Raw genomic sequence first — 56304 nt, 5'->3', positions numbered from 1 at the left:
CTCGATCGGGTTGCGCCCCCTTGACAGATCACGGCACGCCTCCAAGCAACTACCCTGAGCGACTTCCTGATTCGCTCATCCGTGTGGAATCCCCACAAACGAATACCTGGTTGGCCGGATCGCACGCCACAGTTGCGGTGTCGCCCACCGCACCGCCGCCGGCGAACGGGCTGAAAATCAGGAGGCTTTCGTGGAGACCCCGACGACCGACGCACCCACCGCACCGGCGCCGCGGCAGCCCTCACCCGCCGACCGGGACCCCCGCCTGCTCGACCCCGGGCTCCTCGCCGATCCGGCGGGCGGGTTCGGCCGGATGCGCGAGCAAGGCTCCGTCGTCCGGGGCTGGTTGACCGACCGGCAGCCCGTATGGGTGATCACTCGATACGCTGATGTTTGCGCCGGTCTGCGCGACCCGCGGTTCGTCAGCAACCCGGCCTCGGTGCCCGGCCACACCGGCGAGGATCCGCGCAAGCCGCTGCTCGACATGCTCAACCTGCCCGCAGATGTCCTGAAGTACTTCATGGTCTCCGCGCTGGACATCGATCCGCCGGACCACACCCGCCTGCGCGGCGCGGTCGCCCGGGCGTTCACCGGCCGCCGGATCCAGGCCCTGCGCCCGCGCATCGCCGAGGTCGCCGCCGCCCTCCTGGCCGGCCTCCCCGGCAAGCGGAGCGGGGGGAGCACAGTCGACCTCATCGAGGAGTACGCCTACCCCCTCGCGCTCACCGTCGTCTGCGAGCTGGTCGGCGTCCCCGAAGCACACCGCGCCTCGTTCCGCCGCTGGGGCGACGACATCCTCACCATGGACCCGGCCCGGCTGCGCACGTCCTCGGTCGAGGTGGTGGAGACCGTGCGCCTGCTGCTCGACGAACGCCGCACCGACCCCACCGAGGACCTGCTCGGCACGCTCGCCGCGAACGACGACCCCCGTTTCCCGCTCGACGAGGTCGAGCAGGTCGCGATGGTCCTCAACGTGGTGATGGCCGGGTACGACAACACCGCCCAGCTCATCGCGAACGGCATCGCCGCCCTGCACGCGCACCCCGGCGAGCGGCTGCGGCTGGTCGCGGATCCGGCGCTGCTGCCCGGCGCGGTGGAGGAGTTCGTGCGCTGGTGCGGTCCGGACATCATGGTCCGGATGCGGGTCGCCGCCGAGGATGTGGAGCTGGACGGCACGAAGATCCGGAAGGGCGACGCGGTCCAGCTGGTCCTCGTCTCCGCGAACCGGGACCCGCGGCAGTTCGCCGACCCCGACCGGCTGGACGTGTGCCGCCCCGCGGACGCCGTCGGCGGCCACATCGGTTTCGGCCTCGGCATCCACTACTGCATCGGCGCGTCGCTGGCCCGCGTCCAGTGCGAGATCGCCGTCGGGGCGCTGCTCGACCGCTACCCCGAGCTGCCGCTGGCGGTGCCCGCGGCGGACCTGGAGCGCACGGTCATCCCGGGCACGCCGCCGCGCCTCAAGCAACTTCCGCTGTCCGTCTGACCGCCGCCTCCGAGGCGAGACTGGATCGCCGAACGCGATCCAACCGCCGCGGACGATCTGCTGCACCGGACATGCCACCCGAAGTGCCGCCCGCGGCACAGGTCGACACCCTCCGACCGAGCGCGCAGCATGGAAGGAGACCGGCATTCGGCGTGCGCCAGAGGCGAGTTCGCCGCCGGAGGAAAGCATGCCGGGGCCGGGCCGGAAGAGAACCCCCGCCCGAGAAGAGCACGGCCATGGGCACGCCCATCCCTCCGACCGGTACCCCGGGTACCGGTAGCAACCCCGCCGAACCGGAGATCCGACTGGCGGCCACTTTCACCGGCGGGGTGAGCCTCGCCATCTGGATGGGCGGTGTCGCCCGCGAGATGAACCTGTTGTGTTCGGCGAGCCGGATGCGCCGGGGCAAGCCGGGCGAGGTGGAGGCGCCCGCCGCCGGGGTGCGTGACAAGTACCGCGGCCTGCTCGATCTCCTCGGCGTCGGGTTCGGCATCGACGTCCTGTCGGGGACGAGCGCGGGCGCCATCAACGCGGCCGTGCTCGGCCTCGCCGAGGTGTGGCAGACGGACATCGGCCTGCTGCGCGGCATTTGGCTGACGCAAGGCTCGTTCGGCCAGTTGCTGCGGCGTCCGTCGGACCGCGAGCACCCGTCGTTGCTGTACGGCGACGAGGTGCTGCTCGCCGACCTCAGCGACGGCCTGCACCGGATCATGGGCACCTCCGCGTCCGGCCCCGACCCGGATTCCCCCGTCCGGGTCATGATCACCACGACGCTGCTCGACGGCGAGGACAGCCGGTACACCGACGACTACGGCGTACTGGTGCGCGACACGACGCACCGCGGCCTGTTCACGTTCGCGTCCGCCGACCTGGCGGGGCCGGACACTTTCCGGGCGTTGGCCTTGGCGGCCCGCAGCAGCGCGTCGTTCCCGGGCGCGTTCGAACCCGCGTTCCTGCCGATCGGCGCCCCGGGCAGCGACCCGACCCATCCGGTGATGAGCCCGTACATCGGTCTCACGCGCGCCCAGCACGTCGCCGACGGCGGGCTGCTGGCGAACCGGCCGCTGGGTCCCGCGCTGGAGGCGATCTTCGACCGGGCGGCCGACCGCGAAGTACGGCGCGTACTCGCCTACGTCGTCCCTTCCGCGGGCCTCCCCGAAGCGACCGACCCGGCGGCACGGACAGCCGCCGCGGAAGCCCCGACCACGCAGCCGCCGACCCCGCAGCCCACCACCGCGGCAGCCCCCTCCACCCCACCCCCACCCGACCTGACCGCCCCGGTCCTCGGCCGCGCCGTCATGTGGGACCTCAACGCGGCCCTCTCCCAGACGATTTCCGCCGAGCTGGCGGACATCGCGGCGCACAACGCGGCCGCGCGGGCCCGCCGCCGCGCCGACGGACAGCTCGCCCGCCTGGCCGCGGGCGGCGATGCGGTGACGCCTCCGGTGTATGCGCGTTTCCGCGACACGTACGCCCATACCCTCGCCGCCACGGCAGCCGAGGAGGCGCTGCGGCAGCGCACCGCGGCCGGGCAGTTCGCCGCCGACGGCCGCCCGACCGGCTTCGGTTCCGATGCCGATGTCCTGACCGACGCCGCCGAACAAGCCGTCACCGCACGCCTGCCCGGCTCCTTGCCGGAGCCGGGCCGCTTCGACGCTCTCGCGGCCTTCGGCCGCCCCGCGTTGGACGGTGGGAAGGCCATCGTGCTCGGCCTGCTCACCTCCGGTTTCGTGCTGCGTCCCGCCGCGGACGAGCGTGCGCTGCTCGACGGCCTTGTCGCCCGCGTCCACGCGGCAATGCCGGAGCGCGAGTCCGCCGGGCACCTCCCCGCCGAAGTCGCCGCAGCCCTGGCCGCGACCGAAGCGACCGGAGCGACCGACACTGCCGACACCGCAGCTCATCCCGGCCCGCTCGGCGACCTGGCCGCCTCGCCCGCGTGGCGAGACGCGGCATGCAGCCAACTTCCGGCCGGCGCGGATCAGTCCGCGACAGCCCAGGCCTGGGCGGAGTTCGGCGGCATCCTCCTCGCCGCACAGCCGCTCCTGTCCGAGCTGGCCGCCCGAGCCGCCCCGGGCTCCGCAGGTACCCCGGCCCCCTTGCCCGCCCCGGCGTCCCCGCCCGGCGACGAGCCGACCCGGCTCGCCGACCTTCTCCACTACCTGACCGTCGACGGCGCCCTGCCCGCCCCGCGTTGCGTCGCCCGGCTGTTCGAGCTGCACGTGCTCCAGCACGTCCTGTCGCCGGGCCGCGGCCGTGCCCCGCAGGCCGTCGAGCTGGTGCAGATCAGCGCCGACACCCGCTGTGCCCTGGACCTGCGGAGTCTGGCGGCGCAGAAGCTGACCGGTCTGCAGCTCCATCATTTCGGTGCCTTCTACAAGAGTTCGTGGTGTGCGAACGACTGGATGTGGGGCCGGCTGGACGGCGCCGGCTGGCTCGTCCAGCTCCTGCTCGACCCGAGGCATCTCGCGCGCAAAGCCGACGCGTCCGAGGATCCCGCGCGGTTCCGGACGGAGTTGGTAGCCGCGCTGCGGGAGATCGCGGATGCCGATCCGCCGCCGGGTGTGCAGGAGCCGTTCCCGGACGGGCGGGCCCCGGAGCTGGGCTTCCTGACGGATCCGGCGTCCTCCGGGTTGCCGCGGAGTCTGCCGGTGACCTCGATCTGGGTGGCGGGCGGTCTGCAGCGGCTCATCACCGCGCAGGAGCTGGCCACGATCGCCGAGCAGGCCGACCGGGACGTGGCGGCCGGTGCCGCGGGCCATGCCGGGGCGTTCCTGGCCGCGTACCGTCGCGCGGCGCCGGGCAACGGTGCGGCCTATCCCCCGGTGCCGTCGGCGCTGGTCGCGGACGTGCTGCACGCGTGCCGGGTCTCGGACGAGACGCTCCAGGGCGAGCTGGGCACGTCCCTCATGTCGGAGACGCTGGCGCGGACGGCGGCGGTGGCGACCCGGACGCTGGCGTCGGGGTTCGCGCTTCCGTGGGCGATGCGTCCGGCCGCGGGGCTGGCGAAGTCGGCGGCGTCGGCCGCGTACCGCGTGGAGCACTGGGGCAATGTCGTCCTGCATCCCCGCCGCCATCCGCGGCGGCACTGAAGCGCGCGGGCGTCCCGAAAAGGTGCGTCCGCGGGCGCCGTTTGCCAGGCTGGAAACCAGGCCGTTGCCCCGCCGCCGTGTCCGTACCGGCACCGGGCAAGGCCCCGCGAGTCGACCGGAAGGCGGGCAGTCATGACTGCCGACCCGTTCCGCATCCTCCGTATCGAGGACATGCTGGTGCTGCGGGTGGAGGTGGTCAATCTGCGGCGTGAGGGGGCGCGTCTGGTCCGGGAGGATCCGGCGTCCCCGGCCGTGGTGCTGCTGCGTCCGCCGTCCCAGCACATCAGCGAAGGGGTGCCGGCCGACGGCCAGTTCCCGGAGACGGTGCCCGCGTTCGCGGCGGCGCCGAGCACGCTGGCGTTCCTGCTGCCGGAGGGGCAGGACGGCATCGATCTGACGGTGGCGGCGCTGCTGGACTGGAACAGTCTGAATTCCACGGTCGTCCCGTTCGATCTGGGGCGCGACGACCCGGACGTGCCGAATCTGTTCGGCGGGATTCCGCGGACTGCCATCGAGTTTCCGACGCGGCTGCTGCTCGGGCACGACGATCCGGTGATCGCGTGGTCGGCGCCGCTGGCCGAGCCGGTCGCGCTGGACGGACGTACCGAGTTGTGGCATGCCGAACTGCACGGCGAGAACGGCGGTCCCGCGGGGCTGAAGGCGTTCGCGGCGCTGCGGGACCGGCCGGCGCGGACGGGCATGCCGTTGTCCGCCGACACCCTCGACCAGCTCGTGGCCCTGACGAGCGACAGCGACTTCGTCGGCCCGGACGGGTTCCCGCTGCGGCGCTCGCTGCACGCCGAGCAGTTCGTGCTGACCGCGCTGGGTGCGTCGGTGCGGATCAACGGGGCGTGGGACCTCCCGGTCGGCTTTCCGGCGGCGAATCTGACCCAGTACGAGCATGTCGCGTCGCTCGGCCGCGAACAGTTCGTGCAGACCATCGGGCAGGGCTACCTGAGTACGGGCCACCGCGCGTCGCTGGTCTCGGTCACCCGGCGCCTGTACGACGACCCCGGCGACGGTTCGTCGGTCGCGTACCTGCACACGGAATCGCACATCCGTATCGACCAGGCCGAGGTCGTGTACGGCGAGGGCGCCGGTTACGACGAGCATGCGGGACGCCAGCTCCCGTTCCGGTCGATCGAGCTGACCGACCATGTGACGCCGACGATCGACGACGCGGGCGGCAGGGGCGCGTTCTGGGTGAAGGTGGGCGGCGCGCCCTTCCAGTTCCATGCCGTGGCGACCGATGCCGAGGGCCGCCATGTGGGCTTCACGCTGCCGCTGGTCTTCGCATGGACGACCACGCTGGGCGACGTTCCGAGCGCCTACAGTGAGCCGGATGCCGTCGATCTTCCGACGGTCGACCTGTCCGGTCAGACGGTCGCGCTGGCGCAGGCTCCCGCGGACGCGCCGGGGACGACGAGCATGCCGGTCGGCTCGATGCGCCTGGAGCCGGCGGCGGCGTCCGGGCACCCGGCGACCCTGCTGCCCGCGATGACGCAGGCCTCGGCGCGGGTCCCTGCGGTGGAGCGGCTGACCGGGCGGTTCACCGAGAGCGTCGTGCACCTGCACGACGCCTATCTCGCGCAGGGCTTCGAGGGCCAAGCCACCGAGGCGTTCCTGAATCTCGCGGACGCGCTGCCCGTCTCCCTGTCCCCCCAGCAGGCGGGCGGGCTGGCCGCCCCGAGCAGCACGGTGCAGGCGGTGACGACGCGGGCCGGGCTGCTCGCGCCGCAGTTCCTGGACGCGGCCGGTGCCGCGGCGGATGTGGACACGGACACGCTGAAGCAGATCTTCGGCGGGACCAAGCTGCTCGGCCCGATCGACTTGGCCGCGCTGCTCGGCCCCGTCCCGGCGACGTCGGTGGCGGAGTTGAAGAGCCTGGGCGAGGAGGAGATCCGGCGCCGCCTCGACGGGTTGTCCGCGGACTTGCTGCCGGTGCCGCTCATGCGCGTCGCCGACCTCGCCGACGGGTCCGAGCTGCGCTACGTGTGGAAGCCCCAGCTGTCCAACAGCCTGCCGCTGCTCGACCTGAAGAGCGCCTCGCTCGTCCTGGAAGCCACCACGGTGCGCTCCCCCGACGCGCTGGCCAAGTCGACGGTGCGCGGCGAGCTGCGCAGCTTCGCTTTCGATTTCCTGGGGATCGTGCGGGTCGACTTCGACCGCCTGTCATTCAGTGCGCGGCCCGGTGCCAAGCCGGAGGTGACGGCCGCCGGGGTGGGCATCACGTTCATGAACGACCTGGAGTTCGTGAACGAGCTGCGCAACGCCTTGCCCGCGGACGTGTTCGGGACGGGCGCGTGCGTGGACGTGACGACCGCGGGCGTGGTGGCCGGCTATGGGCTGACGCTGCCGTCGCTCGGTCTGGGCATGTTCAACCTCAGCAATGTCGCGTTGTCGGCCAAGCTGACGATCCCGTTCGACGACGCGCCGACGCGGTTCCGGTTCGCGGTGTCGGAGCGGCACAACCCGTTCAACGTGAGCGTGGCGATGTTCGGCGGCGGCGGTTTCTTCGCCTTGGAAGTGAGCACCCGCGGCATCGAACAGGTGGAAGGGTCCTTGGAGTTCGGCGGCAATGCGTCGCTGGACCTGGGGGTGGCCAGCGGCGGCGTGCATGTGATGGCCGGGATCGCGTTCCAGCTGACCGGGACCTCGGTGACGCTGACCGGGTATCTGCGGTGCGGCGGCTACCTGTCGGTGCTGGGCATCGTGACCATTTCCGTCGAGTTCTACCTGGCCCTGACGTACCACAAGGGCGACGGCGTCTGCGAGGTCGTCGGCCAGGGCAGCGTCACGGTGAGCGTGCGCGTGGCGTTCTTCAGCAAGTCCGTCAGTCTGGCGCTGGAACGCCGGTTCGCGGGATCGGCGGGCGACCCCGCGTTCGCGGACTGCGTGGAGCCGGAGGACTGGGACGACTACTGCTTGGCTTTCGCGGCGTAGGCCGCTCGGCCTCCGGAGCGCCAGGAAGGCACCCCCCATGACGATCGAACAGCACATCCAGTGGATCGCCCTGCCGGCCGGTCTGTCGGCCGACGGCGCGACGGCGCACCTGTCGGTTTTCGTGGCGCCGCGGCTGGAGAGCGACGAGTCGGACACGCTGGCCGCGTTCCCGGACTTCCAGGACTGGCCGGCGCGGATCGCCGGGGCGTCGTTCGCGCTCGCGGCGGGCGACGCGGACGGTGCGCAGGACGGCACGCCGCCGATTCCGCTCACCCGGACGAGCGCACCGCCGGACTCCGACCTGTGGCGGTTCTGCTTCCCGGCGACCACCACCCCCGTGGACCGGTTCCGGTTCGACGACCATCGGCAGAGCACGGCGGTCAGCTATCCGGCGCAGCAGATCGCGGACACCACCCGCGAGTCGTATGCCGCGACGGCGGCGGAGTCGCCGGATCGGATGCCGCCCGCGCAGCAGATGACCACCTTGGCGGGTTTCGCGGCCGACACCGACATGCCGTCGATGATGGAGAACATGCGGGCGACCATCGCCGAGCAGTTGACGGCGGCCGACCAGCAGGTCGCCGACCAGCCGGGCGAACTCGTGCGCCCCGATCTGACTCCGCAGCAGGCGTTTCTGGCGTTCCACGAGCCGCAGGTGCAGCAGCAGGTCCAAGGGCTGGTGGCCGGGAACAACGAGCCGCCGCCTCTCGCGCCGCCGCCGGAGGTGCCGCGCGTCGACTTCCATCAGATGCTGTCGTCGCTCGGCGACCATCCGAAGTTGCTGCGGCGTCTGGGCCTGGTGCTGGACTTCGATTTTCCCGCCGCGCAACTCCGCGCCGCCAACGGTGACTTCACCGTGCTGGTGATCCCGATCTGGGAGCCGCAGCTGCCGCCGGGGGCGTCGCACGACCACGCGGCCGCGACGCGGTATGCGTTCACGCCCGGCCACGGTTTCTGCGCGGCGGCGGACGGGAACGACGCGTTCGGGCCGCCCGCGCGCGGGCTCGTCGCCCTGCCGGAGGCCGAATACGCCATCGAGCAGGCGGACATCGACGGCGTCAACCTCAAGCTGCTGGCCGCCGCGGTCGCCACCGGCACCGACGGCGACACGGAAGCGGCACCCCCGACCGTCCGCACCAAAGGCCTGTGTCTCGTGCACGGCGACCAGGTGGGCACCCTGAACGACGACTTCACGCGCGCCGCGGACCGGCAGGACGCCCTGGCCGCCGATGCGGTCGTGGTGCTGGGTGCCGAGGACCTGGTCCGCGGCCACCGCGTCGACATCTTCGACGAGAGCCGGCAGAACTGGTTCTCGCTGCACGCGCGCGAAGTCTCCTACACGCGCGCCGGCAGCCCGGGCGACCATCTCGACACGGCCTCCGACGAGGGCTTCTTCCAGGTCGGTCTGGCCTCGCCGGCGGCGGCTCCGGGTCCGGTGCAGCGCGTGCACGTCCACGAGCACCTGGTCACCTGGGACGGCTGGGCGCTGTCCGCCCCGCACCCGGGCAAGGCCGAGGCCGACGGCTCGGGCCCGCGGCGGATCGCCAACACCGCGGCCACGACGCTGCCTCTGGAGATCGACGTCCGGGCCCGGCCCGGCACGCTGCCCCGGCTGCGCTTCGGCAACGGCTACCGGTTCCGGCTGCGCACCGTGGACCTGGCGGGCAACGGGCCGAGCGTGGACGAGGCGACTGCCCTGCTCGACCAGGACGTGCTGTCGCTGCCGCCCACGGGCGGTCCGACGTTCCGCCGGTTCGAGCCGGTCTCCGCGCCGGTGCTGCTGCCGCGGACCGCGTTCACCGAAGGCACGTCCGCGCTGCGCCTGGTGATCCGCAGCACCGGCGAACTGACGCCCGAGCAGTACGCGCAGACGTTCAACGCGTCCCCCCTGGTGACGACCGGCGGGCACCTCCCCTACGGCGAGACCGACGAACGCCACGTCGTCGCTCCCAAGGCCTCGCTGGAGTGCATCGAACGCCACGGCAAGCTCGACGAGGCGATCGGCTCGGCCGACGCGGGCACCCGGAGCCGCATCTATGCGCTCGCCTCCCGCGAGAGCGGTTCGCTTGACGATCCGTCGCTTCCGGGCGTGCGAACCGTCCCCTACCCGTCGGCCGTACAGGTCCCGCCGGGCCAAGAGGGGCCGCAGGGCCATTACGTGCTGCACACCGGCGACACCATCGATCTCCCCTATCTCCCAGACCCGTTGACCGACGGCGTGGTGTTCCACGAACTCCCCGGCATGCCCGACGGCCAGGCTTTCGAGGTCCCGTGGGCGGGGCCCGACTGGCACACCCCGCGGTCGCTCCGTCTGCGCATCGTCGAGGGCAGCGGCCCGCCCGCGCTCGGCGCGGACCGCGTGCTCACCGTGCAGATGCCGAAGGCGACGATTGCGACGGTGCGGGTCTGTTCGCGGGTGAAGGCCGAGGAGAAGACCTTCGGCATGCTCAAGTGGTGCCGGGATTCGCTCGACGACGACCAGTACGCGGCCGTGATGCAGGCCGCCCGGGCGAACCGGCACTGGATGCTGACGCCGTGGCACGACGTCACGCTCGTGCACGCGGTGCAGCGGCCGTTGAAGCCGCCGGTGGCGAACAGTTTCGATCTGACCGACCGTTTCGTCGGCGCCACGGACCAGCACTTCACCGGCGACATCGACGTGAGCGCCCGCAGCACCGAACGTCTCGACCTGTTCGCGTCGTGGGCGGAGAACGTGGACGACCCGGCGGCCGACGCACCCCGTCGGCTGAGCATCACCACACCGGTGTTCCGACTCCCGCTGGACGAGGCGACGCCGGGGCCGCCGAGCCTCGAGGACAACGCTGCCGCGACCCTCGACGGCGACACCCTGACGTTCAACACCCAGGCCGCCGAGGACTTCGCGGCGCCCCCCGGGCCGGACGCGCCCGCGACGGCGCCGGTGCCGGCCAAGCAGAATTTCGGCGACACCAAGCACCGCGAGGTGACCTACACGCTGGTCGCCACCACGCGGTTCGCCGACTGCTTCCCGCCGGACTTCGCGGCCGACCCGGCCAAGGAACTCCTCACGGCGCACGGCGAACCGACCCCGGTCACCGTCCGCAACACGGCGAAGCCCGCGGCGCCGAAGGTCCTCGGGACCCACCTCACCCTGGGCTTCGACACGAGCGGGAGCCTGCCGGACGGGCTGGTGCGGCGGCGGCGCGGGGGCGGGTTCCGGGTGTACCTGGCCCGGCCGTGGTATTCGTCGGGGGACGGCGAACTCCTCGCCGTGGTGCTGGGCGTCCAAGGCGACGAGCAGCCGCCGCAGGCGCACCCGTTCATCACGCTGCTCGGCCGCGACCCGATCCGGCAGTCGGCATCGGTCACGCTGCCCGACATCTCGCACTTCCCCGGGGCGACGACCAGCCTCGACATCGCGTTCCCGGAGGTCTTCGACGGCTTCACGGTCACCGCGGCCGGGTTCGAGCCGACCTTCGATCCGGCGACCGGACGCTGGTACTGCGACATCGACGTCGACACCGGCGACGCCTACTTCCCGTTCCTCCGTCCGGCGTTGGCCCGCTTCCAGCCGCAGTCGCTGGAAACCTGCCATCTCTCGTCGGTCGTGCTGACCGACACGCTGCGGCTGCTGCCGGAACGGACGCTGACGGTGAGCGGAACCGATCCGCTGACGGTCGAGCTGACCGGTCCGGCGTACCACATGGACACGATGCCGCCGACGGTGTCGGCGGTCTTCCAGCACCGCGACCCGGAGGTCCCCGACCCGGTGCTGGGCTGGGTCGACATGCCGGAGACGGAAGCCGAGCTGCCCGCCGACGACGACTTCTCGCTGCTGCCGACGTACACGGCCCAGATCCCGCTGCCCGCCCCGCACCCGGACCAGCCGCTGCGGCTGCTGGTGACGGAGACGTCGTTCGTGCCGTCGGACACCGCGGAAGACGAGTTCGGGGCGACGGAGGAGCTGCCGGTGTATGCCGATGCGGTGGAGCTGTGAGTTCCGCATCGGCGCGTCGCCACGGATGAGTTCGGGGGCCCGGCTCGGTCTCTCTAAGGTGGTCCCGAGCCGAGGAGGATGCAGATGAGCCGATTCGTCCTGATTCCCGGAGCCGGCGGCGCTGCCTGGTACTGGCATCGCGTCGTGGCCGAACTGGAGTCCCGCGGCCACGAAGCGGTCGCCGTCGAGCTGCCGGCGGCGGACGAGAAGGCGGGCCTGCCCGCGTACACGGACCTCGTCCTCGACGCGATCGGCGACAGCGGCGCGGGCGTTGCCGTGGTGGCGCAGTCGATGGGCGGCTTCACCGCGCCGATGGTCTGCGCGCGGCGCCCGGTGGACGCGCTGATGCTGGTCAACGCGATGGTGCCGCTGCCGGGCGAGACGGCCGGCGCGTGGTGGGACGCGACCGGGTCACAGGAGGCGCGCGCGGCGGCGGCGCGAGCGGGCGGCTATCCGGAGGAGTTCGACCTCGCGACGTACTTCCTCGAGGACGTGCCGCCGGACCTGGCCGCAACCCTCATGCAGCACGAACGCCCCGAAGCCGAGGTCGCGTTCACCCAGCCGTGCGCGATCGAACGGTGGCCGGACGTGCGGACCTGCGTGCTCGCGGGGACCGACGACCGGTTCTTCCCGTACGAGTTCCAGCGGCGGATCGCCAAGGAGCGCCTCGGCGTCGACGCGGAACCCGTCCCGGGCGGCCACCTCAACGCACTGTCGCACCCGCGGGAACTCGCCGAGCGGCTGGCGGCCTGCCTGGACCCGGTCCAGGGCGAGTCCGGTCGATCCGGCACGCCGGGCGGGGGGCCGCGCCGCGCCCACCGGTAGCGTCACCCGCATGGGACGCCGACCTGATCCGCAACGCAAGCCGGAGATCCTCCGCGCCGCCGTCGACGAGCTGGCGCGCACCGGCCTCGGGGACATGTCGCTGCGTCCGCTGGCGGCCGCACTCGGCGTGAGCACGTACTCGCTCACCTACCATTTCGGCTCCAAGGAGAACCTGCTCGCCGACGTGCTCGGCTTCGTCGAGGCCGAACAGGCCGAACTGGCGCGCGGCTGGGCCGAGACCGGCGGCGGCCCGGCCTCCGCCGTGGCGGGCTATTGGGACTGGGTGGCGGAGGACGCCAACCTCGCCCGCGTCCGCCTGGTGTTCGAGGCGCTCACCGTGCCGCGCGTCTCCGGCCTCGTCACCCCGGACTTCCGCGGCAGGCTGATGCGGGCGTGGGTCGACCTGTTCGCCGCCGACCTCCGGACCGCCGGACTCACGCCGGAACAGGCCGAGGACGAAGCGACGTTGGCGGCCTCCGCCCTCGCCGGCATGGTGCTGGACCTGCTGGCCACCGGCGACCGGGACCGGCTGCGGCGTGCGGCCGGGGCGTTGGCCGCACGCCTGGAAGAACTGTCCGCAGCACAGACCTGATCACGCGGGGATCCGCCCCGCACCTTCCCATTGCCGATTTACATGACACTCGTTATGTTTATTTCATGGACCGCGAGAAGAGCGAGACCATCACCCTTCACCCCCGACACGCCACCCGCGCACAGGTGTTGCGCTGGGAAGCCGCCGCCTGGTTCGTGGTCGGAGCCGCCTGGATCGCCTCGGCCTGGCCCGGCCTCCTGGTCGACTGGGACGATCCCGCGGCCGCCCTCGCCGCCGGACTCCTGCTCACCGCCGCCGGGTGCGGGTGGCAGGCCTTGCGGCACGGCGCGACCCACCCCGCCCCCGGCGACCGGGCGCTCCCGCACCGGCCGGGCCGCCGGGCGAAGTCCCGGCGGCACATCGCCGCGACCGTCGTCGCCGACGCCGTCGTCATCGGCGGATCCGGTGCGGCTTGGTGCGCGGCCGCCCGGCACTACGGGTGGCCGGAGTCGGTCACCGGCGGATCGCTCCAAGTCGCCTTCGGAACCGCCTTTGCCTGCTGGGCAGCTCTCCACCTGCCGGCGATCCGGCGGATCCGCGGCGGCGACCTGGACGCTCCGGTGACCAGTCGCCGCGTCCTCGGCACCGGACCGATGACCGTCGCACCCGTCGGCCTCGGGCAGTCCCGGGCACTCGACGCCGCCGACGCCCGAGCCCGCCGCCGGCGGATCCGGCGGACCCAGAGATGGTTCCTGAACCCGCCGATGCGCACGCTGACCTGCGCGGGCGTGATGCGGCACCACGTCGTGCTGGAAACCACCGGACGGGCCACCGGCCGCCGGCGCCGCACCGTGGTCGGCGTGGCGCTGGAGCCGGACGCGGTGTGGATCGTCGCCGAGAACGGCACGCGCGCGGGCTACGTCCGCAACATCGGCGCGAACCCGCACGTCCGCGTCCACCTGCGCGGACGCTGGCTGACCGGCCTGGCCGAGGTCGTCGAGGGCGACGACGTCGCACGCAGGCTCGGCACCTTCCGCCCCGGGCACGCCGCGACGGTCCGGCGGTTCGCGGACCAGCCGGCGACGCTGCGGGTCAGGCTGTCCACGGACGCGGCGGCGGCCTGAGCGTCGGGTCAGGCCGGCCCCTCCCAGGCGAGCGCCGCCATCGGCGGGTCGAGCGGGGCATCGATCAGCCGGTTCGCGAAGGTGGACAGGGTGTAGGCGCCGATGCCCAGCACCACTTCGAGGGCGTTGCGGGCGGTGAAGCCGAAGGCGAGGAACTCGCGTATGCGCTCGTCGGATACGCCGCCCGCCGCGTCCGTCACGTCGTGCACGAATTGACGCAGCGCCTCGAGCCGCGGGTCGGGGAGCACGGTGCCGTCGCGCAGGGCGGCGATCAGGGCCGGGTCGGCTTCGTACTTCATGAGCTTGCCGGTGTGCATGGCGACGCAGAGGTGGCACCGGTTGCGGGTGGCCACGGTCATGACGAGGACTTCGCGGGCGATCGGTTCGAGGGTCGTGCTCTCGAAGGTGGCGCTGATCCTGAGGAACGCGTCGAGAGTTTCCGGGGATTCGGCCATGCGGCCGACGGCGACCGGGAGGTAGCCGAAGCCGTCGGCGACACCGGTCATGGCGCGGCGAGCGGCCGGGGGCGCGGTCTCGACGGTGTGGTCGGGGAAGAGCGGCGTGGTGACTGCGGGCATGGTGCGGTGCCTCCGGAGGGGAGAATTGGACAACCAAGTTGACGATAACCGTAAACCTGGTTGTCTATCTCCACAAGGGGGCGGCGCCCTAGAATCGACAACAGCGTTGTCCACACGCCGCGCCGACGACCCGAGGAATCCGCCGTGTCCCGCCGCCCCGCCTCCCCCGACCGCGACGCAGACGCCGACGCCCCCGGCTTCGAACTGCCGCTGCGGCTCTTCATGGCGTTCCGCGCGATCATCGACGAGACCCACGCCCGCTTGGCCGCGGAGGGCCATCCGGACTTCCGCCCGATGCACGGCTTCGTCTTCCAGGCCATCGGCCCGCACGGCACCACAGCCGCCGACCTCGGCCGCCGTCTCGGCGTGTCCAAGCAGGCCGCGGGCAAGACGGTCGGCGTCCTGGAACGGCTCGGCTATGTCGAGGTCGGCGCCGACCCCGCCGACGCCCGACGCAAGGTGGTGCGGCTCACCTCCCGCGGCATCGACGCCCTGGCCCGCTCGGCGCGCATCTTCGAGGAGATCCGCACCGAGTGGGCCGACACGCTGGGGACCGACCGGCTGCGCGCGTTCGAAGCCGACTTGCGGACGATGACGCCGGGCGAGCTGTGGCGCCTCGATGTGCCAGGGTGGTTCGCATGACCTCGCCGACCCGCCGCAGCCGCCTGTGGTGGCTCGTCGTCCCCTTGGCCGCGCTGGCCCTGTGGGCGGTGGCGAAGAACGGCGACTCGACCGCGGACAAGTCCGACGCCGCCCCGTCGGCGAGCGCCGCGGCGAACCCGTCCGCGCGAGCGACCACGGGCGCACCCGGCAAGAGCGCGGATCCGACCGGCCCGTACGACCCCGCCGACTACGCCGCGCAAGTCCGCGCCCACGCCCGGGAAGCGGGCGTCAACCCGGTCCTGCTGATGGCGATCCTCTACAACGAGTCCTACAAGCCGCACGACCCGTCGTTGGAACGCGCCTGGCAGAACCTCAAGCCCGACGCCGCCTTCGGCATCGCCAACATGCACAAGGCCGCCTTCGAGGACACCAAGCGCAACCGCGACTTCGCCGACCGCGACTGGTCGGAGCTGCCGGACGACCGCGACCTCGCCGTCCAGGCCGCGGCCTGGTACCTGCACGACCTGGAAGCGCAACTGCCGTCGAAGGTGTCGGGCCCGTACACCCGCGACGAACTGGCCGCCCTCGGCTACAACGCCGGCTCCGGCAACATGCTCGCCTTCGCCCGCGGCGTGAAACCGGGCAGCCAGGCCCAGTCCTACCTGGACAAGCTCCGCGCGACGTGGGACAAGGCGGAGAAGGCGGTCGGCTAGACCGGCAGCGCAAGCCCCGAGGCAGCGGCGAGTATCGCGGCGGAGACGATCGCGACAGCGATCTCGGCCGTCAGCCGGTCCCGCTCGGCTCCGCTGCGCGTCGCCATGCGGTCCCCTCACGCGGTTTTCCCAGTCTGGCGCGAGCCTCACTCCGAGACTTCGGTGTACCGGCCGTCGCCCGTGTCGTCCTGCTCCCACCGTTGGCGCGCATCCGAGAGATCGACACGGACGCCGTGCGGCTCCAGAGCTTCGCGGATGCGGGTGCGCATGCCGGCGCCGAGGAAGTGGTGGCGCAAGGACAGCTCGTCGAGGTGGGTGAGTGGCCGGCCGACGAGCAGGGCTTCCGCGCCGCGGTCGCTCAGGGTGCCCATCGAGAGGTCGAGGGAGCGGAGGCGGGCGACCGTGGACGCCTTGGCGACGGCGGCGGCGATGTCGTCCTGGATCTCGCTGTTGCGCAGGCCGAGGTGCCGGAGGGCGGGGAAGGTGTCGCGGGCGAGGATGCCGTCGAGGTCGCGGACGGTGGCGTCGCCGCCGTAGAACGACACGCCGAGCCACAGGTCGAGGTGTTCCAACGCCGGGAAGTCGCAGGCGGCGATGGCGGCGGGGACGGCCGCGGGCATGCCGCCGGTCTGCAGGGTGAGGCGGCGCAGCGCGGTGTGCCGGGTCGGGCGCAGGACGACGGGCGGCCTGCCCGCGCGGGGTGCCCCGAAGCGGTAGCCGAGTTCGACGAGGTCCGGGTACGCGTCGAGCAGCGGGGTGATGTCGGTGGGCGGGATCCAGGAGATCTCGTGCTGCTCGGCGACGATGTCGTTGACGAACAGGTGCCGCAGACCGGGCAGTCGGTCGGCGTGAGCGGCGAGCACCTCGACGATTCGGTCGGCGGTCGTGTGCTCCAGGCCGCCTTCCGCCCAGTAGCCGATGACCAGCGCGCGCACGTTCGCGGTGTCGACGGCTTCGAGCAGGCCCGCGAGGCGGTCGGGGACGGCGGGGCCCGGTTCGTACGGCGCGGCGGACAGCACCCAGGCCGCGTCCTGCGCCCGCGGCCCGGCGGCGCCGACTTCGCGCCAGGTCGCGGGCGGCATGGTGATGCCGTTGGCCGCGACCAGTTCCGCGGTCTTCGGGTCCAGCGGCGGATAGGGCCGCGGTGGCACGAGCCGGTGGACCGGAAGACCGCCGAACGAGGTCAGCGGGCTGTCTATCGCCATGCGTCTCCGAAATCAGCGCCCCGAGTGGTCGATGACGTTGCCGTTGCTGCAATTGTTCGCGTGGTCGCCGACCCAGTCCCCCAGCACCGGCGCCACCGCGACTTCCTGGAGGCAGACCGCCGCCGCGGTGAAGTTCCAGTTGTTCGCGGCGTTGACGCCGCCGCCGAAGTTGCTGTCGTTGTCGGCGTGCGCGGGGACGGTCGCGAGGCCGGAGGCGAGGAGGGTGAGCGCGCCGAGCGCGGTGATCTTCTTCATGCCGTGGGGAACGACAGCCGGCCCGGCAGGTCACCGGGAGCAGGCGGCTTCCGCCGGTCGGCGGCACCCGCCCAGGTCAGCGTGCTTCTTCCGCCCGCCGTTTGGTGCTCTCCGCTTCGATCCCGACGTAGCGCCGGGTCTGGCGGCCCATCAGCAGGCCGGCGAGCGGGGCGCCGAACCCGGTCTGGTGAATGCCCAGCGTCAGAGTGCTGCCGGCGGCATCTCGGGCTTCGACGGCGTGGCTGGCGGTCGTCGTCACGCCGGGAGAGGCTGCCTGCCAGGCGAAGAAGCTGCCCGGCGTCCAGTCGGTGACCCGCCAGGTCAGCACCGGCATGCGGGGCTGGGCGATGCGCACCAAAGCACCGGGCCCGAGTTCGGCGCCGCCGACGCGCTCCACTCGGCGCATCGTGGCCATGAACTCGGGCCAGTGGTCCACGTCCGCGACGACCTGCCACAGGTCGTCGGGAGTTGCTTCGACATCGACCCGGATCACCCAGTGCATCGGAGAACACCTCCACGCCGCGCGGGACTTGGTGTTCGCACCGTACCGCGCCGCCGGGCGGCGGCGCGGTTCCGGGTCGCGGGTCAGGCGTCGATTTCGGCGAGGAACCGCTCGACGGTGTCGCCCTCGGCGACGAAGTCGGAGACCGACTCGCCGAGGATCTTGCCGGCCAGCTCGGTGGCGATCAGGCCCAGCTCGGAGTGCAGCGCGGCCTCGGCGAGGGCGCGTTCGGCGGCGATGTTGCGGTGGCCGGCGTCGACGAGTTCGTCGCGGATCATCTGGCCTTCGGCGCGGGCGTCGGCGATCGCGTCGGAGCCCTCGTCTATGCAGTCCTGGCGGACGCGCGCGGCTTCGCGGCGGCCCTCGGCGGTGACGGACTGGATCTCGCGGTAGACGGCTTCGCTCTCGGCCTTGGTGTCGTCGGCGCGGTCGAGGCCGCCCTCGAGCTTGTCCTCACGCTCGGCCAGCGTGCGCGCGATCCGCGGCGCGAGCACCCTGCCCACGACGAAGAGGACGATGAAGAAGGAGATGGTGGCGACGATGAGGTCGCCCCATTTCGGCGTGAGAGGTCCCATGGGCGAAGCCTATCCGGCCGGTTTTTGCCGACAACAGGCAGGCCACGCAAACCCGTTGACCGGCCGATGACCAGCCTTTGACCGAGGCACCGGACGAGCGGGTCGGCAGGCGGGCAGTTGGGCAAGCCCGACGGGTCTGCGGAGGCACGTGGGGGCAGGTCGGGCTGCCGGTCGGCCGGCGGCGGATCGGCGGACGGGGCATGTCCCGCGAGGCAGGCAGGCGAACAGGCCGGGGCGGCGACCCCGCAGGTCAGCCGGTCGACGGGCCGGCCGGCCGAGACGGGTCGGCAGCGCAGGCGGGGCGGCAGGTCGAGCGGCCCGGGTCGGAGCAGGCAGGCACACGGGGGCGGCATGGCAAACCGCGCAGGCCGGCAGGCCGGGCGGGTTCACGGGACCGAGGGGACGAGACGGCCCGGCAGGTCAGGGCGCAGCCCGGCCCGGCCCGCCCAACCGGCCGGGCGCGTCAGCCCACGGCGCCCGGAGCCGCCCGATTCCGCGGCCCCGAGACCGGCCGGGAGCGTCAGGCCCCGTTCTCCCCCTCGCCCAGCAAACCGCCGCCCGCCACCTCGGCCAGCGCTTGGGCCACTGCCTCCTCCGCCGAGCCGGGGCCGTCGCCCGCGGCCCAGCGTTCCATGGCGATCCGCACGGCCGTGTTGGCCGTTCCGGCGGCGAGGCGGACGGCGAGGTCGTCGGGGTCGCGGCCGACGCGGGCGGCGATCGCGGGGCGGAGCTGGTCCTCGGAGTCGCGGTAGACGTTGAGCCACACCGCGCGCAGGGCCGGGTGCCCGTCGACGATGCGCATCAGGGCGCGGAGCTGGGCGTCGTCGACCTCGCCGGCCCGGGAGTGGCGGACGGCTTCGGCGTACGACGTGCGCAGCGCGTCCAGCAGTCCGAGGCCGGGGTCCGCGTCGGCGAGCCGGTGCACCCAGTCGCCGATGCCGGTGCCGAAGAGCCGGGTGATGGTGTCTTCCTTGGCCCGGAAGTAGCGGTAGAAGGTGCGCAGCGCCATGCCGGACGCGGCGGCGATGTCCTCGACGGTGGTGGCGTCGTAGCCGCGTTCGGTGAACAGCCGGGCGGCGGTCCGGGAGACCTCGCCGCGGGTGTCCTCGCGGCGACGCTCGGTGAGCGTGGGTCTGCCGGGGCTCCGGCGGGTGGCGGCGGTCATCGGTCCTCCTGGTCGGCGGCGGTGCTCGCGACCTGCGCTTTCCGTTCGGCGTGCGGTGCGGGACCGCGGCCGGCGCCGGGTGCTGCGTCCCCCGGCGCGGCTCCGCACGGGCCCAGCCTAGGGCAAAGCGACGGCCCTCTCGGGAATTTTTGGCATCGCATGCATATTTGTCATAACGTGCCAAAAACACGGAACACCCGCCGCCGGCCCCCATCCCCCGGCCGCCGGCACGAGAGCGAAAGAAGGCTCGCCATGAACCGCTTCGACAACCGCCGCGTCCTGGTCACCGGAGCCGGGTCGGGTATCGGGCAGGCCACCGCGCTGCGCCTGCTGGCCGAGGGCGGCAGCGTCGTCGCCGCCGACGTCCTGGCCGACGGCCTCGCCGCCACCGTCGCGCAGGCCGAGGAGCGCGGCCTGGACACCGCCCGGCTGCACACGCTGGTGCTGGACATCGCCGACGAGGCGAACGTCGTCGCGGGCGTGGCCGACACCGTGCGGCGCCTGGGCGGCCTGGACGTGCTGGTCAACGCGGCCGGCATCCTGCGCGCCGCGCACACCCACGAGACGTCGCTCGACCTGTGGAACCGCATCGTCACGGTCAACCTGACCGGTACGTTCCTGGTCACCCGCGAGGCGCTCCCGGCGCTGCTCGCGACCAAGCGCGGCGTGGTGGTCAACTTCAGCTCGACGTCGGCGCAGTTCGCGCACCCCTACATGGCGGCGTACGCGGCGAGCAAGGGCGGCGTCCAGTCGTTCACCCACGCGCTCGCGCTGGAGTACGGCAAGCAGGGCCTGCGCGCGGTGAACGTCGCCCCGGGCAGCATCAAGTCCGGCATCACCGACGCCACCGGCGGCTACCTGCCGGAGGACACCGACTGGTCGCTGTTCGCCAAGCTGTCGCCGATCCTGGACGCCGGTGTCGAGTCGGCGAGCGGCGCGCCGATGGCCGGTCCGGAGACCGTCGCGGGCGTCATCGCCATGCTGGCCTCGGACGACGGCGCGTTCGTCACCGGCACGGAGGTCCGCATCGACGGGGGCACGCACGCCTGATCCCGACGGAATCGCCGCCCCGGCCTGCGGACTCAGGCCGGGGCGGCGACGTCACAAGCGCTGTCACAAGCGCTGTCACAAGCCCCGCCACAAGCGGCGTCACACGCTCCGCGACGCGTGCACGCGCGGCACGAACTCGCGCCACGGCCGCGCCTCTTCGAGCTGCGCGGCGACCCGGAACAGCAGGTCCTCGCGCCCGACCGCGGCGGCGACCTGGACGCCTACCGGCAGGCCGTCGGCCGTGCGGTGCAGCGGCAGCGAGATCGCGGGCGCGCCGGAGATGTCGAACAGGGTGGCGATTTCGGCCATCGCCGACCAGCCCGGCAGGGTCTCCTGGATCGGGCGGTCGCCGGACAACGTGCCGAGCGGCGGCGGCAGGATCGCCATCGTCGGCGCGAGCACGAGATCGTAGGGCGCGCACACCGCGGCGATCCGGCGGCTCCACGCGGCCAGCGCCTCGATCGCCGCGACGTACGCGGGCCCCGAGGTCGCCCGGCCGCGTTCGACGGCCATCGCCGGGAACGGCTCCAGCCCGTCCACCGGCTTGCCGATGCGGCGCTCCCACACGTCCGCGTCGTGCGCGAGGCCGACCGAGGTCACCGTGCCCATGGCCAGGGCACCCGCCTCGTCGGCCAGCGGCGCCGCGGCGATCTCCTCGACGTGGTGGCCGAGTTCGGCGAGCAGTTCGCCGGTCGCGCGGGCCGCGGCGGCGCATTCCGGGTCGACCGGGCGACCGCTGGGGCGCTCGGTGAGCACCGCGATGCGGAGGCGGCCGGGAGCGGCGGTCAGTTCGTCGGTCCACGGCCGGGCCGGGGCCGGGGCACCGTACAGGTCGCCGGGCGCGGCGCCCGCGGTGGCGTCGAGGACGGCCGCGCTGTCGCGCACCGTGCGGGTGACGACGTGCTCGTGGGTGAGCGGCCCCCAGTAGAGGCCGTGCGGCGCCGGGCTCGTGCGGCCGCGGGTCGGCTTGAGGCCGACGAGCCCGCAGCACGACGCGGGGATCCGGATCGATCCGCCCATGTCGTTGGCGTGCGCGACGGGCACCATACCGGACGCGACCGCGACCGCCGATCCCCCGCTCGACCCGCCCGGCGACCGCTCCGGGTCCCACGGGTTGCGGGCCGGGCCGTGCGCGAGCGGCTCGGTGGTCGGCGAGATGGTGAACTCGGGGACCTTGGTCCGGCCGAGCAGCACCAGCCCGGCGGCCCGGTAGCGCCGGGTCAGCTCGGAGTCCTCCGGCGACACCCACGGGTTGTCCCGCAGGAACGTCATGCCGTGCTGGTAGCGGTCGCCCGCGGAATGCTGCACGGCGTCCTTGAGCAGGAACGGGACGCCGCGGAACAGCCCGTCCGGCAGCTCTCCCCCGGCCTCCGCGCGGGCTTCGTCGAAGCGTTCCGCGACCAGCGCGCCCAGCGCCGGGTCGAGCCGCTCGATGCGGGCGACGGCGGCGTCCACGAGTTCCGCCGGGGACGCCTCCCCCGAGGCCACCAGCGCCGCCTGCTCGGTCGCGTCCGCGAACGCCAGCCGGTCCGAAAGATCTCCCATGCCGCGCCCCATTCCCACCGGTCCCCGCGGCCGGGTCCGGCCGCCTCCGCCGCCCGGCGCGGGCGGGCCGTCCGGGCACCGCCGCAATACTTGACCAGGGCAAGCATGCGCGACGGTAGCCACGGACACCGCAAGGTTCAAGGACACCCGGCCTCCCGGACCGCGCCGCCGCGGCGGGCACGCTGCGGCCGGGCACCGATTACGCGGACGTCGTGGAGTGGGTCAACCGGCTCGGCGTCTCCCTGCTCAGCCTCCCGCCGCCGCGCCCCCGCAGCCCGGACGAAGAGGACGCCGCACTGCGGTGGTTCCTCCTCCCCGCGGTCTTCACCGACTGAGCCCCGAACCACCCGCCGGGCCTCCTCACACACCCCGCGACTTGGCGATCCTTTTACCTTCAATTTTATCTTCCATGACCTTTTCCCGTATCGTTCTTTACCTAGACCTGATCCGACCCGATCCCCAGGAGAGGTGAAGCGTGTGCGGCTAGCGCGGCCGGAATCGCCCCGTCGACCATCCGACCGACCGACCGAGCAGACACCGATCGGGAAGCCGCCGATCGCGCAGACCGAGCAGAACCGGCCGTCCGGCTCCGACCACGGCGGCACCCGACGCAGCAAGCCCCGGCTACCCGCACTCGCCGCCCGCTGGACGACCGTCCTGCCGATCGCCGCCGTGATCCTGCTGGTCTTCGTCTGGGGCCGCTCGCTCCCCGGCGTGCTCGTCGGCGTGGCCGCGGTGTTCCTCGCGGGCGCCGTGCTGGCCGCCGTGCACCACGCCGAGGTGGTCGCCCACCGGGTCGGCGAGCCCTACGGCTCACTCGTCCTCGCCGTCGCCGTCACGATCATCGAAGTCGCGCTGATCGTCACGCTGATGCTGGACGGCGGCGACAAGAGCGCCACGCTCGCCCGCGACACGGTCTTCGCGGCCGTCATGATCACCTGCAACGGCATCGTCGGCCTCAGCCTGCTCGCCGCCGCACTGCGGCACCGCGTTGCGGTGTTCCAGCCGGAAGGCACCGGCGGCATGCTCGCGAGCGTGGCCACGCTGGCGACGCTGTGCCTGGTCCTGCCGACCTTCACCACGAGCAAGCCGGGACCCCAATTCTCCACGTCCCAAATGGTGTTCGCGGCGGTCGCGGCGCTCGTGCTGTACGGGCTGTTCGTGGCCACGCAGACCGTCCGGCACCGCGACTACTTCCTGCCGGTCACCAAACAGGGCGAGGTCATCGACGCGGACGACCACGCCGACGCCCCGTCCACACGCACCGCACTGGTCAGCCTGGGACTGCTCGGCCTCGCCCTGGTCGCCGTCGTCGGACTCGCCAAGAGCGTGTCCCCGACGATCGAATCGGGCGTCGAAGCGGCCGGCATGCCGCATGCCGTCGTCGGCGTGGTCATCGCGCTGCTCGTGCTGCTCCCCGAGACCATCGCCGCGGTGCGGGCGGCGCGCCGGGACCGGGTGCAGACCAGCCTCAATCTTGCGCTCGGTTCGGCGATGGCCAGCATCGGCCTCACCGTGCCGGCCGTGGTGATCGCGTCGTTCTTCCTGTCCGGCCCGCTCGTCCTCGGACTCGGCGCCACGCACATGGTGCTGCTCGGACTGACGCTGGTGGTCGGCACGCTGACCGTGGTGCCCGGCCGGGCGACGCTGCTCCAGGCGGGCGTGCACTTGGCAGTACTCGCCGCATACCTCGAACTCGCCGTCACGCCATAGCGGCAGGCCGACGGCCCCCGGGGCGCTTCGGGGGCTGTCGGCCGCGCTCGGCAGACTGGCCGGCATGGAACGCACGATCTGGGACGCCCTGTTGCGTCCGGGCTACTCCGGAGTCCCGTACGTCGCCGACTTCCTCGGCGACGAAGACGAAGCCGACAACGCGCGTCTGCGCGTCGGACTCCCGGAGTCCGGGCCGTCGGTCACGCTGACCCGGCAGGACCGCTTCGTCGTCGCCGAACTGCGGCTGGGCGAAGGCACCGCACCGCTGACCGACGCACAGAAGCAGCGGATGGCCGACGACTGGCGGTACGAGCGCAGCGCCATCGTGCCCATCACGCAACCCGTCTGGTCCCTGTCCTGGCGCTGGTTCGACGACGTCCCCGTACGCGCCGCACGCGGCCGCGCGGTCGTCGAACTCCTCCGCGACATCCTCGCGTTGCCCGCCGAACAGGTGGTGGTCCGCAGCGCCGACGACAACGGCCCCACCGACCTCTACGGCCTCCGCGACTTCGACGACCGCCCCACCGCCTCTGGCGCCGCTCCCGAATGCGCCGACTGGGACGACCTGCGCCGCCGCCTCGACTGGCTCGTCAGCACCCTGGCCAACGACTCCGCGGTCATCCTGAGCGGCCCGGGCAACGCCGTCGTGCAGTTCATGACCGCGCGGCACGGCAGTTCGATCGCCACCAGCGTCATCGACCCCGCGCTCGATCCCGACCGGCTGCCGCACGAGGCGGCCCCGGGCAGCGAGCGGGCGCGCCGCATGTTCGCGGACGGCTGGCGCCCAGGACCGGTTGCGCCCGGCGTCGCGGAATGGACCCTCGGCGACCCCGAAGTCCACTGGGGCGCCGACGCGTTCCCCCGGCAGGCCGTCGACGCGCTGCAAGCCCTCGGAGCCGGCGGTCCGGCGGAGCTGACGGTGCACGCGTTCCGCAACGGCCGGCATCCGGATCCCGCCTATGTGGCGGCCGAACTGGGGCTCCGACCGGACGGTCCGTAGTGGCCGAACCCTGCCTCAGGTTCTCTTAAGTTTCCGCACAACCACTATTAACCAAGCGCCCGGAAATCCATGATCCGGCTGCCCGAAGCGCTGCTAACGTTCCGTCTCGTGGGCATCAAAGGAAGAACCATTACCGGAACAAGCACCGCGATCGCGATGGCCGCCACGCTCGGCCTGTGCGGTGCCGGAAACACTTTCGCAGCGACCGCGAACGGCCGTTCGGCGGCCTGTCCGACGGCCGGATCGATACCCGGCATCGGGCATTCCCCGCTTTTCACCGACAACAATGTCGCGCTTTTCGCGGGCGGCGATTACACGGTCGACGGCGGGGCGGCGGAGGCCGAAGGCCTGCTGGTCGTGAAGGGGCAGGCGACGTTCGCCAAGAATCCCGGCGGCATCTACAACGTGGGCCGGGTCGGCGCCGGGTCGGGCATCCTGCCGACCGCGGGCGACGTGATGCTGGCGGTCGGCGGCGACGTCGCGATCGCCAAGGGCACCACGGTGGACGTCGGCTCCGGCCTCACCGCGGGGCCCCGCTACGGCGGGTCGGTGCAGGTCGGCGGCAACCTCGACGTCAAGGGGGAGCTGCGCACCAACGGCGGCGCGAGCCCGGCGCGGATGGGCGCGGCCGGGGCGCTGGGGGCGTACAACGGCTTCGACGCGACGATGGCGCGGGAGTCCGCCTCGCTCGGCGCGCTGCGGCCGACCGGGACGAGCGTGCGCGCCGGGGGGACGGTGACGTTCACCAGCACCGCGCCGAGCGTCGGGAGCATCCAGGTCTTCGAAATCACGGCGGCGGATCTGGACAAGGCATCCACGTTCCTTTTCCAGAAGATCCCGGCAGGTGCCTCGGTCCTGGTGAACGTGACCGGAAACCGTGCGGTCTCGATTTCCCCGATGTCCGTCGGATTCAACGACGACCGGGTCGACGTGTACACCTCGAAAAACTTCGGGGAAGCCGCGTCGCGGATTCTCTACAATTTCCGGGAAACCCCGGCACTGACGCTCGGCGGGGGCGGGAACTTCATGGGCTCGATCCTCGCCCCGAAGGCGAACGCGGACCTCACCGCGAGCACCAACGGCCGCCTGTATGCGGGCGGGAACGTGAAGACCCACGGCTCGGGCAACGAAAGCCACAACTACCCGTGGTCCGGGTCGCCCGCGTTCGCGTGCAAGCCGGAGGGCCCCGGGCAGCCGGTGCCGCCGCCGACCGAGCCCGCCAAGCCCGGTCAGCCGACCCAGCCGGGTCAGCCGACACCGCCGCGGCCGTCGGCGCCCGCCGGGTCGGTGCCGCCCGGGCAGCCGAGCGCCCCGGCCGGCTCCCCGGGCGCCACCCCGTCGGAGTCCGCGCCCCCCGCCCCGGACAACGGCGGATCGCTGGCCCAGACCGGTGGCTCGGGCAATGCCACGACGATCGTCGCCGGTGCCGCGGCGGTCGCCCTTGCGGGCGGCGCGGCCTTGTTCGTGATCGCCCGGCGGCGGCGCCGCGTGTGATCCCGCGGGAGGCCTGACCCGCACACGCGGCACCACCGCACGGCGAGCCCGGGCGGCGGGCGGCTTCGGCCGCCCCGTCCGGGCTCGCCCCGCACCCGCCCCGCACCAGCACGAGCACCAGCACGAGCACGAGCACCGCCCCACTTCGCCCGGCCCCGCACCAGCACCGTCGCACTTCGCCCGGATCCGTCCGTTCCCGCCCGGGTGACACGTGTGCGGCGGCGGCCTCGCCTACCCGCTCCGAGATTGGCGGCAGAGTGAACTACGCAGGCATTGCTCCGGTGGAATCGCCCGCGCCCACCGGAACGCACCCGTCCGACCTGGTGCCGTACCCCGCGAGCGCCGCGCCCGACCGGCGGACCGGGGCGCGGCTCCCGGGCATCCTCGACGCGTTCCCGCAGGCGATCCTGCTGGTGAACGGCAACGCCACCATCGTCGGCGCCAACACCGCCGCCGTGGACAGCTTGCAGGCGCCCGGAACCCACCTTGTCGGCCTCGGTGTTCTGGACGTCCTCCCGCAGTTCGACCTGAGCCGGACACCGGGCGGCCCGGACCACGACGACCAGGCGGACGCGGTCGCGCGCATGACCGTGCGCTGCACCGACAGCTTCGAGTTCACCGCCGAGGTCGCGGTCCGGCCGGTGCGGCACGCCGACGTCGGCCACGAAGCGGCCTTCCCCGTCTCGGGCTTCGACCTGCACGGAGTCGTGCACGACGACCGCGGCCTGCTGCTGGTCACGATCAGCGACCTCACCGCGCGGCTGTGCCTGGAAGCGGAACTGCGCCGCCTGCACAGCCAGACCACGACGATCCTGCGCGCCACCGCCGAAGGCGTCGTCGGTGTCGACGCCCGGGGCCGCATCGTGCTGGCCAACCCGGCCGCCACCCGGTTCCTCGGCTACGGCGCCGCCGACCTCGGCGGGCGCGAGTTTCTGCCGCTCGCCATGCCCGCGCACGCCGACGGCGCCCCGCTCGACCCGGACATGGCGCTGCTGACCTCGACCCTCCGCACCGGCCGCGGGCACCGCAGCGCCGACGCGGTCCTGTGGCACCGGGACGGCACCGCCCGCCCGGTCGAACTGAGCACCGCCGCGGTCACCGACGGGGACCGCATCGTCGGCGCCATCGTGGCGTTCGCCGACCGCTCCGCCGTCCACGCGATGACCGAGCAGCGCAACAAGACCGCGGCGCTGCTGGAACGCGAACTCCGCACGCCGCTCGGCCGCGTCGCCCACACCCTGATCCGCCTCGCGGACGACCCGGCGGGCGCCCTGTGGCCGGAAGCCACCCAGACCCTGCGCCGCCTGGCCGAAGACTGCCTGCACGCGGTCCGGCTGACCGACACCCTGCTGACCGACGCCCTGCCGACCGATCCCGACGCCGTCTCCCCCACGGCGGCCCACGCGCCGGTCACCCGTCTGCGCTCCGACCCGCCCGCCGTCCCCACGTCCCGCCGGGCCGGCCGCCACGCGGGCAGCCACGACGAGAACCTGCAAGGCGGCATCACGCCCCTGCGCCGCCGCCCGGCGCCGCCGACCCGGCTCACCGTGCCCGGCGCGGTCGTCGACACCGGCCCGCCACGCCGGCTGCCGTCTCCGATCCGCATCCCGGTGCCCGCGCTGGAATCCGGCCCGGACACCGGGATGCGGATCGGGGACGGCACCCGGGCGGCGGGCTGACCAGGGCCGGAGCCCGTCACGCTTCCCGGGCGATGGCGACCATCGCCGCGTCGTCGTCCAGCCGGTGCCCCGCGTAGGCGAGCAAGTCCGCACGCAGATGGTCCAGCAGGTCCTCCGGACTGTCCCCGGACCACTGCGGGAGTCGCTCGGCCAGCGGGTAGAACGCCCCGCCGGCGTCGCGGGCCTCGACCACCCCGTCGGTGTAGAGCAGCAGCACGTCGCCCGCGCCGAACGCGTACGTGTCCGTCCCGCGTTCCACCGGCCCCAGGTCGAGGCCCAGCGGCGGCGATGTGTGCGCGGCCTCCAGGACGCGGACCCGGTGCCCGCTGAGCACCAGCGGCGGCGGATGCCCGCACTGCACGAGCCGCAGGACCGCGGTCTCGTCCGGGATGTCGACCAGCGCGGCGGTGATGAAGCTCTCCTGCGGCAGGTTCTCCTCGCCGTCCTCGACATGGTGGCCGGTGACCCCGGCGTCCAGGATGTCGGCGAGTGCGACGAGGTCGGGCTGCTGGTGCGCGGTCCCGCGGAACGCGCCGAGGAGCTGGGCGGCGTCGCCGACCGCGGGCAGGCCCTTGCCGCGGACGTCGCCGATCAGCACGCGGGTGCCGGAGCGGGTCCGTACCGCGGCGTACAGGTCGCCGCCGAGCTGGATCTCCCGCTCCGCGGCCAAGTACAGCTGGGCGACGCGCAGCGGTCCGAGGCGCGGCGGGAGCGGGCGCAGCACGAGCTGCTGGGCGATCTCGGCGATACGCCGGGTGCGGACGAGCTGGTCGAGCTGCGATTCGCGCAGTTGGGCGAGGTAGACGCCGACGATGCTGACGAGCACGACGGCCGCGGCCTGGACGAGCCAGTTGAAGGCGTCGAGGTCGTAGTGGCCGATGCCGATGACGACCTCGCCCAACAGGGAGGCGGCGCCGACGTAGCCGGTGTCCCGAGGGCTCAGGCGGGCCGCGGCCAGCGCGGGCGGTACGGCGAGGAGCGGGCCGGCGAGGCGCACGTAGCTCGGCGTGAAGATGCCGATGACCGTGATGAGCGCGACGAGGGCCAGCAGCGGTCCGAGACCTGCGGGCCGCTCCCGGGACGGAGTGTGCCTGGGCATCAGCTCATTGTGGCAATATCCACCCGATTGAGGGCTTTGACACTCCTGGTCACCACCGGGTTACCGCGATTGGCCACGCGCCGTGCGCGCGGCGGATTTCCGGTGCGGTCGCGCTGCCGAGCGGGCCGTGCGGCGGGACACTGGAAAAAGACACGGGATCGGCGGGGTCCCGCTCCCGGTGTGCCACCGGTATGCGCAAGGCGCGCCGAGCGGCGAGGCTGGGAGGACGGCGGGATCGCGGATCCGGCGGCGGGTCCGTACGCCGCCGACGGCGTGGCTCGATCGGAGGGCACCGACATGAGCACCACGGGAGATCTCCATCCGCCGAGCCCGGCGAGCCGTCCGCACCGGATCCGCTGGCATCTGCACCGCAGCGTGCTGCGTACCCGCGGCCAGGCCTGTCACGAAGTGTTCGCCGCGCTGGCGCTGCTGCTCGCGCTGGCGCTGCCCGCGCTGGGTTTCCTGGCCGCGCGCGTGCAGCTCGACAATGCGGAGGCCCACCAGCGTACGGTCGCGGCTGCGATCCACCCGGTCCCGGCGGTGCTCCAGCAGAACGTGTACTCGGTCGGCGGCCCGTGGTCGGGCAGCGACAGCGTGAAGGCGACCGTGACGTGGACGGCCGCGGACGGCACCCCGCACACCGGTTTGGCGGATGTCCGTTCGGTCGGCCACACGGGCGAGCCCACGACGATCTGGCTGGACCGCGCCGGGCAGCCGGCCGCGCCCCCGTCGCCGCACGAGCGGCTCGTGGTGGACGCCGTGGGCTTCGGCCTGGCGACCACGTTCATCGGCGCGGGCCTGCTCGTCGCGCTGGCCGCGGCGGAGTCCAAGCTGTTCATGCGGCTGCGCAAGGCGGCGTGGGCGCGTGACTGGGCGCGCACCGCACCGACTTGGACGCGGGCCGCGTAACCCCGCCGAGCCCCTCCGGGCCCCGCCCCGCCGAGCCCTTCGCGACCCCAGCATTCCCCTCGTATCCACGGCGCCCGCCGGGCAGTCGGCCGTTCGGTTTCGGCCCCTTTCCGGCGTGGCGCCGTTCCCTGTGCACGGCAAAAGGGGTAAACGTTACCTCGCGCACCCACTCAGACTTGAGTCATTCATTGCCTTGAATCGTTCGCCTCTGCGAAGTTAGCTTGAGTTATGACCGCCGCCGAGGTGCCGGCCGTTGCCGACGGGGTGCCGTGCCCGGAATACCCGGGCCCCTCCACCTGTCGCAGTTCCCGTGCAGTGCGAACCACCTAGCCCCGGAACCAGCCCGGAAGGATTTCCGATGTCCGAGAACCAAGACGCAAATGCCGCAGGCGGTTGCCCGGTCGTCCACGGACGCGCCCCGCACCCGACGCAGGGCGGCGGCAACCGGCAGTGGTGGCCGAACCGGCTGAACCTGAAGATCCTTGCGCAGAACCCCGACGTGGCGAACCCGCTGGGTGCGGACTTCGACTACAAGGCGGCGTTCGAGTCGCTCGACCTCGCCGCCGTGAAGCGCGACATAGCCGAGGTCCTCACCACATCGCAGGACTGGTGGCCCGCCGACTTCGGCAACTACGGCCCGCTGATGATCCGGATGGCCTGGCACAGCGCCGGCACCTACCGCATCAGCGACGGCCGCGGCGGCGCCGGTGCCGGGCAGCAGCGGTTCGCGCCGCTGAACAGCTGGCCGGACAACGGCAACCTGGACAAGGCGCGCCGCCTGCTGTGGCCGGTCAAGCAGAAGTACGGCCAGAGCCTTTCGTGGGCCGACCTGATGATCCTCACCGGCAACGTCGCCCTAGAGACCATGGGCTTCGAGACGTTCGGCTTCGGCGGCGGCCGCGAGGACGTGTGGGACCCGGAGGAAGACGTCTACTGGGGCCCGGAGTCCGGCTGGCTCGACGACGAGCGCTACAGCGGCGACCGGGAGCTGGAGAACCCGCTCGGCGCCGTCCAGATGGGCCTCATCTACGTCAACCCGGAGGGCCCGAACGGCAACCCGGACCCGATCGCGGCGGCCCGCGACATCCGCGAGACGTTCCGCCGCATGGCGATGAACGACGAGGAGACCGTCGCGCTGATCGCCGGCGGCCACACGTTCGGCAAGACGCACGGCGCCGGACCGGCGGAGAACGTCGGCGCGGAGCCCGAGGGGGCAGCGCTCGAGCAGCAGGGCCTCGGCTGGCAGAGCACCTTCGAGAGCGGCGTCGGCGGCGACGCGATCACCAGCGGCCTCGAGGGCATCTGGACGAACACGCCGACCCAGTGGGACAACACCTTCTTCGAGATCCTCTTCGGCTACGAGTGGGAGCAGTTCGACAGCCCCGCGGGCGCCCACCAGTGGCGGCCCAAGGCGGGCGCCGGCGACGGCACCGTGCCGGACCCGTTCGACCCGGCGAAGACGCACGCGCCGACGATGCTGACGACGGACCTGTCGCTGCGCTTCGACCCGGCGTACGAGCAGATCTCGCGCCGCTTCCTGGAGAACCCGGACGCGTTCGCGGACGCGTTCGCCCGCGCCTGGTACAAGCTGACGCACCGCGACATGGGCCCGGTCGTCCGCTACCTCGGCCCGGAGGTCCCGTCCGAGGAACTCCTGTGGCAGGACCCGCTGCCGGACGCTGACTACGCGCGGATCGAGGCGGACGACGTGGCGGCGCTCAAGGCGGCGATCGCCGCCTCGGGCCTGTCCGTCGCGCAGCTGGTGTCGACGGCGTGGGCGTCGGCTTCGTCGTTCCGCGGCAGCGACAAGCGCGGCGGCGCGAACGGCGCCCGGGTCCGCCTCCAGCCGCAGGCCGGCTGGGAGGTCAACGAGCCGGACGAGCTGGCCGCGGTCATCGGCAGGCTCGAAGGCGTGCAGGAGGCCTTCAACGCGGCGCAGACCGGCGGAAAGAAGGTGTCGCTGGCCGACGTGATCGTCCTCGCGGGCGGCGTCGGTGTCGAACAGGCCGCGAAGAGCGCGGGCTTCGACGTCGTGGTGCCGTTCACGCCGGGCCGGGTGGACGCCACGCAGGAGAAGACCGACGTCGAGTCGTTCGCGGCCATGGAACCGGGCGCCGACGGGTTCCGCAACTACCTGGGCAAGGGCAACCGGCTGTCCGCCGAGTACCTGCTGCTCGACAAGGCGAACCTGCTGACCCTCAGCGCACCCGAGACGACCGTGCTGCTCGGCGGCCTTCGGGTGCTCGGCATCAACCACGGATCGGCGCAGCAGCAGGGCGTGTTCACCGCGACGCCGGGCGTGCTGACGAACGACTTCTTCGTCAACCTGCTCGACATGGGGACGGTCTGGACGCCGACGTCCGAGGACGCCTCGGCGTTCGAGGGCCGCGACCGCGCCACGGGTGCGGTCAAGTGGACCGGCAGCCGCGTCGACCTGGTCTTCGGCTCGCACTCGGAGCTGCGCGCGCTGGCCGAGGTCTACGCGAGCGCGGACGCGAAGAAGAAGTTCGTGTCCGACTTCGTGGCCGCGTGGACGAAGGTCATGGACCTGGACCGGTTCGACGTGTGACGACCGCCGGTCCGGGCCGGCGGACGTTGCTTCGGTGAGGTCCGCCGGGCGCCGGTGAGCCGGGCGATCGCGCCCGATTCCGTGTCGTCGTCGACACGGAATCGGGCGCGATCGGCGTTTCCGCCGCTTCGGGGGGGGCTCCGTGGCTTCCGGCGGGCGGTGCGGTTCGGGGTGCGCGGGCCGGGCATAAGCACCCGCATGCCGAAGCAGAGTGCCGGGATCCTCCTCCACCGCATGCGCCACGGAGTGGTCGAGGTGCTGCTGGTCCATCCCGGCGGGCCGTTCTGGGCGCGGCGGGACGCGGGCGCGTGGTCGATCCCCAAGGGCGAGTACACCGGCGGCGAAGCGCCGCTCGACGCCGCGGTGCGGGAGTTCCGCGAGGAGACCGGCGCCGAGGTCGACCCGGCGCTCGCCGTCCCGCTCGGCTCGGTCACCCAGCGCGGCGGGAAGGTCGTCACCGCGTGGGCGGTTTCCGGTGACTTCGACGTCGCAAGCCTGGTCGGCAACCTCGCCGAGGTGGAGTGGCCGCGCGGCTCCGGCGTGCTGCGGAGCTTCCCGGAGGTCGACCGGGCGGAGTGGTTCGGCCCGGACGAGGCCCGCCGGAAAATCAACGCGGCGCAGGCGGAGTTCGTGGACCGGCTGGTGGAGAGCCTGCGGAAGGAGACCTGAGGGCAGGCGGCTCAGGGACAGATGACGTAGCGGCCGCGGAGGCCGCCCCGGGCGGTGGCGCGGTGGGCGTCGGCGGCTTGGTCCAAGGCGACGACGGCGTGGACCCGGGCCGGGAGGTCGCCCGCGGCGGCGCGGGCGAGGAGGTCGGCGATGCGGGCGCGGTCGGAGGTGGTGACCACGGAAGCGACCGAGATTCCGCGTTCGGCGGCGGGTCCGAGCCCGGGCCGGAGGCCGACGTAGGCGCCGCCGTCGCGGACCAGTCCGAGGGCTTTGTCGTTCAGTTGCGCCGGGTCGACGACGGCGTCCCAGCCCGGCTCGGCGTGCGTGGTGAAGTCGGCGCCGAGGCCGCGGACGAACTCCTCGTCGCCGTCGCGGGCGAGCCCGGTGACCTGCCAGCCGCGGGCCCGGGCCAGGACGGCGACGTTCGCGCCGACCGCTCCCGCGGCGCCGGTCACCAGCAGCCGGGCGGCCTCGGCGGGCGCGTCGCCGAGCAGGTCGACGGCGTGCGCGGCGGCCGACCCGTTCAGCGGGACGGTGGTCGCGGCGACCAGGTCCAGGTCGTCCGGGACCGGGACGACGTCGGCCGCGGCGACCACGATCTGTTCCGCGTAGGTGCCGTAGTCGCGGTCGAAGCCGACCACCAGGCCGGCCACCCGGGTGCCGACGGCCACGTCGGCGCCCGGCCCGGCCGCATCCACGACACCGGCGAATTCCCAGCCCAGGCCGGTGTGCTCGGGCTGCCGGACCATGCCGATCGCGTGGAAGAAGCCCGCGGCGACCCCGAGGTCGGTGGGGTTGACCGTCGCCGCGGCGATGGCGACGCGGACCTGGCCGGGGCCGGGCTCGGCGACGGGCACGTCGATGATCTCGATCGAGTCGGGCCCGTTCGGGACGCGGACGACGGCGGTGCGGAAAGTGGCGGTCTGCATGGTCTTGCTCCGGTGTGATCGGGGTGATCGTTTCCGTGCTCCATGCTGGTTTCGTTAACCTCGCGGCAAAAGAAGGCACTTGAAAGTGCGTAAGCCCCCGTCGGGTACCGAAGGAGCGAACGATGTCGACGCAGACGGCGGCTCAGCGGCGGGCCGAGGCGAGGACGAGCTACAACGCGTTCATGGAGGGCTGCCCCAGCCGTCAGCTGCTCGACCGGATCTCCGACAAGTGGGTCGCGTTGATCCTCGCGGCGCTCGGCAGCGACGGCCCGCACCGTCCGGGCATCGAGCACGGGGACGGCCCCCGGTCGATGCGCTACTCCGAGCTGTCCCGCCGGCTCGCGGGCGCCAGCCAGAAGATGCTCACCCAGACGCTGCGCTCGCTGGAAGCCGACGGCCTGGTCACGCGTACCGTCACGCCCACCGTGCCGGTCACGGTCACCTACGAGCTGACCGGCCTCGGCATGTCGCTGAACCAGGTGACGGCCGGCCTCAAGGACTGGGCCGAAGACCACATGAGCGAGGTGCTCGCGCACCGGGAGGGACACCGGCGGGCGGACGGGGTGTCGGACGAGGAGCAGGCGCTCACCGCGGAATGACCCGGTCCACGACCGCGACCCCGCCGACGTGGAACGCCGAGCGGCCGTCGGGCCCGGGCCGGGTGCCCGCGGTGATCGTGGCGGGGCTCCCGAGCGAGTCGCCCATGTCGACGGCGATCGCGTGCACGCCGTCGGCCGCCATGCGGGCCGCGAGGCACGCGGTGCTGTTGGCGTTGGCGATGTCCTCGGGCACGCCGATCGACGGGGCGAACATGCGGGCGGCAGCCCGGCCTTGGGGCGTGGGGACGGTGTGGACGTAGCAGCCGAGCAGGCCGACGCGGTCGCAGGCGTCGCGGAGTTCGTCGAGATCGGGGGCGAGGGCGGCGAGCACGGCACGGTCGGCGACGGGGACGAGGAGGCGGGGACGGCCGAGGGTGGCGAGGCGGGGGTCGTGGTGCGGCTGGGGGTGACGCGACTGGGGACATGCGGACTCCGCGGCAGCGCTCGCGCCGCGCCGCGTGCCACCGCCACCGCCACCGCCAGCACCAGCACCAGCACCAGCACCAAGCCCCGTGCCACGACTCGTGCCCCCTCGCGCGCCGAGACTCGTGCCCCGCCCGGCGCCGGCCCCCGGAATCCGCAGGGCCCGCACCACTGCCTCCCACTCCCCCTCGCCCGGTTCGCGGATATCCACCCCGCCTGGGGTGAACACCGCCTCGTAGCCGTAGGGATGAGCGGCGACGTGCCCTTCGACCGCCTGCCCGTGCGTGCGTAGCCTCACCGGCCCACCGCCGATCCCCCACAACTCGGCCAGGTACGCCAGCGCGGCCACGGTGCCGTGCCCGCACGCGGGCAGCTCGCCTGCGGTGGTGAAGAACCGCAGTGCGGCGGTGATTTCGCCGTCGGGCGCGATCTCGGCGGCAACGAACACGGCGTGCGAGGTGCCCAGGCGTGCGGGGACGGCGCGCCGTTCCGCTTCGGTGAGGCCGCTCTCGGGCAGCACGGCGGTCGGACTGCCGCCCCGGCCGTCGCGCAGGCAGGCGTTGACGATGGCGCCGGAGGGCGGCGGAGCGACGGCGTCGCCGGGCGTGGCGGGGACAGCGGGCACGCTCGAAGCCTAAGACGTGAACGGTGGATATCGGCGTCCCACGTGCCCGCCGTGTGCGGTTTCCGGAAGCTTCGGGCGCCGCCTCGGCCTCGCCGGTGCTGTCGGTGGCCGGGTCCGGCGAAGCGTCTCGGGGGCCTCGGATGCCTCGGATGCCTCGACATGATCCGGCATTTCGGCACGTCCATGCCCGCCCCGGCAGCAAGTGGTGGATAGCGTGGTGCCACCGCCATGCCCGGGCAGCCGCCCGGGGGAATCCGCCGTTGTCGGCCGGTGGTGCGTCAGCCGTCGGCCTCGGCCCCGTACGACCTCGCCACCACGATCGGAGCCGCCATGACCGCCGTCGCACTGCTCGGAACCGGAATCATGGGCGCGGCCATGGGCCGCAACATCCTCGCCGCGGGACATCGGCTGAGCGTGTGGAACCGCACGCGGGAGCGGGCCGAGCCGCTGGGCGCCGCGGGGGCGCGGATTGCCGCGGATCCGGCCGAGGCGGTCGACGGCGCGGACGTCGTCGTGACGATGCTGAGCGACGGGGAAGCAGTGGCGTCGGCCATGGATGCCGCGGAGTCGGCTCTCCGGTCCGGCCAGTGCTGGGCGCAGATGAGCACCGTCGGGCTCACCGCGCTCGACGGCCTGGCCTCGTTCGCCGAGCAGCACGGGCTGGTCTTCGTCGACGCCCCCGTGCAAGGGACACGGCAGCCCGCCGAGGCGGGGACGCTGGTGGTCCTCGCGGGCGGTCCGCGGGACGACCGCGCCGACGCGGTGTTCGACGCGGTCGGCAGCAAGACCGTGCGCACCGGGGACGTCGGCTCGGCCTCCCGGCTGAAGCTGGTGACCGTCGACTACGCCATCGCGCTCACCGCCGTCGTCGGCGAAGTCCTCGCGCTCGCCGACGGCCTGGGCGTGGACGCCGCGGACTTTGCCGCGGTGGTGACCGGCGGGCCCATGGACAGCGGCTACCTGCAGGCGAAGATGGCGGCGGTGCGGGCGGGCGACTTCACCCCGAGTTTCACGGTGCGCAACGCGGAGAAGGACACCCGGCTGATCGCCGACGCCGCCCGGAAGGCGGGCATCGCGGTCGACGTCACGGAGGCCGCGGGCGACCGGTTCCGGCGCGCCGATGCCGCGGGGCACGGGGGCGAGGACATGATCGCGGGGTACTTCGCCGGGTTCCGCGACGTCTGAACCGGCCCCCAACCCGACGGCCGAAGCGCGGAGCCGCGCCCGAAGCCCCTCAGCCCGTTTCCCAGCGCCGGTCGAACACCGCCTTCGGCGGCGGCGCGTCCGGCAGCGGGCTGCCCGGGGCGCGCAGGCCGTCCAGCACGATCGCGATGACGCGGCGCCGGGCGGCGGCCGCGGCCGGGAGCTGGTCGGCGAGGCCGCGTTTGCGCAGTTGTTCGATCATCGGCGCGGGAGTGAGTTGTTCGACGAGCGCCCACATGTCGGAGGTGGACACGTCCGGGCGCAGCACGCCCGCGTCGTGGGCGCGCTGGACGAGCGCGGTCAGCATCGCTTCGCTGCGGTCGTCCTTGGCGCGCATCGCCGGGGTGATCTCGACCGTCCCGGCGATCGCGGCGAGCGAGCCGCTGCTGTCGGACTCCAGTCCTTGGGTGAGGAACACCGACAGCGCGGTCCACGCGTCCGCTTCCGCGCCGGCTGCCTCCAGGACGGCGACCCAGTGGTCGAGCGACAGGTCGACCAAGTGCCGGAACAAGTCGTCCTTGGTCGGATAGCGGCGGTACAGGCTGCCGATGCCGACCCCGGCGCGGGCGGCGATGGCCGCGACCGACGCGTGCGCGCCGTCCTCGGCGAGCACTTCGCGGGCGGCGCGCAGCAGTTCGCGGTCGTTGCGGTCGGCCTCGGCCTGCCGTGGAGCCGGGCGACGTCGGGTGGAAGGCACAAGGCGACCCTACCCGATACGGAGCAAAGCACTCCGTTATGGGCGTCGTCCCCGGCCCTCCGGATGACCGGGGACGACGCTCCGACCGTCGGTGAACGCGTCAGTCGTTCAGCAGCGGAGCGACCTCGGTGTGCCACGCCGACATCTGGTCCTGCAGCTCGGTCAGCGACCGGTTGCGGAAGCGGACCTGGAGGTGGTTGACGCCGATCTCGCCCATCTCGCGCATGCGTTCGGCGATCTCCTCGGGCTTTCCGCTGACCACCGGGCCGTCGCCGAGGTCCCAGGTCGGGGTGCCGACGTGGACGGGCTCGGTGATGAAGCCGATGTCCAGCGCCTCGGGCAGGCCGTTCTCCTCGCGCAGCGCGCGGATGTAGGCGATGTCCTCGGTCATCTGCTCGCGAGGCGTGGCCTGCGGGATCCAGCCGTCGCCGCGCAGCGCGACCCGGCGCAGCGCCGGGCGGGCCTTGCCGCCGATCCAGATCGGGATCGACGGCTGCACCGGCCGCGGGCCGAGGCCCATGCCGCCGTCCCGGAACCGCTCGCCGGTCAGCTTGGGGAACTCCGCGTCGAAGGCGGCGCGGATGCCGTCGAGTGCCTCGTCGGTAAGCGCGCCGCGCTTCTCGAACGGCACGCCCAGCGCGTCGAATTCGCCGCGCAGGTGGCCGGCGCCGACGCCGAGGACGATGCGGCCGTTCGACAGGTTGTCGAGCGTCATGAACGACTTCGCGGTGGCGAGCGGGTGCCGGTAGGCGGGGATGAACACGGTCGAGACCAGCCGCACGGTGCGGGTCAGTCCGGCGAGCATGCCGAGCGTGGCGACGCAGTCGTACCAGGTGGTGCCCATATGGTCGGCTTCCGGGCCGGCCGGGACGCCGATGTGGTCGCAGACGCCGACGTAGAAGAATCCGGTGTTCTCGGCGTGCTGGGCGACGGTGACGATGGCGTCGACGCCGGCGTCGCGCTCCCACGGCTCGGCGGTGCTCTTGCTCTTGGTCTGGACGGGCAGTTGCATGCCGTAGACGAGACGGCCGGACGGGACGACAGGGGCCATGGTGCGGCGCTCCGTTCTCCGAGGACGGCGGCCGGGGCGCCGCCGGGGGTGGGTCGGGACAAGCGGTGGGTGAGGACAAGGGGTGGTTCAGGACAAGGGGTGGTTCAGAGCAGGGGTGTTTCCCCGCGGGGGTGGTGCGGGGCGAGGGCGGGTCAGGGCAGGTACGTCTGGAAGATCTCGCCGAGTTCGCCGTCGCCGTGGTCGGGCACGTCGTAGAAGGTGCGCAGCACCGCGGAGCCGTCGGCCTCGAAGCGGTAGGTCTCGATGCTGAGCACCACGGTCTTGCGGCCTTCGTCGGTGGTGAAGTGGTTCTCCATCACCCAGGCGACCTCGTTGCCGCAGACGAACAGGGTGCCGGGCTGGATGCGGAACTGCAGTTTCGGCTGGAACAGGTCGAACGGGTTCAGGCAGCACTCCTCGAAGCCGACCTTCTCGGGCGTGCCGACCGGGTCGAGCATGCGGAAGTGGCCGGGGGCGACGGCGCGCCAGTTGGCTTCGAAGCCCGCCTTGTCGCCGGCGTTCCACGTGGCCACGTACTGGTGCGCCCAGGTGAGCAGTTGCTCTTTGGTGGGGACGGGCATGGGCGTGCTCCTTTGCGTCGCAGGTTCTTGTCGTCGCAGGTTCTTGTCGTCGCGGATCCGGAGAAGTCGTAAGCGGCCGGTGGCGTCAGTTCGGCCGGGCGCCCAGGGAGGCCGAGGCGGCCTGCGCGGCCGCGACCAGCTCGGCTGCCCGGGCGCGGATCTCGCCCGCCGGGACCGGGGTGGTGTCCCCCATCAGGGTGAGCGTGTAGCGCTGGTGCCCGCGCCGGTCGTACACGGGCGCGCATACGCACCACAGGTCGATCTCGGCGGCGTCGTCGGCGGGCAGCTCGCGCACGTATTCGGACCAGTCGGTCGGCGGCAGATGGCCCAGGAGTTCCTTGACGACCGCGGGCGGGAGGTCGGAGCCGATCAGGTTGGCGAGCAGGACGTTCGGCGTCCCGGCCGCGCCGACGCGGCGTTCGACGAGGTAGCCCTGCGCGCGGGCGGCCCGGACGAGGTCGCGGGTGGTCTCCTCGCCCACGCCGATGGGGGCGAGCGGGGTGCGGGCGAGCCAGGCGTCGACCGTGGCGTCGTCGGCCCACGCGACGTTGACGAGGCCGAGCGGCGGCGTGAAGGGAAACCGGTCGCCGACCAGGTCGCGCTGGTCGGCGGGCCCGATGGGGCCGATGCGGTCGACCACGACGAGATGGTCCTGGTGCACGGACACCAGCACGCACGGCATGCCGACGCGGTCGTAGAGCCGGGCCATGTGCGGCCGGACGACGTCGAGCGAGGCGAGACCGGTCTCCGCGGCCCAGCCGAGGCGCAGGAGCGCCGGGCCGAGGCCGTACGTCTTGGCGTCGTCGCGCGTCGCGAAGCCCGCGTCGGTCAGCACGCCGAGGATGCCCAGGCAGGTCGCCTTGGTCAGACCGAGCGCCTCCGCGACGCCGGTGAGGGTCCAGCGGCGGTCGGGGTGGTCGGCGAACAAGTTGAGGACCTGCACCACGCGCTCCGTGGGCGGTGACTGACGTTCCGTCACAAGTGCTGCCTCTCAAGAAAGTTCGCACATGCCGCTGGAGCATGCCGGGGGTGTGTGCTTTCCTGCGGGAGTCATAGTGCAACACCGCGTTGCAAATGTGTACCACCATGTCGAGGAAAGGACAGCCCATGCCCCAGCCCGTGACTGCGCCTCAGGTACGCACCGAGACGAGCCACTTCGGTATCTGTGTGACCGACCTCGCCGCGTCGCTGCGGTTCTACTGCGACGGGCTGGGTTTCGAGCCGTTCGCGACCTACCCGATCGGCACCGAGTACGGCAAAGGCCTGGAGGTGCCCGGTGAGATCGACCTCACGGCGCAGTTCATCCGCAAGGAAGCCATGACCATCGAGTTGCTGCACTACCGCTCGCCCGCGGTGGACGGCACGCCGTCGAACCGGCGGAACATCGTGGGCCTCACCCACATCGCCTTCGTCGCCGACGACGTCACGGCGACCGTCGCCCACTTGGTCGCGTGCGGAGGCCGGGTGCTGGAGCACACACGGACGATCGTGGACATGCCGGCAGGCCGCAACGAGCTGGTCTTCCTCGAGGACCCGGACGGAGTGCGCGTCGAGATCGGCAACAGCCACGCCGAGTAGACCCGCCGAGTAGGCCACACCCAGCGCGATGTCCGATTTCCGCCGGTTCGCAAGCCGCTCGCGCGGCAGGCTTGGGCACCGGAGGACTCATGACCACTGCACCTGTGACCCCAGCACCACCCGCACCACCCGCAGCACCCGCACCGCCCGCGGCGGGCCTCGACGGAGCCGTCCGCCGCGTGGCCGACGCCGACTGGTCCGCTCTCGGCACGGAACTCGACGCCGCCGGCGGCGCGCTGACACCGCCGATCCTCACGCCCGCGCAGTGCCGCGACCTGGCCGCCTGGTACGACCGCACCGAGCTGTTCCGCTCCACGGTCGACATGGCCCGGCACCGCTTCGGCTCCGGCCGGTACCGCTACTTCGCCGACCCCGCCCCGGAACCCGTGGCCGCGTTGCGGCGCGCGTTCTACCCGCGATTGCTGCCCATCGCCCGCGACTGGGCCGCGCGGCTGGGGCGTCCCGCGCCGTGGCCGGACGACCTGGAGACGTGGCTGGCGATGTGCCACGAGGCCGGGCAGGTCAAGGGCTCGCAGATCCTGCTGCGCTACGGGCCCGGCGACTGGAACGCGCTGCACCGCGACCTGTTCGGCGACCTGGTGTTCCCGCTCCAGGTGGTGATCGGCCTCGACGTGCCGGGAGAGGACTACACCGGCGGCGAGTTCCTGCTGCTCGAACAGCGGGCCCGCGCGCAGTCCCGCGGCACGGCGACGGTGCTGCCGCAGGGGCACGGCCTGGTGTTCACCACCCGAGACCGCCCGGTGCGGTCGGTCCGCGGCTGGTCGGCGGGCGCGGTGCGGCACGGCGTCAGCACGGTGCGGTCGGGGCGGCGGCGCACGCTGGGGCTGGTGTTCCACGACGCGTGAGAGGCGGCCCCGACGGGAGTACGGGGCCGCCTCGGTACTGCGGGGATCGAGCGGGTCCCCGCGGGGATCGCGCGGGAACCGACGCGGGGAATCAGCGCGGCGGCAGCGCCGCGATCGCGTCGTCCGGGGTGCCGAACCACCACGTGGTGATCGGGTCGTACACCGGGATCCCGGGCGTGGGCGCGCCGATCTCGGCGGCCGTGAAGGTGGTCCCCGGGTGGGCGGGGTCGGCGGACACGGTCAGCGTCGGGACGTACCGGGTGTTGCCGCTGCCGTCGTCGGTGCGCACGGCGGCGTAGATGTCCCCGTGCGCGTTGATGGCGTACGGCACGCTGGACGCCGGCGGCTCCGGCCGGGCGCTGCCGTCCAGGTCGCCGAACGTCACGGTCGGGAAGCGGTCGACCGTACACGCCGCGTCGCTCGTGTTGGTGACGTGCACCAGGACGACGGCCTGGGCGATGGGCGGGAGTTCGTGGGCTTCGACGACCAAGTCCTCGGGCGCGCACGGCGGCGCACCGGCATGGCCGGGCGCCGCCGTCGCCGCGGTCGCGGGTGCGGCGGCGAGCAGGAGCAGCGGAATCAGGGGCAGAGCAGTTGCGGTTCGCATGACGTGGCCATATCCGCAGCGCACGCCGCCAAGCGCTTCGCCCGCCGAACCACCCGAACGGCTCAGCAGCACACCCCATGTCGTCCTATGTGCGGCGCACCACCCGGCCCGGCATGGCGCCCGTGTGCTCCCCGTCGGTGAACGCGACTTCGCCGGAGACCACCATGTGCCGGTATCCGTCGGCCCGTTGCACCAGGCGTTGTCCGCCGGCCGGGAGGTCCACGGCCATTTCCGGGGCGTGGGCGCGGAGCCGCGTGAAGTCGATCAGGTTGATGTCGGCCTTCATCCCGGGTGCGAGCCGACCACGGTCGCGGAGGCCGACGAGGTCGGCGGCATCCGCGGTCTGGCGCTTGACCAGCCACGGGACCGGCAGCAGCGCGCCCGAGGGCCGGTCGCGCCCCCAGTAGGTCAGGAGCGTCGTCGGCGAGGACATGTCCGAGATCATCGAGCAGTGCGCGCCGCCGTCGCCGAGCCCGGGGACGGCGTGGGGCGACCGCAGCATGCGCTCGACCCACCGGTCGTCGCCGCCGTCGTAGTTGACCGCAGGCCGGTAGAACAGCGCCGTTCCGTCGCCTGCCACCAGCGCGTCGTACAGGAACGCCAGCGGGTCGGCGCCCGCGGCCGCCGCCTCGGCCCCCAACGCGTCCGCGGGCACCGGGAACCCGGACGCCGCGTGGGCGATCCGGAACACCGACCCGAGCCGCGGATCCGCCCCGGCGGCGCGTGCTTCGCCGAGCACCGCGGCCCGCACGTCGCCGCGCCGCAGCACCGCCGGATCCGATCCGGCCCGGCGCCAGGCCGCCATGGCGGCGAACGGGTGCAGTCGGCTGTCGATGCCGAACACCGCGCCGATCGGCCTGCTGGTCACCTGCGCGCTGACCGGGACCCCGTCCGCGGCGGCCTGTTCGATGAGGTCGAGCAGCCGCCGCCCCTCCCCCGGGCGGCTCGGGCTCTCCGCGACCGGCATGGTCATGTGCAGCCCGGATTCCGCGGCGATGCGCCGGTAGCCGGCGAACTCGGTCTCCAGGTCGCCGTCCGGGAAGTCGCTGCCGACTTCCAGCACGCCGCCGCCCGCTTGGACCAACCCGGCGGCGACCGCGGCCAGTTCGTCGGTGCGGATGGCGTGGCACGGGAGCAAGCCGCCGTCCCCCGTGCGGTGGTGCTCGGTCCGGGACGTCGCGAACCCGACGGCGCCCGCCTCCCCGGCCTCCCGCACCAGCTGCGTCATCGCGCCGAGTTCGTCGGCGCGGGGGACGGCATGGGGATCGGCGCCGCGGGCGCCCATCACGTATACCCGCAGTGCGGCGTGCGGCAGCAGTGCGGCGATGTCGAGCGCGTGCGGCACCCGGTCGAGCGCGTCGAGGAACTCCGGGAAGGTCTCCCAGTCCCAGGCCAGCGCGGCCCGCAGGACCGGGGCCGGGATGTCCTCGACGGACTCCATGACTTCGACGAACCAGTCGCGCCGGTCCGGGCGGACGGGTGCGAAGCCGACGCCGCAGTTCCCGGTGACGACGGTGGTGACGCCGTGCCAGCACGACGAGGTGAGCAGGGCGTCCCAGGTGGCCTGGGCGTCGTAGTGCGTGTGGATGTCGACGAAGCCGGGCGTGACCAGGAGTCCGTCGGCGTCGAGTTCGCGGCGGCCTGCGCCCACCCGGCCGCCGACGGCCGTGATGCGGTCGCCGTCGACCGCGATGTCCCCGGTGCGGACGGCGTTGCCGGTGCCGTCGGCGACGGTGCCGCCGCGGATGACCAGATCGTGCATGGTGGTGCCTCCTCTGGTGGATCTGCCGGTGCGGGCGGCGGCTCAGCGGAAACGCGGGATGATCTTGGTGCCCCACTGGCGGATGGTCTCCATGCACACGTCCTGCGGCACGGTGCCCATCTGGATCATCAGCATGACCTCGTCGACGCCGACGTCGCGGAGCCGTTCGACGAAGCCCGCGGCGTGGTCGGCGCTGCCGTACGCGTGGTCGATGTTGAACGTGGACAGCGCCTTCGGGGTGACCGGGACGTTCGCCTCGTGCAGCTTGGCGACGACCCGGTCGCGGGCCGCCGCGATCTCGGCCACGTTGTCGACGTCTTCGGTGTCCTGCGCCGGGGGCGGGCCGCCGCCGTACCAGTGTGCGAGGGATTCGGCGAAGAACCGCTGGCCGCGGGCGCCGATCCGGAACGCCTCCTCGGCGTCGTCCAGCACGATCGTCGGCAGCAGGGCGCTGAAGTGGTCGTTGACCCGGTCGGACACGAAGCGTTCGCCGGTGCGGGAGGCGCAGGCTTCGCGGTAGGCGTCGTGGTACTCGCGGATCTCGTCGATGCCGTCGAAGCCGAGTACCAGCGCGCCGACGCCGTATTCGGCGGCGAGCCGGACGGTGTCGACCTTGCTGCACGCCATGAACAGCGGCGGGTGCGGGAGTTGCACCGGGCGCGGCAGGATCGGGTGCGGGGCGATGGAGAGTTCACCGTCCCAGGAGAACTCGTCGGTGCGCCACATCTGCGCGATCATCCGCAGCGATTCCTCGACTTCGAGGTACGTCCGCTCCGGGTCGACGTCGCACAGCGTCATTTCCTGCCGGGTCGCGCCGCGGCCCGCGCCCAGGTCGAGGCGTCCGCCGGACAGCAGGTCGAGCATCGCGGCGCGTTCGGCGACCCGCACCGGGTGGTTGTACTTGAACGGCATGAGCACGACGCCGTGCCCGACCCGGATGCGGGACGTGCGGGCCGCCACGTAGGTCAGGAACACCTCGGGTGCGCTCATGTGCGCGTACCACTTGAGCGAATGGTGCTCGGGTGCCCAGATCCGGTCGAAGCCCATCTCTTCGGCGAAGACCGCCTGGTCGACGCAGTCGAGGATCAGTCGGCGTTCGCGTTCGGGGGTGGGGTGGGCGAGCTGGGCTTCGAAGCCCATGGAGAACAGCATGCCTGACTCCGATTCCGGCGCGATGCGCTACGCCGCCGAGTACTTCGATCAGTAGTACCCTCCTCAGGATTACGACATGGATGAATAAGTCAAGGGCTTCTGCTAGGTTCCGCAGCCATGGGCACCTCACGTGACGCCGTTTCAATTCCCGTGACCGGCTGGGCACTTCTCGGCCTGCTGTCGAGCGGCCGGGAAATGAGCGGGTACGACCTGAAGAAGTGGGCCGACCACAGCCTGCGTTTCTTCCACCTGAGCCCGGCGCTCAGCCAGGTGTACGCGGAACTGCGCCGCCTGGAGTCGTCCGGCTACGTCCGGCACCGGGTCGCCCCTGTCGCCAACGACGACCTGCGCAACAAGCGGCTCTACACGCTGACCGACGCCGGCCGCGACGCGGTGACGGCATGGCTGCGCGAGGCCGACGTCGAGGCGGGCGTGCTCAAGCACCCGGTGATCCTGCGGATCTGGCTCGGCCACCTGGCGGGCCCGGACCGGGTCGCCCAGTTGATCGACTCCCACCAGGCCGCGACCCGCGCGCTCGTCGACGAGATCCGCAGCTCGCGCGCGGCGGCCCCGTCGGGACGCGAGAACGCCTACGCGTCGGCGATCCTGGTCTGGGCGGAGCAGCACTACACAGGAGAGTTGGCGGCGTTCGAGGAACTGCGCGCGACGCTGTCGGAACTGGCACCGGAGGAAAGCCCCATGCCCGAGCCCGCCACCGAGCCCACGCGGCCCGAACCCGCCGCAGCCGAGCCGGCCACGCCGCAGCCCGCCGGCGCGTCGCTGTCGGACGCGCCCCTCCCCCGCCCCCTGGCCCCGGAAGCCGTCGCGCTCGTCGCCGCGCTGGAAGCCTCGTTCCCCGCCTTCGGCACGATCCCGCACGAGGAAGGCCGCGCCCAGCTCTCCGCCGCGGCGCGTGCCCGCAAGCCCGCCGAACTCCCGACGAGCGCCGAGGACTTGCGCATACCCGGGCCCGCCGGGGACTTGCCCGCGCGGCTCTACCGCCCGGACACCGAGGGCCCGCACCCGGTGATCGTCTACTTCCACGGCGGCGGCTTCTGCCTCGGCGACCTGGACTTGTACGACCACAGCTGCGCGAGCCTCGCCGCCGGAACCGGCGCCGCCGTGGTCTCCGTCGACTACCGGCTCGCCCCCGAACACCCTTTCCCCGCCGCCGTCGACGACACCTACGCGGCCACCGCGTGGGTCGCCGCGCACGGCCGCGGCCTCGGCCTGGACACCGCCCGTCTGGCGGTCGCCGGGGACAGCGCGGGCGGCAACCTCGCCGCGGTCACCGCGATCCAGGCCCGCGACCGGGGCGGGCCGGAGATCGCCTACCAGCTGCTGATCTTCCCGGGCACGGATCTCGCCGCGGAGACCGCGTCGAAGGCGGCGTACGGCAACGGCGGCTACTACATGCGCAAGGAGACCGCGGACTGGTTCCACGCGTCCTACCTGCGCACCCCCGCCGACGCGTTCGATCCCCTGGCCTCACCGCTGCGGACCCCGGACCTGCGCGGGCTGCCGCCCGTGCACCTGCTGGTCGGCGAATGCGACGCCCTCGTCGACGAATGCGTCGCCTACGGACAGCGCCTCGCCGACGCCGGGATCCCGACCGATGTGCGGGTGTACCCGGGCATGTTCCACGGCTTCCTCAACATGCCGCTGGAGGCCGCTCGGCAGGCCCGGGAAGCGGCGTACCACGCGGTGCGGACGGCGTTGGGGACCTGACGATCCCGCCCGCCGGCCCGGGTTTGGGCTGGGGCCGGCGGGCGCCGTCGCTGATCCGTACCAGCAGCGCCATCACCAGCCAGTTCGCCACCACCGACGACCCGCCCTGGGCGAGGAACGGCAGCGCCTTGCCGGTGAGCGGCATCAGCCCTGTGACGCCGCCGACCACGACGAACACCTGGAACACCAGCGCGCACGCGAGACCCGCGGCGAGGAGCTTCCCGAACGCGTCGCCCGCCTCCAGCGCGGTCCGCAGGCCGCGCTGCGCGAGCAGCAGGTAGAGGAGCAGTACGGCCATCATCCCGGCGAGCCCGAGCTCCTCGCCGACGGCGGTGATGATGAAGTCGCTGCGCCCGGCGAACGCGATGAGTTCGGAATGCCCGCGGCCGAGGCCGGTGCCGAGGATGCCGCCGGAGCCGAAGCTGAACAGCGCCTGGGCGGCCTGGTCGGAGACCAGGCCGGCGGGGCGTTGGCCGGGCGGCAGGTAGTAGTCGAACGGGTGCAGCCAGGCCACCACGCGGCCGTGCACGTGCGGTTCGTAGCTGCCGACGACGGCCGCGCCGAGGGCGGCCATGAGCAGGCCGAAGAGGACCCAGCCGGTGCGTTCGGTGGCGATGTAGAGGACGGCCACGAACACGCCGAAGAAGATCAGCGACGTGCCGAGGTCGCGTTCGAAGACCAGCACGAGCAGGCTGAACACCCACACCGTGACGATCGGCCCGAGTTGCCGTCCGCGCGGCAGGTGGATGCCCCAGATGCGGCGCCCGGTCAGCGCGAGTGCGTCGCGCTGCATGGTGAGGTAGGCGGCGAAGAACACCGTGATGATGATCTTCACGAACTCGCCGGGCTGGAAGGACAATGCGCCCGCGCGGATCCACCGCTTCGCGCCGTAGGTGTCGCCGGGGAAGAACGCGGGGGCCATCAGCAGCACCAGCGCGACGAGCGCGGTGATGTAGACGTACCGCTGCAGGAGGCGGTAGTCGCGCAGCACGGCGAGGAGGATCGTGAAGGCGGTGACGCCGATGACCGTCCACATCACCTGTCCGCCGGCGGCGGGGGGCGAGTTGTAGGTGTCCTTGTAGGACAGGTCGAGGCGGTGGATGAGCACCAGGCCGAGACCGCTGAGCGTGGTGGTGACCGGCAGGATGAGCGGGTCGGCGTACGGGGCGAACTTCCGTACCGCCAGGTGCGCGACGCCGGCCAGGACGGCGAGGCCGCCGCCGACGGTGAAGAAGCCGTCGGGGAGGCGGTCGTCGACCGCGTAGCCCACCAGGGCGTAGCCGAACAGGCAGAGTGCCACGGCGAAGACCAGCATGCGGAGTTCGGTGTCGCGCGCCCGGTTGCGCGATCGTGCCATCTGTGTCGTGCCCCCGAAGATGCGAGAAGTACCGAGGAGTACCGCACCCAAGAACGACGGAGACCGCCGATCGCAACTGCGAGAAGATTAAGGCATCTCCGGGTGCCAGGGGTCGCGTCCGCCGAGCAGGGCGGTGATCGCGCCGCACTCGCCGCGGAGGCGGGCGGCGATGGCGCGGATGTCGGCGGCGGTGGCATCGGCGCGCATCACATATGCGGACAGCAGCAGGTCGGGGCGGCCTTCGACGGTGAACGTCGGGGCGGTGACGGTGCTGACCGGGTGGACGGCGTGTGGGGCTGGACGTCAGGCCGCGCGGTGGCGTGCTACCTGGGCGGCGCGGTGCTGCTGGCGCTGTTCGGGGTGCGGGCGCTGCGGATCGAGGACCCGCTGTTCGACGTGCGGGTGATGTTCGGGCGGGCACTCGGGCCGACGCTGGTCGTGACGGTGCTGGGCAGCTTCGTGCTGTCGGCGTACGCGTACCTGAGCGCGTTGATGCTGGAGACGCCGCGGCAGCCCGGCATCACCTACGGGTTCGGGCTGACGGCGTGGGAAGTGGCGACCTATCAGCTGCCGTACGCGCTGGTCGCGATCGTCCTCGGCCTGACCGGCGGCCTGCTGGTGCGCCGGTACGGGCCGCGGGCCACGCTGCGGCTGGCGATGGCGTCCTTCGCGGTGAGCATGACGCTGCTGGCGCTGTTCCCGTCGCACACCTGGCAGATCTGCCTGTGGAGCGCCATCTACGGCATCGGCTTCGCACTGTCGCCGTTGTCGACCGCGCAACTCGTGGTCGACGCCGTGCCGCCGGAGCAGACCGCGGTCAGCACCAGCGTCCTGGGCGTCGCCCGCAGCCTCGGCAGCGGTGTCGCGGTGCCCGTGACCGGCGCGATCCTCGCCCACGACGTCCTGCGGGCGGACCCGCGGACACACCAGGCGGTGTACACCGACGGCGCGTTCATGTGGGCGTTCTTGTCGGCGGCGGCCTGCGCGGTCGCGGCCTTGGTGGTGGCGATGTTCATGCGGGGACCGGCGCGGCATGTGGCGTCGGCACCGGGGGTCCGCGGTGCGGATTCCACGTCGCGCGCCGGGGTGGGGTCCTAGCGGGCAGGCGCGCCGGTGGCGGGCCGTGATGCACGGCTCCGCGACCGGCGGCTCGGATGCTCAGTCGGTGTCGGTGTCGGTGTCGGTGTTGGCTGCGGCTTCGGCGCATACCGCTTCCAGCCCGTCCGCGGTGGCGCGGGGCCGGGTGATCATCAGGTCGTGTCCGGCGTCGACTTCGGCATAGCGGGCGTCGGGGAGGCGCGCGGCGAACGTGCGGGCCAAGGCCAGGGGGATCGCGGCGTCGGCGGTCGCGGCGATGTAGGAGGCGGGGATGTCCAGCGCGCGGAACGCCGACAAGCGTCCCGGCTCGACCAGCGCCGCGGGCGGGTAGGCGCAGTGGCGTGCGGTGACCCACGCGCGGTCCTCGTCGGTGCCTTCCGGCATGAGGACTTCGGCCATGAGCCGGTGGTCGGTGCGGGCCGTGCCGTCCGGCTCGATGGTGACCGCGCGGGCGACCTCCGGAGTCTGCGGGACGGCGTCGAGCAGCGTCTCGCCGTCGTTCGCCACCACGGCGGCCAGCCACACGACGCGCCCGATGCGCTCGCGCGCGGCCTCGGCGACGCGCGGGACGACGACACCGCCCATGCTGTGCCCGACGAGCACGACGTCGTGCAGGTCCTCGTGGTCGAGGACGTGCACGATGTCGGTGACGAACGTGGCGAACGGCGTGTCCGGTCCGCCGAGGTGCCGGCGCTCCCCGAAGCCGGTCAGCGTGGGCGTCCACACGTCGTGGCCGCGCGCCCGCAGCTCCCGGGCCAGGCGCTGCCAGCACCAGCCTCCGTGGCCGCCCCCGTGGACCAGGACGAACGTACGCGGCGCAGTGTCGATCATGGGCACCTCCGGCGGGGACTGTAGCCGGAAGGCGGTGCGAGCTGAAGGGACGCGGCTACTCGGGCACCGGGTCGTGGCCGCGCTTCCCGCCCGGGCGGCAACTGCGCAGGCGGCGGGCCGTCAGGTAGGTGCCCTTGGCGGCGCCGTGACGTTCCAGCGCGGCGACGGCGTACGTCGAACAGGTCGGCGTGTAGCGGCAGCACGGTGGCCGCTTCGGACTGACCTCGGCGCGATACCGGTGCACCGCCCGCAGCAACCGGTCGCGCACCCCCCGCCGCCGCGGTGCCAGCAGACACACCACGGCGATCACGGCGAGCCGCCACGTCATCGCGGTGAGACAGTCGCAACTGCCGCCGTCACACCCGTCACCACAGCCGTCGCAACCGCCGTTGCAGCTGTCGCAGGCGCCCGACGAGTCGAGCGATTCGGCGATGTCAAGCCCACCGTCCGCGCCGTCCGCAATATCCCGCAGCCCCTGGCCGGGAACCTCGCCACCCGCCTCCTCGGCGGCTTCGGCCCCTTCGGCGAACGGATTCCCGCTCGGAAACGCCATCCCTGCCCCCTTACCCAGGCACGTGCCCACCCCGCGCACCGGCTGCTGCGCAGGGGACCACGTGCCAGTCACACCCCCGGCCGCGCCACCCGGAACGGCCCCGTGGAGGTACACGCGAGATCCGGGGAATCGGTTCGCCGGGGTGAAGCAGCGGCGGGCGGGGATGGGCTTGGGGGTACGGCGGGACGGCTTGCCGGTGTCGGCGCGCCGAGGCCGCGGCTCCGACGGGGTGCGTCGGAAACCGCGGCCGCGCGGCTTGGTTGCCGGGTTGCCGCCCGTCGGGTGCCGCGTGCGGGCGTCAGACCGCCAGCGCGAACGCCGTCCGGCCCACCGCGGCGCCGGCCTGAGCCGTCGGGTAAGTCCGGCGGACGCGGTCGGCCACCGCGAGGGTGAGGTCGACCAGGCCGACGCCGAGGGCGCCGCCGACCGCGGCGATCATCTCGCTCGACGGCTCCTTGATGCCGCGTTCCACCTCGGAGAGGTACTGCGGCGACACCCCGGCGCGCGCCGCGGTCTCCGCGAGCGTCTCGCCGCGCTGGTGGCGCAGCGCACGGAACTGCTCGCCGAGCGCGTGCCGCCACAGCGGCTCCCGCGCGGGCGCGGCGGGGCGGATGACCCGGGTGGGGAATCTCGGCGCGGCGGCCGGGCGGGGGTCGGCAACGGGCGCGCGCGGGACGGCCTTGTCCGGCACAGCCTGCTCGGCTGCAACCGTCTCGGGCGCGGTGGCGATGTCTGCGGCGAAGTCGGCCATGCCTCATGCTAGGCCGCGCTACGCCCCCCACCACCGCTTATCCGCCTGCAGCAGAATCCCCCGCCGCCGACTTGCGACGTGGACGTCGGCGTGCACGCAGGTGGATTCGTTCACGTGACCGGTGCCGCACGAGTGTGATCCGCGGGCGACTCGGTGCGGGTGTCGAGCCGCAAGGCCGGCCCGCGGCGAAGGCGGGCGGAGGCCCCCGAAGCGTCCCGAGTCTTGCCACCTCCTCCGGTGCGAGTTCCGGGCGGCCGGCGAGTGCCGGCGCGGCTGCGTAGGGCCGTTCGCCCTCTTCGAGCTTCGCTGCCACGGCATCGAGGACGACGCGAAGAATGCGGGCGTTCGCGGAAGGGTGTTCCGCCAGGAGGCGAAGCAGCCGGTTGTCGTTCCAGGCGCTGTCGCGGGCTTTGCTCAAGTCGACGAGGACGGCGGGCGGCGTGTGGGGGTTGGTGGCCAAGGCCTGCCAGACGAAGGGGTACGGGCTCCGCGCGAGACCCCGGAGGGCAGAGCCGTCCCTCTCCGTTTGCGCAAGGGCGAGGTAGTCGGCGGGGGTGGGCACCAGGGCGGCCTCTCGGGGCAGTCGAAGCCGTCATCCTGCCACCGCTCCCGCGCCGCCCTGGACAACCCGTCTCCCCCCGCGGCCGGCCCCTCACCTCTCCTCGATCACCACATCCACCAACCCGTAGTCCTTCGCCCCCGCCGCCGTGAACACCCGGTCGTGGTCCGTGTCCGCGCGGAGGTCCGCCGTGGTCTGGCCGGTGTGTCGGGACAGGATGTTCTCGATGTCGGACCGCACCCGGACGACCTCGTCGGCTTGGAGGATCAGGTCCGGGATCGCGCCGCGGCCCTGGGCGGCCGGCTGGTGGAGGACCACCCGGGCGTGCGGGAGGATGGCGCGCTTGCCGGGGGCGCCGGCGGCGAGGAGGACCGCGCCGACGGCGACGGCTTGGCCGACGCAGGTGGTGGCGATCTCGGAGCGGACGTAGCGCATCGTGTCGTACACAGCCAGCATCGCGCTCGGGTCGCCGCCCTCGCAGTTGATGTAGAACTGGATGTCCTGCTCGTGGTTGTCGGCTTCCAGGAACAGCAGTTGTGCGACCAGCGCGTTGGCGACGCCCGCGTCGATGCCCGTGCCGAGGTAGATGACGCGCTCGGCGAGCAGGTGCGAGTAGACGTCCATGATGCGCTCGCCGCGCGAGTTGCGGGTGATGACGTTCGGGATCGTGTACGTGCTCATCGTGCTGCTCCTGCCTGGGGCGCCTCGGTCGGCTGAACTGCCTGGAATCCCGCGTCCGGTCCGATGCGCCGCGAGCCGCGCGGGGCGATCTCCGCGAACGACTCGACGATGCCGTCGACGAAGCCGTACTCGAGGGCTTCCCGGGCGGTGTACCACCGGTCGTGCAGCGAGTCTTCGAAGACGCGGTCGATGGGCTGGCCGGTGTCTTCGGCGATCAGGCCGAGGACGGTGTCGCGGGTGTGCCGCAGGTCGTTGGCCTGGAGTTCGATGTCGACGGCGGTCCCGGCGATGCCCGCGGAGCCCTGGTGCATGAGCACCCGGGCGTGCGGCATGGCCCGGCGCTTGCCGGGGGTTCCGGAGGACAGCAGGAACTGACCGGCGCTGTAGGCGATCCCCAGCACCAGCGTGGACACGTCGCACGGCACCAGCCGCATCGTGTCGCGGATCGCCAGCATCGCCGGGACCGAACCGCCCGGGGAGTGGATCCACAGCGCGATGTCGGCGCTCGGGTCCTCGGCCGCCAGCGTGATCAGCTGGGTCGCCAGCAGCGTGCCGTTGTCGTCGTCGAGCGGGCCGTCGAGGACGAGGACGCGCTGCGCGTACAGTTCGCGCCGCGCTTGCGGATGGAACAGCGGGGCTTTCGAGTCGTCGCTCATGCCCTCCACCCTGCGCCGCGGCGGAAACACGGCTCAAGCAGATCTGCCCTCGGCAGATCCGCTCACAGCAGCGCGACCGCCGGACGGCGTCAGGCGCCGGCCAGCGACAGCTTCACCGCGAAGCCCAGGAACAGCGCCCCGACCGCCGACGTCGCACACGCCGACATCTGCCGGCGGCGCCGGAAGGCCGCGGCGAGCTTCGTGCCGCTGAAGATCAGCAGGCTGAGGTACAGCGCACTGGCCAGCTGCGCGAACGCCCCCAGCACGACGAACGAGAACGCCGGATACGCGTACCCGGGGTCGACGAACTGCACGAAGAACGCGACGAAGAACAGGATCGCCTTGGGATTGACCAGGCTGATCACGAACGCCCGCCGGAAGGGCCGCTCCGCCGCGTCCACCGCTTCCGGAGACGCCGACGCCGCTTCCTCCAGCCGCTCCCGCCGCGTCCGCCACATTCCCCACGCCGCCCGCAGCATGCCGAAGGCCAGCCAGCTCAGGTAGCCCGCACCCGTGTACTTGACGATCGAGAACAGCACGTCGTTGGCCTTGAGCAGCGACGCCGCACCCGCTGCGGACAGCGTCATCAGCACCGTGTCGCCGCACCACACGCCCGCGGCGGCGGTGTAGCCGGACCGCACGCCGCGGCGGGCGGCGACCGACAGCACATACAGCGAGTTCGGCCCCGGGAGCAGGATGATCAGCACAAGGCCCACGAGGTAGGTGGGCAGGTCGACGACACCGAGCATGGGCCGGAGTGTCGCATGCGCGCCGGACACGCGGAAGAGCCGGTGGCCACGGCCCGGAGCCGTACTCCGGGGAGGAGGTGCGGTTGGTCCGCAGGCGGACAAGGCCGACGATGCGGCCGACCTCCCACCCGGTCTCCTCCACGCTCAAGCCGCACCACGAACCGCGCGCATGTGCCGCGTGTACTGCGGCCGCCCGATCGCGTACCAGAGGCCCCGGGCGAACCACGGCAGGCCGCCGAGCATGGCCGCGCGCTCTTCGGGGGTGGCCTCCTCGAGGGTGATGCCGAGGAACAGGAGCAACTTGGGCTTGGGCGTGGCGTTCTGGAAGTGCTCGCCCATGGCGTCCCACTCGCGCTGGGTGACGAGGCGGGCGGCGAGGGGCAGGAGTTCGGTCTCTTCCTCGTCCAGGTGTTCGACGAGGACGGCGCGGTGGTCGACCAGCGCGGCCACGAGGGCGTCGCGGGCGTCCTCGCCGGCACCCGACTCCCAGGCCGGCAGTGCGGCCTCGGCGCGCGTCATCGACGCGGCGATCCGCTCGTGCTGCGCCTCCATGCGCAGCACGAGGTCGGTCTCCAAGTCGACGCGGGACAGCAGCGCGGGCCACAGGTGCTCGTCTTCGCCGTGGTGGTGGTTGTGCAGGCCCATCAGGTAGTCGCGCAGGTGGGCGGCCAGGACCGCGGCGCGGGCGGTGTCGCCGGGGGCGACCTCGGAGACCAGTTGGGCGAGGAGGCGCGATTCGCGGCGGAGTCCGCGGTGGATGACGGTCATCCCGTGGGTGTCGATGGTGGCGGTGGTGTCGTTGGCGGTGGTGGTCTGCTGCGCCTTGGCGGCGTTGGTGTTTTCCATGGCATGAAGCTTGGCCGGGGGCGCATGGAAGGGACTTGGAAGCGGCTTGGAGTGCGGACTTGGTTGCTCGGACACGCCCGGAAACCGGGCCACGAGACCCATGCAGCACCTGTCCGTCCGGAGCGCGGGCGAGTCCACGGCGCACACGTCCACGGAACGCAGCCGGCACCGGCCGCACCGCTCCCGCTGCGTAGCATGACCGCACGATGATCTGCATACGCGTGCTCGGGTCCTGCGCCGCGGAGCGGGACGGGGAAGCCGTACCGCTCGGCGGCCGGCGTCAGCGCGCCGTGCTCGCGCGGCTCATCGCGGCGCGCGGGCAGGTCGTGTCGGTCGACCGGCTCGTCGACGATCTGTGGCAAGAGGCCGCGCCCGCACAGGCGGTGACGTCGCTTCAGGCGTACGTGTCCAATCTGCGCCGTCTGCTCGAACCCGGACGCGCCCCGCGCACCCCGGCCAAGCTGCTGGTCAGCTCGCCGCCCGGGTATGCCCTCCACCTCCCCGACGGCGCCGTCGACGCGTGGCGCTTCGAACGTCTGCTCGACGAAGCCCGCGCCGCACACGAAACCGACCCGCACGCGGCGCAGCGGCAGCTCACCGAGGCGCTGGAACTGTGGCAGGGACCGGCGTACGCGGAGTTCGCCGACGATCCGTGGGCCGCGGCCGAGGTCCTGCGGCTCGCCGAGCTGCGGGTCGTGGCCCGCGAGTTGCGGGTGGCCGCGCAGCTGCGCGGGGGCGACGCCGCGCTGTCCGTCGCCGACGCGGAGATCCTCACCCGGGACGAGCCGTTGCGGGAGGAAGGCTGGCGGCTGCACGCGCTGGCGCTGTGGGCGGCGGGCCGCCAGGCGGACGCGCTGGCGACGCTGCGCCGCGCCCGTGCGGTGCTCGCGGACGAGGTCGGATTGGACCCGGGGCCCGCGTTGGTGGCGCTGGAGGAGGCCGTGCTGACGCAGGACGCGGAGGTGCTGCGCACCGCCACGTCGGCGGGGCGTGCCGCGGGTCCGGAGCGTCCCGCCACCCGGCCGCCACGGAACGGCACCCCCGGATCCGGCAGTCGCGCGCCGGCCACCGAATCCGCCGTGCCCCACGCCGTCCGCAACAGCCCCGAACCGCCGGCCGCTCCC

51 protein-coding genes (1 of these 51 running past the window's edge) are annotated in these 56304 nt (G+C 72.8%); 25 read left to right on the top strand and 26 right to left on the bottom strand.

All coding sequences use genetic code 11. The features are described from left to right. Positions 1–190: 190 nt before the first annotated feature. The 7 genes from ABEA93_RS17635 (at position 191) to ABEA93_RS17605 (ending at position 13975) form a co-directional block, all read left to right on the top strand. Positions 191–1486 carry a cytochrome P450 family protein gene (locus ABEA93_RS17635; protein WP_345676525.1) on the top strand — a complete coding sequence of 432 codons (1296 nt, stop codon included), beginning with the start codon at positions 191–193 and terminating at the stop codon, positions 1484–1486. Between the two features lie 236 nt (positions 1487–1722). Continuing rightward, positions 1723–4575, top strand: coding sequence for a patatin-like protein (locus ABEA93_RS17630; protein ID WP_345676524.1), 2853 nt, complete (start codon positions 1723–1725; stop codon positions 4573–4575). Positions 4576–4707: 132 nt separating this feature from the next. After that, positions 4708–7518: a hypothetical protein gene (locus ABEA93_RS17625; protein ID WP_345676523.1), complete on the top strand. Its 2811-nt coding sequence runs from the start codon at positions 4708–4710 to the stop codon at positions 7516–7518. A 37-nt stretch (positions 7519–7555) separates the two neighbouring features. Then, positions 7556–11494, top strand: coding sequence for a hypothetical protein (locus ABEA93_RS17620; RefSeq protein WP_345676522.1), 3939 nt, complete (start codon positions 7556–7558; stop codon positions 11492–11494). Positions 11495–11578: 84 nt separating this feature from the next. Beyond that, entirely contained in the window at positions 11579–12319 is a 741-nt protein-coding gene (locus ABEA93_RS17615) for an alpha/beta fold hydrolase (protein WP_345676521.1), read from the top strand. Positions 12320–12329: 10 nt separating this feature from the next. After that, the gene (locus tag ABEA93_RS17610; protein WP_345676520.1) at positions 12330–12911 is read left to right on the top strand and encodes a TetR/AcrR family transcriptional regulator; all 582 of its coding nucleotides are present in this window, start codon (positions 12330–12332) and stop codon (positions 12909–12911) included. Positions 12912–12976: 65 nt separating this feature from the next. Then, the gene (locus tag ABEA93_RS17605) at positions 12977–13975 is read left to right on the top strand and encodes a nitroreductase/quinone reductase family protein (RefSeq protein WP_345676519.1); all 999 of its coding nucleotides are present in this window, start codon (positions 12977–12979) and stop codon (positions 13973–13975) included. 8 nt (positions 13976–13983) lie between these two features. Here the strand turns inward: ABEA93_RS17605 and ABEA93_RS17600 are convergent, their stop codons facing one another. Then, complete coding sequence (locus ABEA93_RS17600) at positions 13984–14553, bottom strand: carboxymuconolactone decarboxylase family protein (RefSeq protein ID WP_345676518.1); 570 nt, start codon at positions 14551–14553, stop codon at positions 13984–13986. A gap of 222 nt (positions 14554–14775) precedes the next feature. Between ABEA93_RS17600 and ABEA93_RS17595 the strand changes: the two genes are divergently transcribed. Together ABEA93_RS17595 and ABEA93_RS17590 are read left to right on the top strand one after the other, a co-directional pair. Continuing rightward, positions 14776–15195 carry a MarR family winged helix-turn-helix transcriptional regulator gene (locus ABEA93_RS17595; RefSeq protein ID WP_345676545.1) on the top strand — a complete coding sequence of 140 codons (420 nt, stop codon included), beginning with the start codon at positions 14776–14778 and terminating at the stop codon, positions 15193–15195. After that, on the top strand, positions 15192–15869 hold the full coding sequence (locus ABEA93_RS17590; RefSeq protein WP_345676517.1) for a transglycosylase SLT domain-containing protein: 678 nt from the start codon (positions 15192–15194) through the stop codon (positions 15867–15869). Before ABEA93_RS17595 ends, ABEA93_RS17590 begins: the two co-directional genes overlap by 4 nt. On the opposite strand, the gene ABEA93_RS17585 is transcribed toward ABEA93_RS17590, so the two are convergent. The 6 genes from ABEA93_RS17585 to ABEA93_RS17560 all read right to left on the bottom strand — a co-directional run bounded on the left by ABEA93_RS17585 (position 15866) and on the right by ABEA93_RS17560 (position 19571). Continuing rightward, on the bottom strand, positions 15866–15976 hold the full coding sequence (locus ABEA93_RS17585; protein ID WP_345676516.1) for a DUF6332 family protein: 111 nt from the start codon (positions 15974–15976) through the stop codon (positions 15866–15868). The two genes, ABEA93_RS17590 and ABEA93_RS17585, sit on opposite strands and share 4 nt — an antisense overlap. Positions 15977–16015: 39 nt before the next feature. Beyond that, positions 16016–17074, bottom strand: coding sequence for an STM4015 family protein (locus ABEA93_RS17580; RefSeq protein ID WP_345676515.1), 1059 nt, complete (start codon positions 17072–17074; stop codon positions 16016–16018). 12 nt (positions 17075–17086) lie between these two features. Continuing rightward, the gene (locus ABEA93_RS17575; RefSeq protein ID WP_345676514.1) at positions 17087–17329 is read right to left on the bottom strand and encodes a hypothetical protein; all 243 of its coding nucleotides are present in this window, start codon (positions 17327–17329) and stop codon (positions 17087–17089) included. A gap of 76 nt (positions 17330–17405) precedes the next feature. Then, complete coding sequence (locus ABEA93_RS17570) at positions 17406–17831, bottom strand: SRPBCC family protein (RefSeq protein ID WP_345676513.1); 426 nt, start codon at positions 17829–17831, stop codon at positions 17406–17408. Positions 17832–17914: 83 nt separating this feature from the next. Next, positions 17915–18406 (bottom strand): F0F1 ATP synthase subunit B family protein, encoded by a 492-nt coding sequence (locus ABEA93_RS17565; RefSeq protein WP_345676512.1) that lies wholly within the window; start codon positions 18404–18406, stop codon positions 17915–17917. Between the two features lie 520 nt (positions 18407–18926). Then, positions 18927–19571 (bottom strand): TetR family transcriptional regulator, encoded by a 645-nt coding sequence (locus ABEA93_RS17560; RefSeq protein WP_345676511.1) that lies wholly within the window; start codon positions 19569–19571, stop codon positions 18927–18929. A gap of 252 nt (positions 19572–19823) precedes the next feature. On the opposite strand from ABEA93_RS17560, the gene ABEA93_RS17555 reads away from it, so the two are divergent. Continuing rightward, positions 19824–20621, top strand: a complete 798-nt coding sequence (locus ABEA93_RS17555) for an SDR family NAD(P)-dependent oxidoreductase (protein ID WP_345676510.1) — start codon at positions 19824–19826, stop codon at positions 20619–20621. A 99-nt stretch (positions 20622–20720) separates the two neighbouring features. Here ABEA93_RS17555 and ABEA93_RS17550 read toward each other — a convergent pair whose 3' ends face one another. Beyond that, entirely contained in the window at positions 20721–22166 is a 1446-nt protein-coding gene (locus ABEA93_RS17550; RefSeq protein WP_345676509.1) for an amidase, read from the bottom strand. A gap of 212 nt (positions 22167–22378) precedes the next feature. On the opposite strand from ABEA93_RS17550, the gene ABEA93_RS17545 reads away from it, so the two are divergent. The 5 genes from ABEA93_RS17545 (at position 22379) to ABEA93_RS17525 (ending at position 28052) form a co-directional block, all read left to right on the top strand. Beyond that, the gene (locus tag ABEA93_RS17545) at positions 22379–22501 is read left to right on the top strand and encodes a hypothetical protein (protein ID WP_345676508.1); all 123 of its coding nucleotides are present in this window, start codon (positions 22379–22381) and stop codon (positions 22499–22501) included. 322 nt (positions 22502–22823) lie between these two features. Then, on the top strand, positions 22824–23879 hold the full coding sequence (locus tag ABEA93_RS17540; protein WP_345676544.1) for a calcium:cation antiporter: 1056 nt from the start codon (positions 22824–22826) through the stop codon (positions 23877–23879). Between the two features lie 64 nt (positions 23880–23943). Next, positions 23944–24879: a TY-Chap domain-containing protein gene (locus ABEA93_RS17535; protein WP_345676507.1), complete on the top strand. Its 936-nt coding sequence runs from the start codon at positions 23944–23946 to the stop codon at positions 24877–24879. A 108-nt stretch (positions 24880–24987) separates the two neighbouring features. After that, positions 24988–26373, top strand: coding sequence for a choice-of-anchor A family protein (locus ABEA93_RS17530; RefSeq protein WP_345676506.1), 1386 nt, complete (start codon positions 24988–24990; stop codon positions 26371–26373). A gap of 257 nt (positions 26374–26630) precedes the next feature. Then, positions 26631–28052: a PAS domain-containing protein gene (locus ABEA93_RS17525; RefSeq protein ID WP_345676505.1), complete on the top strand. Its 1422-nt coding sequence runs from the start codon at positions 26631–26633 to the stop codon at positions 28050–28052. Between the two features lie 16 nt (positions 28053–28068). On the opposite strand, the gene ABEA93_RS17520 is transcribed toward ABEA93_RS17525, so the two are convergent. Next, positions 28069–29151 carry a PP2C family protein-serine/threonine phosphatase gene (locus ABEA93_RS17520; protein ID WP_345676504.1) on the bottom strand — a complete coding sequence of 361 codons (1083 nt, stop codon included), beginning with the start codon at positions 29149–29151 and terminating at the stop codon, positions 28069–28071. A 297-nt stretch (positions 29152–29448) separates the two neighbouring features. On the opposite strand from ABEA93_RS17520, the gene ABEA93_RS17515 reads away from it, so the two are divergent. The 3 genes from ABEA93_RS17515 to ABEA93_RS17505 all read left to right on the top strand — a co-directional run bounded on the left by ABEA93_RS17515 (position 29449) and on the right by ABEA93_RS17505 (position 33298). Further along, entirely contained in the window at positions 29449–30060 is a 612-nt protein-coding gene (locus ABEA93_RS17515) for an Rv1733c family protein (RefSeq protein ID WP_345676503.1), read from the top strand. A 358-nt stretch (positions 30061–30418) separates the two neighbouring features. Continuing rightward, complete coding sequence (gene katG, locus ABEA93_RS17510) at positions 30419–32629, top strand: catalase/peroxidase HPI (protein WP_345676502.1); 2211 nt, start codon at positions 30419–30421, stop codon at positions 32627–32629. A 198-nt stretch (positions 32630–32827) separates the two neighbouring features. Beyond that, complete coding sequence (locus tag ABEA93_RS17505; protein ID WP_345676501.1) at positions 32828–33298, top strand: NUDIX hydrolase; 471 nt, start codon at positions 32828–32830, stop codon at positions 33296–33298. 11 nt (positions 33299–33309) lie between these two features. Here the strand turns inward: ABEA93_RS17505 and ABEA93_RS17500 are convergent, their stop codons facing one another. After that, a complete protein-coding gene (locus ABEA93_RS17500; protein WP_345676500.1) occupies positions 33310–34227 on the bottom strand; it encodes an alcohol dehydrogenase catalytic domain-containing protein in 918 nt (305 codons plus the stop codon). A gap of 122 nt (positions 34228–34349) precedes the next feature. Between ABEA93_RS17500 and ABEA93_RS17495 the strand changes: the two genes are divergently transcribed. Then, positions 34350–34826 (top strand): winged helix-turn-helix transcriptional regulator, encoded by a 477-nt coding sequence (locus ABEA93_RS17495; protein ID WP_345676499.1) that lies wholly within the window; start codon positions 34350–34352, stop codon positions 34824–34826. On the opposite strand, the gene ABEA93_RS17490 is transcribed toward ABEA93_RS17495, so the two are convergent. Continuing rightward, complete coding sequence (locus ABEA93_RS17490; protein ID WP_345676498.1) at positions 34813–35874, bottom strand: PhzF family phenazine biosynthesis protein; 1062 nt, start codon at positions 35872–35874, stop codon at positions 34813–34815. The two genes, ABEA93_RS17495 and ABEA93_RS17490, sit on opposite strands and share 14 nt — an antisense overlap. A gap of 330 nt (positions 35875–36204) precedes the next feature. On the opposite strand from ABEA93_RS17490, the gene ABEA93_RS17485 reads away from it, so the two are divergent. Beyond that, the gene (locus tag ABEA93_RS17485) at positions 36205–37059 is read left to right on the top strand and encodes an NAD(P)-dependent oxidoreductase (RefSeq protein WP_345676497.1); all 855 of its coding nucleotides are present in this window, start codon (positions 36205–36207) and stop codon (positions 37057–37059) included. A gap of 49 nt (positions 37060–37108) precedes the next feature. Here ABEA93_RS17485 and ABEA93_RS17480 read toward each other — a convergent pair whose 3' ends face one another. The 4 genes from ABEA93_RS17480 to ABEA93_RS17465 all read right to left on the bottom strand — a co-directional run bounded on the left by ABEA93_RS17480 (position 37109) and on the right by ABEA93_RS17465 (position 40349). Then, on the bottom strand, positions 37109–37774 hold the full coding sequence (locus ABEA93_RS17480) for a TetR/AcrR family transcriptional regulator (protein WP_345676496.1): 666 nt from the start codon (positions 37772–37774) through the stop codon (positions 37109–37111). 100 nt (positions 37775–37874) lie between these two features. After that, positions 37875–38825: a TIGR03619 family F420-dependent LLM class oxidoreductase gene (locus tag ABEA93_RS17475; RefSeq protein WP_345676495.1), complete on the bottom strand. Its 951-nt coding sequence runs from the start codon at positions 38823–38825 to the stop codon at positions 37875–37877. Positions 38826–38977: 152 nt separating this feature from the next. Continuing rightward, entirely contained in the window at positions 38978–39406 is a 429-nt protein-coding gene (locus tag ABEA93_RS17470; RefSeq protein ID WP_345676494.1) for a nuclear transport factor 2 family protein, read from the bottom strand. Positions 39407–39491: 85 nt separating this feature from the next. Then, complete coding sequence (locus tag ABEA93_RS17465) at positions 39492–40349, bottom strand: IclR family transcriptional regulator (protein WP_345676493.1); 858 nt, start codon at positions 40347–40349, stop codon at positions 39492–39494. A 164-nt stretch (positions 40350–40513) separates the two neighbouring features. Between ABEA93_RS17465 and ABEA93_RS17460 the strand changes: the two genes are divergently transcribed. Both ABEA93_RS17460 and ABEA93_RS17455 read left to right on the top strand, forming a co-directional pair. Further along, positions 40514–40984, top strand: a complete 471-nt coding sequence (locus ABEA93_RS17460; protein ID WP_345676492.1) for a VOC family protein — start codon at positions 40514–40516, stop codon at positions 40982–40984. A gap of 89 nt (positions 40985–41073) precedes the next feature. Continuing rightward, positions 41074–41850 (top strand): 2OG-Fe(II) oxygenase, encoded by a 777-nt coding sequence (locus ABEA93_RS17455; protein ID WP_425584971.1) that lies wholly within the window; start codon positions 41074–41076, stop codon positions 41848–41850. Between the two features lie 91 nt (positions 41851–41941). Here ABEA93_RS17455 and ABEA93_RS17450 read toward each other — a convergent pair whose 3' ends face one another. The 3 genes from ABEA93_RS17450 to ABEA93_RS17440 form a co-directional block, all read right to left on the bottom strand. Beyond that, positions 41942–42457: a DUF4232 domain-containing protein gene (locus ABEA93_RS17450; RefSeq protein WP_345676491.1), complete on the bottom strand. Its 516-nt coding sequence runs from the start codon at positions 42455–42457 to the stop codon at positions 41942–41944. Between the two features lie 85 nt (positions 42458–42542). Next, positions 42543–44219 carry an N-acyl-D-amino-acid deacylase family protein gene (locus ABEA93_RS17445; RefSeq protein ID WP_345676490.1) on the bottom strand — a complete coding sequence of 559 codons (1677 nt, stop codon included), beginning with the start codon at positions 44217–44219 and terminating at the stop codon, positions 42543–42545. A gap of 42 nt (positions 44220–44261) precedes the next feature. Next, positions 44262–45371 carry an LLM class flavin-dependent oxidoreductase gene (locus ABEA93_RS17440; protein ID WP_345676489.1) on the bottom strand — a complete coding sequence of 370 codons (1110 nt, stop codon included), beginning with the start codon at positions 45369–45371 and terminating at the stop codon, positions 44262–44264. Between the two features lie 150 nt (positions 45372–45521). Between ABEA93_RS17440 and ABEA93_RS17435 the strand changes: the two genes are divergently transcribed. Continuing rightward, positions 45522–47099: an alpha/beta hydrolase fold domain-containing protein gene (locus ABEA93_RS17435; protein ID WP_345676488.1), complete on the top strand. Its 1578-nt coding sequence runs from the start codon at positions 45522–45524 to the stop codon at positions 47097–47099. On the opposite strand, the gene ABEA93_RS17430 is transcribed toward ABEA93_RS17435, so the two are convergent. Continuing rightward, a complete protein-coding gene (locus ABEA93_RS17430) occupies positions 47023–48456 on the bottom strand; it encodes an FtsW/RodA/SpoVE family cell cycle protein (protein ID WP_345676487.1) in 1434 nt (477 codons plus the stop codon). The two genes, ABEA93_RS17435 and ABEA93_RS17430, sit on opposite strands and share 77 nt — an antisense overlap. 279 nt (positions 48457–48735) lie before the next feature. On the opposite strand from ABEA93_RS17430, the gene ABEA93_RS17425 reads away from it, so the two are divergent. Further along, positions 48736–49554 (top strand): MFS transporter, encoded by an 819-nt coding sequence (locus ABEA93_RS17425; protein ID WP_345676486.1) that lies wholly within the window; start codon positions 48736–48738, stop codon positions 49552–49554. 60 nt (positions 49555–49614) lie between these two features. On the opposite strand, the gene ABEA93_RS17420 is transcribed toward ABEA93_RS17425, so the two are convergent. From ABEA93_RS17420 to ABEA93_RS17390, 7 genes are all read right to left on the bottom strand, one after another. Next, positions 49615–50385, bottom strand: a complete 771-nt coding sequence (locus ABEA93_RS17420; protein ID WP_345676485.1) for an alpha/beta fold hydrolase — start codon at positions 50383–50385, stop codon at positions 49615–49617. Positions 50386–50440: 55 nt separating this feature from the next. Beyond that, the gene (gene yidD, locus ABEA93_RS17415; RefSeq protein ID WP_345676484.1) at positions 50441–50938 is read right to left on the bottom strand and encodes a membrane protein insertion efficiency factor YidD; all 498 of its coding nucleotides are present in this window, start codon (positions 50936–50938) and stop codon (positions 50441–50443) included. A gap of 298 nt (positions 50939–51236) precedes the next feature. Further along, positions 51237–51689, bottom strand: a complete 453-nt coding sequence (locus ABEA93_RS17410) for a helix-turn-helix domain-containing protein (protein ID WP_345676483.1) — start codon at positions 51687–51689, stop codon at positions 51237–51239. A 652-nt stretch (positions 51690–52341) separates the two neighbouring features. Continuing rightward, the gene (locus ABEA93_RS17405; RefSeq protein WP_345676482.1) at positions 52342–52929 is read right to left on the bottom strand and encodes a ClpP family protease; all 588 of its coding nucleotides are present in this window, start codon (positions 52927–52929) and stop codon (positions 52342–52344) included. After that, a complete protein-coding gene (locus ABEA93_RS17400) occupies positions 52926–53585 on the bottom strand; it encodes a ClpP family protease (RefSeq protein ID WP_345676481.1) in 660 nt (219 codons plus the stop codon). The genes ABEA93_RS17405 and ABEA93_RS17400 overlap by 4 nt, the downstream gene beginning before the upstream one ends. Positions 53586–53674: 89 nt before the next feature. After that, the gene (gene leuE, locus ABEA93_RS17395) at positions 53675–54334 is read right to left on the bottom strand and encodes a leucine efflux protein LeuE (protein WP_345676479.1); all 660 of its coding nucleotides are present in this window, start codon (positions 54332–54334) and stop codon (positions 53675–53677) included. 144 nt (positions 54335–54478) lie between these two features. After that, on the bottom strand, positions 54479–55180 hold the full coding sequence (locus ABEA93_RS17390) for a hemerythrin domain-containing protein (RefSeq protein WP_345676478.1): 702 nt from the start codon (positions 55178–55180) through the stop codon (positions 54479–54481). A gap of 206 nt (positions 55181–55386) precedes the next feature. Between ABEA93_RS17390 and ABEA93_RS17385 the strand changes: the two genes are divergently transcribed. Further along, positions 55387–56304, top strand: the start of a protein-coding gene (locus ABEA93_RS17385; protein WP_345676477.1) for an ATP-binding protein. The gene runs 2604 nt beyond the window's last position; 918 of the gene's 3522 nt are visible here — the first part of the coding sequence; it begins with the start codon at positions 55387–55389; its stop codon lies beyond the right edge, outside the window.

Source organism: Yinghuangia aomiensis (assembly GCF_039542225.1).
GTDB classification, from domain to species: domain Bacteria; phylum Actinomycetota; class Actinomycetes; order Streptomycetales; family Streptomycetaceae; genus Yinghuangia; species Yinghuangia aomiensis.
Note: the sequence above shows the minus strand (reverse complement) of the source record. Positions and strands in the feature narration are given on the sequence as shown.

Excerpts from the sequence above, each read along its gene's own strand:
- ABEA93_RS17585 (WP_345676516.1), bottom strand. The coding sequence starts at position 15,976 with ATGGCGACGCGCAGCGGAGCCGAGCGGGACCGGCTGACGGCCGAGATC.
- ABEA93_RS17440 (WP_345676489.1), bottom strand. The coding sequence starts at position 45,371 with ATGCTGTTCTCCATGGGCTTCGAAGCCCAGCTCGCCCACCCCACCCCC.
- ABEA93_RS17405 (WP_345676482.1), bottom strand. The coding sequence starts at position 52,929 with ATGAGCACGTACACGATCCCGAACGTCATCACCCGCAACTCGCGCGGC.
- ABEA93_RS17590 (WP_345676517.1), top strand. The coding sequence starts at position 15,192 with ATGACCTCGCCGACCCGCCGCAGCCGCCTGTGGTGGCTCGTCGTCCCC.
- ABEA93_RS17485 (WP_345676497.1), top strand. The coding sequence starts at position 36,205 with ATGACCGCCGTCGCACTGCTCGGAACCGGAATCATGGGCGCGGCCATG.
- ABEA93_RS17505 (WP_345676501.1), top strand. The coding sequence starts at position 32,828 with ATGCCGAAGCAGAGTGCCGGGATCCTCCTCCACCGCATGCGCCACGGA.
- ABEA93_RS17575 (WP_345676514.1), bottom strand. The coding sequence starts at position 17,329 with ATGAAGAAGATCACCGCGCTCGGCGCGCTCACCCTCCTCGCCTCCGGC.
- ABEA93_RS17550 (WP_345676509.1), bottom strand. The coding sequence starts at position 22,166 with ATGGGAGATCTTTCGGACCGGCTGGCGTTCGCGGACGCGACCGAGCAG.
- ABEA93_RS17400 (WP_345676481.1), bottom strand. The coding sequence starts at position 53,585 with ATGAGCGACGACTCGAAAGCCCCGCTGTTCCATCCGCAAGCGCGGCGC.
- ABEA93_RS17410 (WP_345676483.1), bottom strand. The coding sequence starts at position 51,689 with ATGGCCGACTTCGCCGCAGACATCGCCACCGCGCCCGAGACGGTTGCA.
- ABEA93_RS17455 (WP_425584971.1), top strand. The coding sequence starts at position 41,074 with ATGACCACTGCACCTGTGACCCCAGCACCACCCGCACCACCCGCAGCA.
- ABEA93_RS17555 (WP_345676510.1), top strand. The coding sequence starts at position 19,824 with ATGAACCGCTTCGACAACCGCCGCGTCCTGGTCACCGGAGCCGGGTCG.
- ABEA93_RS17430 (WP_345676487.1), bottom strand. The coding sequence starts at position 48,456 with ATGGCACGATCGCGCAACCGGGCGCGCGACACCGAACTCCGCATGCTG.
- ABEA93_RS17565 (WP_345676512.1), bottom strand. The coding sequence starts at position 18,406 with ATGGGACCTCTCACGCCGAAATGGGGCGACCTCATCGTCGCCACCATC.
- ABEA93_RS17625 (WP_345676523.1), top strand. The coding sequence starts at position 4,708 with ATGACTGCCGACCCGTTCCGCATCCTCCGTATCGAGGACATGCTGGTG.
- ABEA93_RS17460 (WP_345676492.1), top strand. The coding sequence starts at position 40,514 with ATGCCCCAGCCCGTGACTGCGCCTCAGGTACGCACCGAGACGAGCCAC.
- ABEA93_RS17470 (WP_345676494.1), bottom strand. The coding sequence starts at position 39,406 with ATGCCCGTCCCCACCAAAGAGCAACTGCTCACCTGGGCGCACCAGTAC.
- ABEA93_RS17475 (WP_345676495.1), bottom strand. The coding sequence starts at position 38,825 with ATGGCCCCTGTCGTCCCGTCCGGCCGTCTCGTCTACGGCATGCAACTG.
- ABEA93_RS17580 (WP_345676515.1), bottom strand. The coding sequence starts at position 17,074 with ATGGCGATAGACAGCCCGCTGACCTCGTTCGGCGGTCTTCCGGTCCAC.
- ABEA93_RS17630 (WP_345676524.1), top strand. The coding sequence starts at position 1,723 with ATGGGCACGCCCATCCCTCCGACCGGTACCCCGGGTACCGGTAGCAAC.
- ABEA93_RS17515 (WP_345676503.1), top strand. The coding sequence starts at position 29,449 with ATGAGCACCACGGGAGATCTCCATCCGCCGAGCCCGGCGAGCCGTCCG.
- leuE (WP_345676479.1), bottom strand. The coding sequence starts at position 54,334 with ATGCTCGGTGTCGTCGACCTGCCCACCTACCTCGTGGGCCTTGTGCTG.
- ABEA93_RS17535 (WP_345676507.1), top strand. The coding sequence starts at position 23,944 with ATGGAACGCACGATCTGGGACGCCCTGTTGCGTCCGGGCTACTCCGGA.
- ABEA93_RS17445 (WP_345676490.1), bottom strand. The coding sequence starts at position 44,219 with ATGCACGATCTGGTCATCCGCGGCGGCACCGTCGCCGACGGCACCGGC.
- yidD (WP_345676484.1), bottom strand. The coding sequence starts at position 50,938 with ATGGCGTTTCCGAGCGGGAATCCGTTCGCCGAAGGGGCCGAAGCCGCC.
- ABEA93_RS17450 (WP_345676491.1), bottom strand. The coding sequence starts at position 42,457 with ATGCGAACCGCAACTGCTCTGCCCCTGATTCCGCTGCTCCTGCTCGCC.
- ABEA93_RS17495 (WP_345676499.1), top strand. The coding sequence starts at position 34,350 with ATGTCGACGCAGACGGCGGCTCAGCGGCGGGCCGAGGCGAGGACGAGC.
- katG (WP_345676502.1), top strand. The coding sequence starts at position 30,419 with ATGTCCGAGAACCAAGACGCAAATGCCGCAGGCGGTTGCCCGGTCGTC.
- ABEA93_RS17615 (WP_345676521.1), top strand. The coding sequence starts at position 11,579 with ATGAGCCGATTCGTCCTGATTCCCGGAGCCGGCGGCGCTGCCTGGTAC.
- ABEA93_RS17595 (WP_345676545.1), top strand. The coding sequence starts at position 14,776 with ATGGCGTTCCGCGCGATCATCGACGAGACCCACGCCCGCTTGGCCGCG.
- ABEA93_RS17570 (WP_345676513.1), bottom strand. The coding sequence starts at position 17,831 with ATGCACTGGGTGATCCGGGTCGATGTCGAAGCAACTCCCGACGACCTG.
- ABEA93_RS17600 (WP_345676518.1), bottom strand. The coding sequence starts at position 14,553 with ATGCCCGCAGTCACCACGCCGCTCTTCCCCGACCACACCGTCGAGACC.
- ABEA93_RS17605 (WP_345676519.1), top strand. The coding sequence starts at position 12,977 with ATGGACCGCGAGAAGAGCGAGACCATCACCCTTCACCCCCGACACGCC.
- ABEA93_RS17520 (WP_345676504.1), bottom strand. The coding sequence starts at position 29,151 with ATGCCCAGGCACACTCCGTCCCGGGAGCGGCCCGCAGGTCTCGGACCG.
- ABEA93_RS17390 (WP_345676478.1), bottom strand. The coding sequence starts at position 55,180 with ATGGAAAACACCAACGCCGCCAAGGCGCAGCAGACCACCACCGCCAAC.
- ABEA93_RS17500 (WP_345676500.1), bottom strand. The coding sequence starts at position 34,227 with ATGCAGACCGCCACTTTCCGCACCGCCGTCGTCCGCGTCCCGAACGGG.
- ABEA93_RS17610 (WP_345676520.1), top strand. The coding sequence starts at position 12,330 with ATGGGACGCCGACCTGATCCGCAACGCAAGCCGGAGATCCTCCGCGCC.
- ABEA93_RS17420 (WP_345676485.1), bottom strand. The coding sequence starts at position 50,385 with ATGATCGACACTGCGCCGCGTACGTTCGTCCTGGTCCACGGGGGCGGC.
- ABEA93_RS17620 (WP_345676522.1), top strand. The coding sequence starts at position 7,556 with ATGACGATCGAACAGCACATCCAGTGGATCGCCCTGCCGGCCGGTCTG.
- ABEA93_RS17560 (WP_345676511.1), bottom strand. The coding sequence starts at position 19,571 with ATGACCGCCGCCACCCGCCGGAGCCCCGGCAGACCCACGCTCACCGAG.